General features: G+C 59.5%; 49 protein-coding genes and 2 pseudogenes (1 of these 51 cut by a window edge). 19 read left to right on the top strand and 32 right to left on the bottom strand.

Annotated elements, in window-relative coordinates; genetic code table 11:
* Both BLW70_RS12450 and BLW70_RS12445 read right to left on the bottom strand, forming a co-directional pair.
* On the bottom strand, positions 1-3,908 hold the 5' portion of the coding sequence (locus BLW70_RS12450) for a two-partner secretion domain-containing protein (RefSeq protein ID WP_083383365.1). Its footprint begins 4,672 nt before the window's first position; the window shows 3,908 of its 8,580 coding nt (coding positions 1-3,908); the start codon lies at positions 3,906-3,908; its stop codon lies off the left edge, out of view.
* Between the two features lie 25 nt (positions 3,909-3,933).
* Positions 3,934-5,640: a ShlB/FhaC/HecB family hemolysin secretion/activation protein gene (locus BLW70_RS12445; protein ID WP_074874345.1), complete on the bottom strand. Its 1,707-nt coding sequence runs from the start codon at positions 5,638-5,640 to the stop codon at positions 3,934-3,936.
* 288 nt (positions 5,641-5,928) lie between these two features.
* Between BLW70_RS12445 and BLW70_RS12440 the strand changes: the two genes are divergently transcribed.
* Complete coding sequence (locus BLW70_RS12440; protein ID WP_074874343.1) at positions 5,929-6,204, top strand: hypothetical protein; 276 nt, start codon at positions 5,929-5,931, stop codon at positions 6,202-6,204.
* A 143-nt stretch (positions 6,205-6,347) separates the two neighbouring features.
* On the opposite strand, the gene BLW70_RS12435 is transcribed toward BLW70_RS12440, so the two are convergent.
* A complete protein-coding gene (locus tag BLW70_RS12435) occupies positions 6,348-7,694 on the bottom strand; it encodes a DEAD/DEAH box helicase (RefSeq protein ID WP_008153197.1) in 1,347 nt (448 codons plus the stop codon).
* Positions 7,695-7,887: 193 nt separating this feature from the next.
* On the opposite strand from BLW70_RS12435, the gene BLW70_RS12430 reads away from it, so the two are divergent.
* Positions 7,888-9,186 carry a mechanosensitive ion channel family protein gene (locus BLW70_RS12430; protein WP_074874341.1) on the top strand — a complete coding sequence of 433 codons (1,299 nt, stop codon included), beginning with the start codon at positions 7,888-7,890 and terminating at the stop codon, positions 9,184-9,186.
* A 116-nt stretch (positions 9,187-9,302) separates the two neighbouring features.
* Here BLW70_RS12430 and BLW70_RS12425 read toward each other — a convergent pair whose 3' ends face one another.
* From BLW70_RS12425 to BLW70_RS12410, 4 genes are all read right to left on the bottom strand, one after another.
* Complete coding sequence (locus BLW70_RS12425; protein ID WP_074874339.1) at positions 9,303-9,803, bottom strand: MepB family protein; 501 nt, start codon at positions 9,801-9,803, stop codon at positions 9,303-9,305.
* The gene (locus tag BLW70_RS12420; protein ID WP_074874338.1) at positions 9,800-10,678 is read right to left on the bottom strand and encodes a carboxylate/amino acid/amine transporter; all 879 of its coding nucleotides are present in this window, start codon (positions 10,676-10,678) and stop codon (positions 9,800-9,802) included. Before BLW70_RS12420 ends, BLW70_RS12425 begins: the two co-directional genes overlap by 4 nt.
* Positions 10,679-11,021: 343 nt before the next feature.
* Positions 11,022-11,621: an FMN-dependent NADH-azoreductase gene (locus tag BLW70_RS12415; protein WP_074874337.1), complete on the bottom strand. Its 600-nt coding sequence runs from the start codon at positions 11,619-11,621 to the stop codon at positions 11,022-11,024.
* Between the two features lie 150 nt (positions 11,622-11,771).
* Entirely contained in the window at positions 11,772-12,101 is a 330-nt protein-coding gene (locus BLW70_RS12410; protein ID WP_074874336.1) for a 3-phosphoglycerate kinase, read from the bottom strand.
* Between the two features lie 49 nt (positions 12,102-12,150).
* Here BLW70_RS12410 and BLW70_RS12405 point away from each other — a divergent pair, with 49 nt between their 5' ends.
* The 4 genes and pseudogenes from BLW70_RS12405 (at position 12,151) to BLW70_RS12390 (ending at position 16,370) form a co-directional block, all read left to right on the top strand.
* Positions 12,151-13,074: a PA3225 family LysR-type transcriptional regulator gene (locus BLW70_RS12405; protein ID WP_074874335.1), complete on the top strand. Its 924-nt coding sequence runs from the start codon at positions 12,151-12,153 to the stop codon at positions 13,072-13,074.
* A gap of 14 nt (positions 13,075-13,088) precedes the next feature.
* Positions 13,089-13,894, top strand: a pseudogene (locus tag BLW70_RS12400) (alpha/beta fold hydrolase).
* A gap of 3 nt (positions 13,895-13,897) precedes the next feature.
* Positions 13,898-14,455 carry a peptidylprolyl isomerase A gene (locus BLW70_RS12395; RefSeq protein ID WP_008153188.1) on the top strand — a complete coding sequence of 186 codons (558 nt, stop codon included), beginning with the start codon at positions 13,898-13,900 and terminating at the stop codon, positions 14,453-14,455.
* An 82-nt stretch (positions 14,456-14,537) separates the two neighbouring features.
* On the top strand, positions 14,538-16,370 hold the full coding sequence (locus BLW70_RS12390; RefSeq protein ID WP_074874333.1) for an ABC transporter ATP-binding protein: 1,833 nt from the start codon (positions 14,538-14,540) through the stop codon (positions 16,368-16,370).
* 211 nt (positions 16,371-16,581) lie between these two features.
* Here the strand turns inward: BLW70_RS12390 and BLW70_RS12385 are convergent, their stop codons facing one another.
* A complete protein-coding gene (locus tag BLW70_RS12385; RefSeq protein WP_074874332.1) occupies positions 16,582-17,706 on the bottom strand; it encodes a GNAT family N-acetyltransferase in 1,125 nt (374 codons plus the stop codon).
* Positions 17,707-17,987: 281 nt separating this feature from the next.
* On the opposite strand from BLW70_RS12385, the gene BLW70_RS12380 reads away from it, so the two are divergent.
* Positions 17,988-19,304 carry a putative porin gene (locus tag BLW70_RS12380; protein ID WP_074874331.1) on the top strand — a complete coding sequence of 439 codons (1,317 nt, stop codon included), beginning with the start codon at positions 17,988-17,990 and terminating at the stop codon, positions 19,302-19,304.
* Between the two features lie 302 nt (positions 19,305-19,606).
* Here BLW70_RS12380 and BLW70_RS12375 read toward each other — a convergent pair whose 3' ends face one another.
* The 3 genes from BLW70_RS12375 to aceK form a co-directional block, all read right to left on the bottom strand.
* A complete protein-coding gene (locus tag BLW70_RS12375; protein WP_074874330.1) occupies positions 19,607-20,728 on the bottom strand; it encodes a beta-ketoacyl-ACP synthase III in 1,122 nt (373 codons plus the stop codon).
* A gap of 344 nt (positions 20,729-21,072) precedes the next feature.
* The gene (gene hrpA / locus BLW70_RS12370; RefSeq protein ID WP_074874329.1) at positions 21,073-24,984 is read right to left on the bottom strand and encodes an ATP-dependent RNA helicase HrpA; all 3,912 of its coding nucleotides are present in this window, start codon (positions 24,982-24,984) and stop codon (positions 21,073-21,075) included.
* Positions 24,985-25,179: 195 nt separating this feature from the next.
* Positions 25,180-26,898 (bottom strand): bifunctional isocitrate dehydrogenase kinase/phosphatase, encoded by a 1,719-nt coding sequence (gene aceK, locus BLW70_RS12360; RefSeq protein WP_074874327.1) that lies wholly within the window; start codon positions 26,896-26,898, stop codon positions 25,180-25,182.
* Between the two features lie 129 nt (positions 26,899-27,027).
* Between aceK and BLW70_RS12355 the strand changes: the two genes are divergently transcribed.
* Positions 27,028-27,936, top strand: coding sequence for a DMT family transporter (locus tag BLW70_RS12355; protein WP_074874326.1), 909 nt, complete (start codon positions 27,028-27,030; stop codon positions 27,934-27,936).
* Positions 27,937-28,123: 187 nt separating this feature from the next.
* On the opposite strand, the gene BLW70_RS12350 is transcribed toward BLW70_RS12355, so the two are convergent.
* From BLW70_RS12350 to cysK, 3 genes are all read right to left on the bottom strand, one after another.
* Positions 28,124-28,987 (bottom strand): DMT family transporter, encoded by an 864-nt coding sequence (locus BLW70_RS12350; protein WP_074874325.1) that lies wholly within the window; start codon positions 28,985-28,987, stop codon positions 28,124-28,126.
* 463 nt (positions 28,988-29,450) lie between these two features.
* Positions 29,451-30,389, bottom strand: coding sequence for an aspartyl/asparaginyl beta-hydroxylase domain-containing protein (locus tag BLW70_RS12345; protein ID WP_074874324.1), 939 nt, complete (start codon positions 30,387-30,389; stop codon positions 29,451-29,453).
* Positions 30,390-30,601: 212 nt separating this feature from the next.
* Positions 30,602-31,576 (bottom strand): cysteine synthase A, encoded by a 975-nt coding sequence (gene cysK, locus BLW70_RS12340; protein ID WP_074874323.1) that lies wholly within the window; start codon positions 31,574-31,576, stop codon positions 30,602-30,604.
* 96 nt (positions 31,577-31,672) lie between these two features.
* Between cysK and BLW70_RS12335 the strand changes: the two genes are divergently transcribed.
* On the top strand, positions 31,673-32,779 hold the full coding sequence (locus BLW70_RS12335; RefSeq protein ID WP_442964054.1) for a DUF748 domain-containing protein: 1,107 nt from the start codon (positions 31,673-31,675) through the stop codon (positions 32,777-32,779).
* Here BLW70_RS12335 and BLW70_RS12330 read toward each other — a convergent pair.
* Together BLW70_RS12330 and BLW70_RS12325 are read right to left on the bottom strand one after the other, a co-directional pair.
* Positions 32,776-33,279 carry a DUF2442 domain-containing protein gene (locus tag BLW70_RS12330; protein WP_074874321.1) on the bottom strand — a complete coding sequence of 168 codons (504 nt, stop codon included), beginning with the start codon at positions 33,277-33,279 and terminating at the stop codon, positions 32,776-32,778. The genes BLW70_RS12335 and BLW70_RS12330 overlap by 4 nt on opposite strands.
* Positions 33,267-33,497 carry a DUF4160 domain-containing protein gene (locus BLW70_RS12325; protein ID WP_074874320.1) on the bottom strand — a complete coding sequence of 77 codons (231 nt, stop codon included), beginning with the start codon at positions 33,495-33,497 and terminating at the stop codon, positions 33,267-33,269. The genes BLW70_RS12330 and BLW70_RS12325 overlap by 13 nt, the downstream gene beginning before the upstream one ends.
* 204 nt (positions 33,498-33,701) lie before the next feature.
* Here BLW70_RS12325 and BLW70_RS12320 point away from each other — a divergent pair, with 204 nt between their 5' ends.
* Together BLW70_RS12320 and BLW70_RS12315 are read left to right on the top strand one after the other, a co-directional pair.
* Positions 33,702-34,547 (top strand): AAA family ATPase, encoded by an 846-nt coding sequence (locus BLW70_RS12320; protein WP_074874319.1) that lies wholly within the window; start codon positions 33,702-33,704, stop codon positions 34,545-34,547.
* Between the two features lie 33 nt (positions 34,548-34,580).
* Positions 34,581-35,759, top strand: coding sequence for a vWA domain-containing protein (locus BLW70_RS12315; protein ID WP_074874318.1), 1,179 nt, complete (start codon positions 34,581-34,583; stop codon positions 35,757-35,759).
* A gap of 132 nt (positions 35,760-35,891) precedes the next feature.
* On the opposite strand, the gene BLW70_RS12310 is transcribed toward BLW70_RS12315, so the two are convergent.
* From BLW70_RS12310 to BLW70_RS12295, 4 genes are read right to left on the bottom strand one after another with little or no spacing between them, the layout of a single operon-like run.
* The gene (locus BLW70_RS12310; RefSeq protein ID WP_074874317.1) at positions 35,892-36,818 is read right to left on the bottom strand and encodes a 5-oxoprolinase subunit C family protein; all 927 of its coding nucleotides are present in this window, start codon (positions 36,816-36,818) and stop codon (positions 35,892-35,894) included.
* The gene (locus BLW70_RS12305) at positions 36,815-37,519 is read right to left on the bottom strand and encodes a 5-oxoprolinase subunit B family protein (RefSeq protein WP_008153155.1); all 705 of its coding nucleotides are present in this window, start codon (positions 37,517-37,519) and stop codon (positions 36,815-36,817) included. Before BLW70_RS12305 ends, BLW70_RS12310 begins: the two co-directional genes overlap by 4 nt.
* A complete protein-coding gene (locus tag BLW70_RS12300; RefSeq protein ID WP_074874316.1) occupies positions 37,516-38,268 on the bottom strand; it encodes a 5-oxoprolinase subunit PxpA in 753 nt (250 codons plus the stop codon). Before BLW70_RS12300 ends, BLW70_RS12305 begins: the two co-directional genes overlap by 4 nt.
* Before the next feature lie 60 nt (positions 38,269-38,328).
* Positions 38,329-39,615 carry an MFS transporter gene (locus tag BLW70_RS12295; protein WP_074874315.1) on the bottom strand — a complete coding sequence of 429 codons (1,287 nt, stop codon included), beginning with the start codon at positions 39,613-39,615 and terminating at the stop codon, positions 38,329-38,331.
* 148 nt (positions 39,616-39,763) lie between these two features.
* On the opposite strand from BLW70_RS12295, the gene BLW70_RS12290 reads away from it, so the two are divergent.
* Positions 39,764-40,690, top strand: coding sequence for a LysR family transcriptional regulator (locus tag BLW70_RS12290; protein WP_074874314.1), 927 nt, complete (start codon positions 39,764-39,766; stop codon positions 40,688-40,690).
* A 137-nt stretch (positions 40,691-40,827) separates the two neighbouring features.
* Here BLW70_RS12290 and BLW70_RS12280 read toward each other — a convergent pair whose 3' ends face one another.
* Genes BLW70_RS12280 through BLW70_RS12270 form a run of 3 tightly spaced genes read right to left on the bottom strand, consistent with a single transcriptional unit; the run spans position 40,828 to position 42,688 of the window.
* Positions 40,828-41,370, bottom strand: coding sequence for a DUF2937 family protein (locus BLW70_RS12280; protein ID WP_074874312.1), 543 nt, complete (start codon positions 41,368-41,370; stop codon positions 40,828-40,830).
* Between the two features lie 12 nt (positions 41,371-41,382).
* Positions 41,383-42,159, bottom strand: a complete 777-nt coding sequence (locus BLW70_RS12275; RefSeq protein ID WP_074874311.1) for a class II glutamine amidotransferase — start codon at positions 42,157-42,159, stop codon at positions 41,383-41,385.
* 31 nt (positions 42,160-42,190) lie between these two features.
* The gene (locus tag BLW70_RS12270; protein WP_074874310.1) at positions 42,191-42,688 is read right to left on the bottom strand and encodes an MFS transporter; all 498 of its coding nucleotides are present in this window, start codon (positions 42,686-42,688) and stop codon (positions 42,191-42,193) included.
* Positions 42,689-42,903: 215 nt separating this feature from the next.
* Between BLW70_RS12270 and BLW70_RS12265 the strand changes: the two genes are divergently transcribed.
* Both BLW70_RS12265 and BLW70_RS12260 read left to right on the top strand, forming a co-directional pair.
* Entirely contained in the window at positions 42,904-44,958 is a 2,055-nt protein-coding gene (locus tag BLW70_RS12265; RefSeq protein ID WP_074874309.1) for a S9 family peptidase, read from the top strand.
* A 217-nt stretch (positions 44,959-45,175) separates the two neighbouring features.
* Positions 45,176-45,649 carry a cyclic nucleotide-binding domain-containing protein gene (locus BLW70_RS12260; protein WP_074880516.1) on the top strand — a complete coding sequence of 158 codons (474 nt, stop codon included), beginning with the start codon at positions 45,176-45,178 and terminating at the stop codon, positions 45,647-45,649.
* Here the strand turns inward: BLW70_RS12260 and BLW70_RS12255 are convergent.
* A complete protein-coding gene (locus BLW70_RS12255; protein WP_074874308.1) occupies positions 45,646-45,936 on the bottom strand; it encodes a hypothetical protein in 291 nt (96 codons plus the stop codon). The two genes, BLW70_RS12260 and BLW70_RS12255, sit on opposite strands and share 4 nt — an antisense overlap.
* 98 nt (positions 45,937-46,034) lie before the next feature.
* On the opposite strand from BLW70_RS12255, the gene BLW70_RS12250 reads away from it, so the two are divergent.
* The 4 genes from BLW70_RS12250 (at position 46,035) to BLW70_RS12235 (ending at position 48,281) form a co-directional block, all read left to right on the top strand.
* Positions 46,035-46,721, top strand: coding sequence for a spermidine synthase (locus tag BLW70_RS12250; protein WP_007898703.1), 687 nt, complete (start codon positions 46,035-46,037; stop codon positions 46,719-46,721).
* Positions 46,722-46,769: 48 nt separating this feature from the next.
* Positions 46,770-47,141, top strand: a complete 372-nt coding sequence (locus BLW70_RS12245; protein ID WP_074874307.1) for a YajD family HNH nuclease — start codon at positions 46,770-46,772, stop codon at positions 47,139-47,141.
* Positions 47,142-47,341: 200 nt separating this feature from the next.
* The gene (locus BLW70_RS12240) at positions 47,342-47,812 is read left to right on the top strand and encodes an RNA methyltransferase (protein ID WP_007944014.1); all 471 of its coding nucleotides are present in this window, start codon (positions 47,342-47,344) and stop codon (positions 47,810-47,812) included.
* 91 nt (positions 47,813-47,903) lie between these two features.
* Positions 47,904-48,281 carry a YgaP family membrane protein gene (locus BLW70_RS12235; protein WP_074874306.1) on the top strand — a complete coding sequence of 126 codons (378 nt, stop codon included), beginning with the start codon at positions 47,904-47,906 and terminating at the stop codon, positions 48,279-48,281.
* Positions 48,282-48,400: 119 nt separating this feature from the next.
* Here BLW70_RS12235 and BLW70_RS12230 read toward each other — a convergent pair whose 3' ends face one another.
* On the bottom strand, positions 48,401-49,630 hold the full coding sequence (locus tag BLW70_RS12230; RefSeq protein ID WP_074874305.1) for a hypothetical protein: 1,230 nt from the start codon (positions 49,628-49,630) through the stop codon (positions 48,401-48,403).
* Positions 49,631-49,718: 88 nt separating this feature from the next.
* The gene (locus tag BLW70_RS12225; RefSeq protein WP_074874304.1) at positions 49,719-50,168 is read right to left on the bottom strand and encodes a YcgN family cysteine cluster protein; all 450 of its coding nucleotides are present in this window, start codon (positions 50,166-50,168) and stop codon (positions 49,719-49,721) included.
* A 165-nt stretch (positions 50,169-50,333) separates the two neighbouring features.
* Between BLW70_RS12225 and BLW70_RS12220 the strand changes: the two genes are divergently transcribed.
* A complete protein-coding gene (locus BLW70_RS12220) occupies positions 50,334-50,927 on the top strand; it encodes a nitroreductase family protein (protein ID WP_074874303.1) in 594 nt (197 codons plus the stop codon).
* A gap of 136 nt (positions 50,928-51,063) precedes the next feature.
* On the opposite strand, the gene BLW70_RS12215 is transcribed toward BLW70_RS12220, so the two are convergent.
* The 6 genes and pseudogenes from BLW70_RS12215 to BLW70_RS12195 form a co-directional block, all read right to left on the bottom strand.
* On the bottom strand, positions 51,064-51,996 hold the full coding sequence (locus BLW70_RS12215; RefSeq protein WP_074874302.1) for a D-2-hydroxyacid dehydrogenase: 933 nt from the start codon (positions 51,994-51,996) through the stop codon (positions 51,064-51,066).
* 120 nt (positions 51,997-52,116) lie between these two features.
* On the bottom strand, positions 52,117-52,410 hold the full coding sequence (locus BLW70_RS12210) for a YcgL domain-containing protein (protein WP_007898694.1): 294 nt from the start codon (positions 52,408-52,410) through the stop codon (positions 52,117-52,119).
* Complete coding sequence (gene rnd / locus BLW70_RS12205; protein ID WP_074874301.1) at positions 52,407-53,540, bottom strand: ribonuclease D; 1,134 nt, start codon at positions 53,538-53,540, stop codon at positions 52,407-52,409. Before rnd ends, BLW70_RS12210 begins: the two co-directional genes overlap by 4 nt.
* 123 nt (positions 53,541-53,663) lie before the next feature.
* Positions 53,664-53,928: pseudogene (locus BLW70_RS31045) on the bottom strand (class I SAM-dependent methyltransferase); the annotation flags it as partial.
* A 10-nt stretch (positions 53,929-53,938) separates the two neighbouring features.
* Positions 53,939-55,588 carry a phosphoethanolamine transferase gene (locus BLW70_RS12200; protein ID WP_074874300.1) on the bottom strand — a complete coding sequence of 550 codons (1,650 nt, stop codon included), beginning with the start codon at positions 55,586-55,588 and terminating at the stop codon, positions 53,939-53,941.
* Positions 55,589-55,767: 179 nt separating this feature from the next.
* On the bottom strand, positions 55,768-57,150 hold the full coding sequence (locus tag BLW70_RS12195; protein ID WP_074874299.1) for a glutamine synthetase family protein: 1,383 nt from the start codon (positions 57,148-57,150) through the stop codon (positions 55,768-55,770).
* Positions 57,151-57,296 lie beyond the last annotated feature (146 nt).

The raw sequence follows: 57,296 nt of genomic DNA, 5'->3' as shown, positions 1-57,296 counted from the left end.
CCGCTGAACAACAGGGTATCGGCGCCGTTACTGATGCCGTTGGCCGCGTAGAAGGTGACCTTGCCTTGAGCGCCGAGGGTGCCTTTGTTATCGATCCGGGCCGCCGTCACCGTCAGGTTTTGATTGGCGATCAGGCGACCAAGGTTGTCGAGGGTGCCGCGCAGGTTCAGTTCGGTGTCGCCGCCACTGACCAGACGCCCGTCGCGCTGGATCAGGTCATTGGCGCCGATGGTCAGTTTTTGCTTGGCCGAGATACGACCACTGTTGACCAGATTGCCGCCCAGGGCCAACGACAGGTTGCCGTCGCTGAGCAGTTCACCGGCGTTGTTCAGGTTGGCGACATTCAGGCTCAGCGCCGAAGCGCTGGCGATACGCTCACCGGCATTGAGAGCCAGGTCTTGCGCGCTGGTGTAGTTCAGGCCACCGTTGAGTTGCCAGGTGCCCACTCCATTGACGGAGCCAATGTCCCAACTGCCATTGCCCAGACCGGTGAGGCTGCCCTGGCTGCCAGTCAGGTTATTCAGGTCGAGGTCGAATAGCCCCTGCGCTGCGTGACGTACGCTGCCACTGAGGTTATTGAGCTGAACACCGCTGAGGATCAGGTCCTTGCTGCCGATCTCGATGACGCCGTTCTGGTTGTTCAGGTTGCCGGTCAGTTTGATCTGACTCGACGCACCACCGAGCGCACGGACCTGGCCGCCGGCACTGTTATTCAACTGGCCGCTGATGAGGTTCAGGCCGGTGGCCGACTCGATCAACCCACCCTGGTTGAGAATCTGGCTGACAGCTTCAAGCCCCAGCCGCGTACCGCTGATCTCACCGCCTGCGTTGTCCAGGCTTGAACCATCGAAGATGACCTGGTCTTTGGCGAACAACTTGCCAGCATGGTTAGTCAGGCGAGTGACCGTCAATTCCAGGTCGCCCAGCAGACTGGAAATCAGCCCGGCCTTGCCGCTGACGGCACTGTTGTCGAGGTCGGCGGCGGTGATCTCCAGACTGTCGGCCTGAAGGGTCCCACCCTGGTTCAGCAGGCTGCCCTGGCCCAGTGCCAATTCCCCGTGGCTGCCGTTGGCAACAATCACACCTTGCTGGTTTTGCAGGCTGGTGCCGACTATTTTCAGGCCATCGCTGCCCGCGATGATCTGGCCTTCGTTGCGGTTGTCGACGGCCGTGCTGCTGATGTCCAGGCGCTTGCCGCGCAGGGTACCGCCACGGTTGTCGAGTTGGGTGAGTTGTTCGAGCAGCAGACGCTGATCGCCGGCGTCGACCACGCCGGTGACGTTGTTGAACACGCCGGCGACTTTCAGTTCGACAGTGCCATCGCTGCTGACGATGCCGCCCTTGTCATTGTTGCTCAGTTGCCCCGTGGTGACGTCGATGGTTTTACCGAGCAGGACACCGGCACTGTTGTCGACCGTGTCACTCTCGATCTGCAGACCGGCTTCGCTTTGAATCCGGCCCTTGAGGTTGAGCAACTGCGACTGACCGGGGGCCGTCTGTTTGAGGATCAACCGCGCGCCGTCAACGCCCGCCGCCAGAAGGCCGTTATCGCTGTTGTCGAGGCTGGCGGCTTGCAGGTCCAGGCGATCGCCCATGATCCGCCCGCCACGGTTGTCGATGCGCCCGCCTTCGGCTACCAGCAGCAATTGCTGACCGGCCACGACACCTGCACGGTTGTCGATGCTCGCGGCCTGAATCTCCACGTCCCCGTGGGTGGCCTGCAATCGGCCCAGGGCACTGTTCAAATGCTGAGTGACGATCAGCGTGAGCTTGCCGACTTCGGCGCTCAAGGTGCCGTTGGTGTTCTGCGTGAGATTGTCGAGCGTTGTATGGACGGTGCCGCCTAGCAGCTTGCCGTCGGTGTTATTCAGGTCATGGCCAACGAGTCTGAGGCTTGTGTTGCCCTGGATCAGTCCCTGAGTGTTGTCCAGATCCTGGGTACCCAGAACGCTGTCTTCGGACGAGATCGTGCCTTGGGTGTTGTCGAGTTTGCCGCGGCTGGTCAGCTCGAGGGTTTTGCCCGTCAGGCTGGCGTTGCGGTTGTTGATGCTCTGGGCGGTGATGGTCAGTTGGCTCGAGGCCTGCACCTTACCGTCATGGTTATCGAGGTCTTCGTCGAGGGTCAGGTTCAGCGCACCGTCCTCGGCGCTGATCACGCCTTTTTGGCTGTTATCCAGGCGGGTGGCGTTGACGGTCACTTTATCGGCGGCCAGCGTGCCGCCCTGATTGAGCAGTTCGCCGCCGGACAACGACAGGGCTGTCTGAGCCTGGATTTTGCCTTTGCCGTTGTCCAGACGCTCACTGGCGGTGACCTTGGCGTTGGTCTGATTGGCCGCGATCAAACCGTTGGCGTTATCAAGCTGACGGGTGACGAGGTCCAGACGTCCGGCAATCATTTTGCCGTCGCCGTTCTTCAACTCCCGGGCGTTGAGCGTCAGGCTGCCGCCGGCGATTTCAATGCGGCCCTGGCGGTTGTCCAGGCTGTCGAGGGTCAGGGTCGCAGCCTGGCCATCGGCGAAGCGGATCAGACCGTTGAGGTTGACAATGGCCGGGGCGTTGAACGCCAGATTCGCCTCGCCATAAATACGCGCGTTGACGCCCTGGTTGACCAGGCGCAGGGCCGTCAGGATGACGTTCTGCCCTTGCAGGATGCCGCTCTGGTTATCAAGCAGCGCACCCGCTTTTACATCGACAGTGCGGCTGGCCAACAAGCTGCCGCTGTTGCTCAAGCCTTGACTGTTGATCGTCAGGTCGCCGCTGGCATTGCGGCTGTTATCGGCATTGACGCCAGCCTCGATCACGCCTTGGTTGGTGAGCTTACCCTGGCTGGTGATATTGACGCTGTCCCTGGCCGCCAGGCTTTGTCGGTTGACCAGGTCTTCAGCGGTTTGCACGGTTATTTGCGTGCCGGCATAGACCGTTCCCTGAGCATCGAGACTCTTGGCTTTGATGTCCACCGCATTGCTGGCAGTGGTTTTGGCCAGGCTCAGATGGCCATTGGCATCGAGCTGGATATCACCCGCGCTGGCGGCCAATTCACCGGCCAGTTTCACCCCGACGCCAGCCTCGGTGCCCACCAGTCTGATCGCCCCGGCGTACATGCCGCCGAGCGCCGAGGAGTCGATGGCCAGTTGCGGTTTGGCGCTGCCGTCATCGGCACGGGCGGTGGCGTTGAGGGTGTCGGCGTTGACGTCATTGCGCCCGGTGGTGATGTTCAGCCGTTTGGCATTGATCTGTGCATTGATCTGCGCACTGCGGGTGATGATCTCGAAGCTGTCGACTGTGGACGCATCCAAACCTTTGCCGTCGAAAGAGACGCTGCCCTGATCGACCTGGAAGCGATCCAGCCGACCGTTGTCCAGCACCGGTTTGCCGGTGGTCAACGTGACGCGCGGAGTGTTGATGAAACCGCAGCCGTTGCAGCTGATGCCGTAGGGGTTGGCGACGATCACCCGCGCCGACTGCCCCGCCACTTCGGTGTAGCCGCGCAACTGGCTGGGGCTGCCGCCGACCACTTCGTTGAGTATCGTCTGCGCCGCGCCGCTGTTTTTCAGGTGCGGGTTGCCAATGATGATCCCGCCCAACTGCGTCGCACCGGTCTGGTTGTTGACGTTGTTGAGGATTACGCCTTGGGTACCGACGTTGTAATCATGGAACTGGTTATGCGACAGGCCGCTGCCATTGGGTGTGGCGATGTTGATGATCGGCACCCCGTTGCCGGCTTGATCCAGCGTGGTGCCTGGTGTGCTGACGACGATGCCGTCGGCCTGGGCCCATATCGGTTGCCAGAACATGACGTTGGCCAACAGGAACGCCAACCCGCGCTTGGGCATACCCCAGAAGTGTTCACGTTTTTTTACGGCAGCAACGGGTTGGCTGGCCAGAAAGGCCAGTTGGCGAACGTCCATGATCAAATCTCGTTTAAAGCAGAATTTAGAGGAAGAAATCCACGCGGAAATAGATCGGCGCTTCACGCTCGGTCAGGGTGTCCGGGCGTTCCAGGGAATGGGCAAAGGTCACGCTGGCGGCCAGATGCTGACCACGGGCAAACAACTCCACGGAGTTGCTGGACATGCGCCCGTGCTGATCGCCGTTGTAGCGGTCGCCACGGATCACGCCCTGGTCGTAACCGAGGCTGGTGCCGTATTCGGCGAACACCGGGCGTAGCCATTCCAGGGTCACCGGCCGGGTCCAGCGCAGGTCGTTGCGCCAGTAACCACCACTGTCGCCGGACAAGGATTGGTCCTTGTAGCCACGGATCGACGACTGCCCGCCGAGGCTGGTACGCTGCGGGCTGAACAGCACGTCTTCGCTGCGCTGGCCGGTCATCAGGCTGGTGAAACTGAACGACTCGCCCCACAGCTTGAACGGCTGCAAATAGCTCGCGGTGGCGGTGTATTTGCGATAGCGCGCATTCGGTTCGCCGGGGCCCGGGTGACCGTTGCCCTGCGCATCGAACGCGCCGATGCCTTGTTGCATGCCGAGGTCGATGTTGACGAACGCGCTGCCGACTAGCCGACCGTGGTTGATACCGAACTGCGCTTCGCTGATGCGGTTGCTGCTCAGCTTGAGCTTGCTGTCTTCGATGAAGTTGTTGGTGCGCAGGTAAGAGAGGCCGGTGTTGAGGGAGGTCTTGCTCACAGCATCGCGGTGGATCACCCGCTCGGCGCGCAACTGATGGTTTTGGCTGTCGCCGGTCTGCTTGAAGTTGAACAGGTTGGCTTGAGCCTGCGAGCGGTACTCACTCTGGCTGTAGGTGTAGCTGAAGTCCCACCAGCCCCACGGCAGGTTGTAATAGAGCATCGCGTTGTTGGAGGTGTGCTGGTGATCGGTCATCGCATCGTGACCGCCGCGCAACATCAACTGATCCGCCAAACCCAGCGGGCTGTCCCAATCAAACGTCGTCCCCCACTGCTGCTCGCCGGTGCTGCGCTGGCCGTCATTACTGCGGGACAAGCCGGCACGCCAGGGCTTTTGCGGGGTGTTCTTGACCAGCACTTCGCTGCCGCCGACGTTCTTGCCCGGCGCCAGTTCCATCTGCGCCTGATTCGATGGTAAACGGTTGAGCTGATCGACCAGTTGCTCGATTTCCCGCAGGTTGACCAACTCGCCAGTCTTGCCGGGGAAAGCCATGCCCAACTCGCGGTCCGACAGCTTGCTGCCCTCGGCGCCTTTCAACCCTTCGAGCTTGCCTTCGACCACCAGCACCTTCAGATGCCCGCCGGACAAGTCCTGCTGCGGCAAGTAGGCACGACTGGTGACCAGGCCTTTTTCGATGTAGTGGTCGGTGATGACTTTCAGCAGTTCGTTGAGCTGGGTGACGCCCAGGCACTGACCGATGTACGGCTTGAGCAGACGACTTTTTTCGCTCTCGGAGAGACTGTCGGCGCCTTTGAGTTCGATGTCCTTGATGGGGAAACAACGGGTGTCAGCGGGTGCCGTCGGTGGCGTGGGCTTGACTTCCTTGCCGGGTAATTCCTTGAGTTCTTCGAGACGCCGACGCTGCTCTTCGAGCAAGCGATCCTGGCGTTCGCGGATCAGATCGGTGTCACCGGGGGTGGGGGCGGCATTAGCAAGATTAAGCGGAGAAAGGCACAGCAAAGCCAGGCACAACCTCGCCACGAGGGCGGGTGGGTACATGTTCGATCCCTCGAATGAAGACTGATAGCACAACAATGGCGCGATATTAGGTGGCCATTATTCTGGCGTCAATAATTGATTGGATCCAGAAAGCGTAATTGATGAGCGGAAACAGCTGAATCGGACGGTTCCGGCGCAATAGCAGGAAATTTCTTGAAGTGATGTCGAAACGTCAGCAACCGGTAAGGCTTTTCCGAGGACTGCTCTGCGGGGCTGATCACGAATGAACTTTCACAACCACGCGGCCTCAACCGATTAACCGCCCGAAACGGAACCGAGGCCCAACCTATGAAAACCCTGCTGAAACTCACCTTCGCCGCCACTCTCGCCTGCGCCCTCCCCGCTTGGGCTTGCCCACCCGAAGAAGCCACTATCAAACGCGAACAATTGGCCAAGGAAGTCGCGAAGATTACGGAGCAAAATCCGGCCAAGGCCAAGGAGATAAACGACGAGTTGCAGAGGATGGACCTGGAGACGGCCAGCAAGGATTTGCCGGACAAGTGTCAGTTGATTGATCAGCGTCTCAAGGAGTTGCAGTCGGCGGAGAAAAAGGCCGTGAGTTGACGACAAGGTCAAAGGATCGCAGCCTTCGGCAGTTCCTGCACGGGGTTGAGCGTGCAGCTGTAGGAGCTGACGAAGGCTGCGATGTTTTGACGAAAAAAAAACCCGGACACTGTCCGGGTTTTTTATTGGATCGCTACGCCGCGTTATTCAGCAGCCGGCGCTTCCGGCTTGCGGCGCTTGAGCGGCGCCATGCCGTCCTTGCTGACCAGCGACAGGGCGTCGGTCTTCGGGCGGTTGGCGATCTTGCGTTTGGTCGGGGCCTTGGCGCCGGTTTTCTTCTTGTCGCCTTTGGCATCGACCTTTTTCTTCTTCACGCCAACGGCTTTGCCCGAGGCCTTGACCTTTTTCGGTCCGCCGTAGGTGCCTTTGACTTCCTTGATGGTGCGGCGCTCGAAGCTCTGCTTGAGGTAGCGCTCGACGCTCGACATCAGGTTCCAGTCGCCGTGGCAGATCAGCGAGATGGCCAGGCCATCGTTGCCGGCCCGGCCGGTACGACCGATGCGGTGAACGTATTCGTCGCCGCTGCGCGGCATGTCGAAGTTGATCACCAGGTCCAGGCCTTCCACGTCGAGGCCGCGAGCGGCGACGTCGGTGGCGACGAGGATTTTCACGCCGCCCTGCTTCAGACGGTCGATGGCCAGCTTGCGATCCTTCTGGTCCTTGTCACCGTGCAGCACGAACGCTTTGTATTCCTGCGCCACCAGACGGCCGTAAATACGGTCGGCCATGGCCCGGGTGTTGGTGAACACGATGGCCTTCTGATAGGTCTCGTTGGCCAGCAGCCAGTTCACGATCTGTTCTTTGTGCTGATTGTGGTCGGCGGTGATGATCTGTTGACGAGTGGTGGCGTTCAGATCGCTGACGTTGTTCAGCTGCAAGTGTTCAGGGTTGTTCAGAACCTTGGCGACCATCTCGCGCAGGCCCGAACCGCCGGTGGTGGCGGAGAACAGCATGGTCTGTTGACGGTTGGTGCACTCTTCCACCAGACGCTGCACGTCTTCGGCAAAGCCCATGTCGAGCATGCGGTCGGCTTCGTCGAGCACCAGCACTTCGACTTCCTTGAGGTCGAGGTTGCCGGCGTTCAGTTGCTCGATCATCCGGCCCGGCGTACCGATCAGGATGTCCGGCACCTTGCGCAGCATGGCGGCCTGGACCTTGAAGTCTTCACCGCCGGTGATCAGGCCGGACTTGATGAAGGTGAACTGAGCGAAGCGCTCGACTTCCTTGATGGTCTGCTGGGCCAGCTCGCGGGTCGGCAGCAGGATCAGGGTCTTGATGCTGACGCGGACTTTGGCCGGGCCGATCAAGCGGTTGAGGATCGGCAAAACGAATGCAGCGGTTTTGCCGCTACCGGTTTGCGCTGTCACCCGCAGGTCACGCCCTTGGAGCGCCAGCGGAATAGCCGCTGCTTGCACAGGCGTTGGCTCGACAAATTTAAGCTCGGCCACGGCTTTGAGCAGGCGTTCGTGCAGGGCGAATTGGGAAAACACGGGTGCTACCTCGAAGAAATACAAAAAAACAGCTGCATAGGGTAACGGTTTCGAGCGCTCAGGCCGAGTTTCTTTATACAAACGGCGCCAAACAGTGGTTTTTTTGTTGTGTCTTTTGTCCTCAAACGTCATCCAAAGCGTCTTAAATGCTCTAATCGCCCCGTCGCATCCTACAGAAGAACCGTTTTTACCCATGGATATCAAACAGCTCTGGCTCAACGTCCAAGACCTTTGGGGTGCCCTTGATCAGCACCCGCTCCTGCATTCCAGCCTGGCTTTGGTGGTATTGCTGGTGGTTGCGCTGGCCCTCGGACGAGTGGCGCGCTTCCTCATTCTGCATGCGACCAAAATTCTCGGTCGCCAGCCAGCGCTGCACTGGATCAATGACTTTCGGCATAACAAGGTCTTTCATCGCCTGGCGCAGATCACCCCCTCGCTGGTGATCCAGTTCGGCTTGCACCTGGTGCCGGAGCTAGGCAAGACCAGCCTGATCTTCCTTGGCAATGTAGCGCTGGCGTTCACCATTCTATTCCTGGTGCTGGCCATCAGTGCGCTGCTCAGCGCCCTGCTCGACATCTACGCGCGTACCGAACATGCCCGTACCCGCTCGATCAAAGGCTACGTGCAACTGGCGAAAATGGTCTTGTACGTATTTGGCGCGATCATCATCGTCGCCACGCTGATCGACCGTTCGCCGCTCTTGCTGCTGTCAGGGCTGGGCGCCATGTCGGCGGTGATTCTGTTGGTCTACAAAGACACCCTGCTGTCGTTCGTCGCCAGCGTGCAGCTGACCAGCAACGACATGCTGCGGGTCGGCGACTGGATCGAGATGCCGCAAGTCGGCGCCGACGGTGACGTGGTGGATATCACGCTGCACACGGTCAAAGTGCAGAATTTCGACAAGACGATTGTGTCGATTCCAACCTGGCGCCTGATGTCCGAGTCGTTCAAGAACTGGCGCGGCATGCAGCAATCCGGTGGACGACGGATCAAGCGCAGCCTGTTCATCGACGCCAGTGGCGTACGGTTTGTGCGCGACGACGAAGAGGCAAAACTGGCTCAGGTGCATCTGCTGACCGACTACATCAGTCGCAAGCAGGCTGAACTCAAGGCCTGGAACGAGGCCCAGGGTAATGTGGCGGCGATGTCGGCCAACCGTCGGCGGATGACCAATATCGGGACGTTCCGCGCCTATGCGCTGGCGTATCTGAAGAGTCACCCGGAGATTCAGCCGAACATGACCTGCATGGTCCGCCAGATGCAAACCACCGCCCAGGGCATTCCGCTGGAAATCTACTGCTTCACCCGCACCACCGTGTGGGCCGATTACGAGCGGATTCAGGGGGATATTTTCGATTACTTGCTGGCGGTGTTGCCGGAGTTTGGCTTGAGCTTGTATCAGCAGCCGAGTGGCGGGGATTTGCGGGCGGGGTTGTTGCCAGCGGTGTTGGGTGCAAGCCACATTCCCGAGTCCGAAAAACACATCATGTAACACCGAAGATCCCCTGTGGGAGCGGGCTTGCTCGCGAATACGGTGTGTCATTCAACATTAATGTCGACTGATACGGCCTCTTCGCGAGCAAGCCCGCTCCCACAGGGGTTTAGTGTTTATTTTTTGAAGAGTCGGCGTACCTGAACGGGGTCGGCATGACCGCTTTGGTCCAGCGCGAGGAAATACTTCATCTGCCATTGCTGCGTCCTGACCGCCCGTTTTGCGACGGGCCTGGACCATGGCGGATACACGCGAATCGCTCGCTTACCGCCTTCACCATCAATCGACATGACCCCTTTGGCCGCCAATATCTCCCGATCAAACACAAACTGCCCGCGATGGGTTTCATCAGCAACGCTCACCACCACAAAGGCGACGCCATCGCTGCTATCGAGCGGTGCAATCTCGCTGGTCGGCGTAGGCCGCTTCCACAGCGTGACGAACTGACCCATCTTGGTCGGCGTGGTTTTCGCCACCCGGAAGACAATCACCTGGCCATTGAGGCTAAAGCGACAGGCGCCGTATTCGGCACTCTCCTCCTCGCGCCAAGCTTCATCCGTTAACCTCATACCTGCGGGCTTGTAGATCTGCTCGATGGCGGCGATCAGGTCCGTCATGCCCGTTCCCGCAACGGCAGCACTTCTCGCCTGACGCCCAACCGACTAATCCACACCGCCATCAAAATCACCGACCCACCAAACAACAACCGCCCCAGCTCTTCATGCTGATTCCAGATCAACAAGTTGATCAGCAACCCCACCGGCACATGCAGGTTGTTCATCACCGCCAGCGTGCCGCCGTTCACCAGGCACGCGCCCTTGTTCCACCAGTACAGACCCAGCGCGGTCGAGACCAGGCCGAGGAACAGCAGCACGCCCCATTGCAGCGGTGCTTCGGGCAGGAAGTTCTGTTTGCCGAACAACAGAAACGCCGGCAATGCCACCGCCAATGCCCCGAGGTAGAAGTAACCAAAGCGCCGGTAATGCGGCAAATCGCTCGGATGGCGGGCCACCAGATGCTTATAGAGCACTTGCCCGGCGGCGTAGGTGAAGTTGGCCAGTTGCAGCAACAGGAAGCCCATGAAGAAGTCCGGGTTGATCCGGTCGTAGCGAATGACCGCCGCGCCCATCACCGCCACCAGTGCCGCGACCAATGCCCACGGGTTGAAGCGCCGGTTCAGCGCATCTTCGATCAAGGTCACGTGCAGCGGCGTGAGGATGGTGAATAGCAACACCTCCGGCACTGTCAGCACCCGAAAGCTCAGGTACAGGCAGACGTAAGTCACGCCGAACTGCAACGCGCCGATCAGCAGCATGCCGCGCATGAACGCCGGCTCAACCGAACGCCAGCGGGTCAACGGAATGAACACCAGCCCCGCCAATACCACTCGCACCAGCACCGCGAAGTAACTGTCGACATGACCGGCCAGGTATTCGCCGATCAAACTGAAGGAAAACGCCTGGATCAGCGTGACAAAAAGTAGATAGCCCATGCTCGCCTCGTTTCGAATGGCGGCGACGATAGCGGGTTTTGCCAGCCATCGCGACCTGTCAGGCAACACAACCCCTGTGGGAGCGAGCCTGCTCGCGATGGCGGCGTTACATTTAACAATGATATTGGCTGACACACCGCTATCGCGAGCAGGCTCGCTCCCACAGGGGGTGTGTGCGCGAGTCCTGAATCGCAGGCAAAAAAAAGCCCGATCTCGCTAAAGCGTTCAATCGGGCTACAGCACTCAGGAGCAACAAGTGCAAAGGGAGGTCGATGCGCGTAAAGCCATGAAGGGGTTGCGCCAGGTCACTTGAACATCAAGGGATTATCTGGCGATTAAAGCCTCAGGCGACGAGGGAAAGCTTGGCGTTGGCCTGGCTCAGGCCTTTCTCCTGGAAGTCACCGCCCAGGTTCATGCCTTCGGCGTGGATGAACGTCACGTCGTGGATCCCGATGAACGCCATGACCTGACGCAGGTACGGTTCCTGGTGATCCGCGGTGCTGCCGGCGTAGATCCCGCCGCGGGCAGTCAGCACGTAGGCACGCTTGCCGCTGAGCAGGCCTTGCGGGCCAGTGTCGGTGTACTTGAAGGTCACGCCGGCACGCAGCACATGGTCGAGCCAGGCTTTGAGGGTGCTCGGGATGGCGAAGTTGTACATCGGCGCGGCCATGACCAGTACATCGGCGGCCAGCAATTCGTCGGTCAACTCGTTGGAGCGTTCCAGGGAAACCTGTTCGAGGTCGTTGCGCTGTTCGGCAGGTTTCATCCAGCCGCCCAGCAGGTTGATATCCAGGTGCGGCACGGGGTTGACGGCCAGATCACGAACGGTGATTTGATCGTTCGGGTGCGCGGTTTGCCACTGGCTGATGAAGGTCTGGGTCAGTTGACGCGAAACCGAGTCTTGCTGACGAGCGCTGCTTTCGATGATCAGAACGCGGGACATGGGATGTAGCCTCCATCTGAGAATGTTGTAAGTCGATGGAGTGAAGGTTAAACAAAGTTAAATCGATGAAAAAGCGCAAATAACTGCTATAAACCATCAATAAATTCGTTTATAAGCGGAGCATACCCGGCGGGCGTGCTCCGCCTGAGGTCATTTGGGGGTGCAGGTCAGTTTGATACGCATCTTGATGATGCTTCGGTTGAACTTGGCGGTGGCATTTTTGTGTTTACCAGCGGCGACTTCGATATTGCGGGTGCGTGGCGCTTCCGGGCCATTGTTGAAAACTACCTTACAGGCCGCATCAGTGGTGCCGTAGTTGTTCACCTGAATGGAGGCGATGTCGCTATCCGTGTCATACGCGTTGTAGTCGATGCTCATGCCGTTCAGCTGTTTTTCAACGTCGATCGGATAGGCAAACGCCGTCAGCGGCAGCACCGCCAGCAACACACAACCCGATACCACACCACAAAGCTTTTTCATTCAGCAGTCTCCAATATGGACTGCCAGCTTAGGACAAGAGGAGCTATTCATGAAAGCGCCCCGCGTGACCCTTGATCAATGGCGAACGTTACAGGCCGTGGTCGACCACGGCGGTTTCGCCCAGGCCGCCGAAGCGCTGCACCGCTCGCAATCATCGGTGAGCTACACCGTAGCGCGCATGCAGGACCAACTCGGCGTGCCGCTGTTGCGTATCGACGGCCGCAAAGCGGTGCTGACTGAAGCCGGCGGCGTGCTGCTGCGCCGTTCGCGGCAATTGGTGAAACAGGCCAGCCAGCTGGAAGACCTGGCCCATCACATGGAACAAGGCTGGGAAGCGGAAGTGCGGCTGGTGGTCGACGCCGCCTACCCGAGCGCCCGCCTCGTTCGCGCCTTGACCGCGTTCATGCCGCAAAGCCGTGGCTGTCGGGTGCGTCTGCGCGAAGAAGTATTGTCGGGGGTGGAAGAAGTCTTGCTCGAAGGCGTGGCCGATCTGGCCATCAGTGGCTTCAGCATTCCCGGTTACCTGGGCGCGGAATTGAGCGACGTCGAATTCGTGGCAGTTGCCCATCCCGAACATCCCTTGCACCGCCTCAACCGCGAACTGAATTTCCAGGACCTGGAAAGCCAGCTGCAAGTAGTAATCCGCGACTCTGGCCGGCAGCAACCACGGGACGTCGGCTGGCTCGGCGCGGAACAGCGCTGGACCGTAGGCAGCCTGGCCACCGCGGCAACGTTTGTCAGCAGCGGCCTGGGTTTTGCCTGGTTGCCTCGGCACATGATTGAACGGGAAATCAAGGAAGGCCTGCTCAAGCTGCTACCGTTGGACCAGGGCGGCAGCCGCAACCCGAGCTTCTACCTGTACTCGAACAAGGACAAACCCTTGGGTCCGGCCACGCAGATTCTCATCGAACTGCTGCGCACCTTTGATACCGCGCCGCTGGATGCACCTTTCGCCGCCCCTGAACAAGCCTGACAAGGAGTGTATGCATGGCCTATTTCGAACATGAAGGTTGCAACCTGCACTATGAGGAATATGGCCACGGCACGCCGTTGCTGCTGGTCCACGGGCTCGGCTCCAGCACCCTGGACTGGGAAAAACAGATCCCGGCGCTGTCGGCCCGCTACCGGGTGATCGTCCCGGATGTACGCGGCCACGGTCGCTCCGACAAACCCCGCGAGCGCTACAGCATCGCCGGGTTCAGCGCCGACCTGGTCGCCCTCATTGAACACCTGAACCTCGGCCCGATACATTATGTGGGACTTTCCATGGGCGGCATGATCGGCTTTCAACTGGCCGTGGATCAGCCGCAATTGCTCAAAAGCCTGTGCATCGTCAACAGTGCGCCCGAGGTCAAACTGCGCAGCCGCGACGATTACTGGCAGTGGTTCAAGCGCTGGAGCCTGATGCGCGTCCTCAGTCTTGGCGCCATCGGCACCGCGCTTGGACGCAAGCTGTTCCCGAAACCGGAACAGGCGGATTTGCGACAAAAAATGGCCGAACGCTGGGCAAAAAACGACAAACATGCTTATCTCGCCAGCTTCGATGCAATCGTTGGCTGGGGGGTTCAGGAACGACTTTCGAAGGTGTCCTGTCCAACCCTCATCGTCAGCGCCGACCGTGACTACACACCGGTCTCGCTGAAAGAGACCTACGTAAAACTGCTGCCCGATGCGCGGCTGGTGGTGATCGCCGATTCGCGCCACGCCACCCCGCTGGATCAACCCGAAATATTCAACCAAACGCTGCTCGAGTTTCTCACCGCAGTCGACACCACCTCACTCAGGATCACTGACCCATGCTGAAAAAAATCGCCCTCGTCGCTGGCTCCGTTCTGTTTGCCGCCAACCTGATGGCCGCCACGCCCGCCAAGGCGCCGCACGTGTTGCTGGAGACCACCAACGGCCAGATCGAAATCGAACTGGACCCGGTCAAGGCGCCGATCAGTACCAAGAACTTCCTGGACTACGTCAACAGCGGTTTCTACAACAACACGATTTTTCATCGGGTGATTCCCGGGTTCATGATCCAGGGCGGTGGTTTCACTCAACAAATGCAACAGAAAGAAACCAAGGCACCGATCAAGAACGAGTCCAAGAACGGTCTGCACAACGTCCGTGGCACGCTGTCCATGGCCCGCACCTCGAATCCTGATTCGGCCACTAGCCAGTTCTTCGTGAACGTCAAGGACAATGACTTCCTCGACAGCGGTGACGGCTATGCGGTCTTCGGTAAAGTCGTGAAAGGCATGGACGTGGTAGATGTCATCGTCAACTCGCAAACCACCACCCGTGGCGGCATGAAAGATGTACCCGCCGACCCTGTGTTCATCAAGTCGGCCAAAGTCATCGACTAAGCTACACAGGAAGTCTTGAGCGGCTGCCGGAGTGCGCCGCTCACACTGTTCAAAGGAGAGCCCGTGCGCGGGCGGAGAACTGATGCTTTATCGCCGTTTCGAGAAACTGATCGACATTTTCCGCGAGGCCCCGACGGCCGCTCCGCCGGATCGGGTTCTGCCTTTTTATACCTATTACTTGAAGCAGGTCTGGCCGAGTTTTGCCGTCCTGCTGCTCGTCGGCCTGATCGGTGCGCTGATCGAAGTGGCGCTGTTCAGTTACCTGAGTCGCATCATCGACCTGACCCAAGGCACGCCTAACGTCGATTTCTTCAAGGAACACGGGATCGAGCTGGCCTGGATGGCGGTGGTAGCCCTGGTGTTCCGGCCGATTTTTGTCGGCCTGCATGACCTGCTGGTGCACCAGACCCTGAGCCCCAGCATGACCAGCCTGATCCGCTGGCAGAACCACAGTTATGTGCTCAAACAGAGCCTGAATTTTTTCCAGAACGACTTCGCCGGGCGTATCGCCCAACGCATCATGCAAACCGGCAACTCGCTGCGCGATTCGGCTGTGCAAGCGGTGGACGCGCTGTGGCACGTGCTGATCTACGCGATCAGTTCGCTGGTGCTGTTCGCCGAAGCCGACTGGCGCCTGATGATCCCGCTGCTGACCTGGATCGTCGCCTTCATCAGTGCCCTTTGCTACTTCGTGCCACGGGTCAAGGAACGTTCGGTCGTGTCCTCCGATGCGCGCTCCAAACTCATGGGGCGGATCGTCGACGGCTACACCAACATCACGACCCTGAAGCTGTTCGCCCACACCAACTTCGAGCAGCAATACGCTCGCGAAGCGATCAAGGAACAAACCGAAAAAGCCCAACTGGCCGGCCGGGTGGTCACCAGCATGGACGTGGTCATCACCAGCATGAACGGCTTGCTGATCGTCGGCACCACCGGCCTGGCCCTGTGGCTGTGGACGCAGTCGCTGATCACCGTCGGCGCGATTGCCCTGGCCACCGGCCTGGTGATCCGCATCGTCAACATGTCCGGCTGGATCATGTGGGTGGTCACCGGCATTTTCGAAAATATCGGCATGGTCCAGGACGGTTTGCAGACCATCTCTCAACCGGTCAGCGTCACCGATCGCGAGCAGGCCAAACCGCTGGCGGTCACCCGTGGCGAGGTGCGTTTCGAGCACGTGGATTTCCACTACGGCAAGAAGAGCGGGATCATCGGCGACCTCAACCTGACCATCAAGCCCGGTGAGAAAATCGGCCTGATCGGTCCCTCCGGCGCCGGCAAGTCAACCCTGGTCAACCTGCTGCTGCGCCTCTATGACGTGCAGGGCGGACGCATCCTCATCGACGGCCAGAACATCGCCGAAGTCGGCCAGGAAAGCCTGCGTGAGCGCATCGGCATGATCACCCAGGACACGTCCCTGCTGCATCGCTCGATCCGCGACAATTTGTTGTACGGCAAACCCGACGCCACCGACGCCGAACTCTGGGCGGCGGTGCACAAGGCCCGCGCCGACGAGTTCATCCCATTGCTGTCGGACTCCGAAGGTCGCACCGGTTTTGATGCCCACGTCGGTGAGCGCGGGGTGAAACTCTCCGGCGGTCAGCGTCAGCGGATTGCGATTGCTCGCGTACTGCTCAAGGACGCGCCAATCCTGATCATGGACGAGGCCACCTCGGCGCTGGACTCGGAAGTCGAAGCAGCGATCCAGGAAAGCCTGGAAACCCTGATGCAGGGCAAAACCGTGATTGCCATCGCCCACCGGCTCTCGACCATCGCCCGCATGGACCGGCTGGTGGTGCTGGAAAAAGGCAAGATCGCCGAAACCGGCAGCCACGCCGAACTGCTGGCCCATGGCGGTTTGTATGCGCGGTTGTGGCAGCACCAGACGGGTGGGTTTGTCGGCATAGATTAAATTTGTCGGTCGCCGAGATCCTTGTAGCAGCTGACGCAGCCTGCGTTCGACTGCGAAGCAGTCGTTAATTCAGCGGGTGCGTTATGCCTGAAACACTGCGTTATAGGATTTTGCGACTGCTTCGCAGCCGGACGCAGGCTGCGCCAGCTGCTACATGGACTTGTGACGTATCGATGGCTGGGCAAGGAAAGCAGCTGAAGCGGGGCGAGGATCAGGCTTGCCGGTAAGGCAAGGCCGTCCTGGCTTCCTCGGCATATGCCAGCACACCAACGCGCTCTTGCTGCAGGAAGTCTTTGACGGCAGCTTTCAGGCCGGGATGACGCAAGTAGTGCCATGAATGCGTGATCACCGGTTCAAACCCGCGAATCAACTTGTGCTCGCCCTGGGCACCGGCATCGAAACGCTGAAAGCCATTGGCAATCGCGTAGTCCATGCCCTGGTAGAAACAGGTCTCGAAGTGCAGACGATCGAACTCCGCCAGACAGCCCCAGTAACGACCGAAAAAACTGTCGCCACCCACCAGACTGAAGGCCATGGCCACCGGCCGTGAGCCTTGCTTGGCCAACACCACACGAATCGACTCTGGCATACGCTCGGCCAGCAAACTGAAAAACTCCCGCGTCAGATACGGCGCTTGCCGACGCACTGCGTAGGTGTTGGCGTAGCAGGCATAGACAAAATCCCACTGCGCCTGATCGAGTTGCCGACCTTCAAGCCATTCGAAATCGATGCCCTGCCCTGCCACTTGTTCGCGTTCCTTGCGCATCTGCTTGCGCTTGCGCGAACTGAGAGCGTCGAGGAAGTCCTGAAAATCCCGATAGCCACGATTCTGCCAGTGGTACTGACAGCCGATTCGCTGCAACCAGCCTGGCTGCTCGGCCAAGGCGGCGTCAGTGAACGGATCGGTGAAGTTGATGTGGGCGCTGGAGAGTTGTTCGATTTCAAGGTAGCCCGGCAGGCTTTTCAACAGTTCGAAACCGTCCTCGAGCGTGGCCGCCAGCAAACGCGGGCCGCTGACCGGACTGAACGGCACAGCCGTCAGCAGCTTGGGGTAGTAATCGATCCCCGCACGCTCACAGGCATCGGCCCAGGCGTGATCGAACACGTACTCGCCGTAGGAATGCCATTTGCGATAACTGGGCAACGCGGCAATCAGGCGATCGCCTTCGATGTGCAACAAATGCTCGGGTTGCCAGCCGGAATGCGGGCCGACGCTACCGCTGTCTTCCAGCGCGCTGAGAAAGGCGTGACGCAGAAAGGGCTGATTCTCGGGCACCAGGGCATCCCACGTCTGCGACGCGATTTCGGACAGATTTTGCAGGCGTTGCAGCGGCATCGGTTCTTCCCTACTTCTTTGCGTGAAAGCCCGGCGAGTATCGCCCATCGCCAAAAAATCCACACGAGCAATCCGCCGACAGGGCTCTGGATAAGGGTGTGCGCGATATTTGTATCGTCATCGAGACGCCATCACTTTGCCACTGCCCTGTCATAAACCATCGCGATACTGGCGCCTGTTTTTAGAGCGCCGGGTTCTAAACCTGGTCACCGTTTTCCGTCCTCAACGGTCGGTTGTGTCCTGGATGGCTCAGTCATCCCATTACATCTTCGGAGATTGATATGCGTCTTGCTTCCACGAAAACTGCGGCGGCCTTGTGTGGTGGGTTGCTGCTGGCCATGAGTGTTCCGGCCAGTGCCGCAGTCGACGCCAAACTGCTCGACATGCTCAAGGCAAACGGCTCGATTTCGCCTGCTCAGTACACCGAACTGCAAGCCGAGCTGGCCAAGGATCAGAAAGACCAGCAAATCGCCCGCCAGGCTCAACAAGAGACCAACGAGCAGATCGCGGCGACTGCGAAGAAAACCAATGAACTGAGTACCTTCGACCAAAAACTGGCGTGGGCCGCCAAGACCCAATTCAAGGGTGACGTGCGTTTCCGTCAGGAAAACGTCCACAACGACGGTGTTTCAAACAACAAAGACCAGGATCGTCAGCGCATTCGTGCCCGCCTGGGTGCCTACAGCACGATCAACCCGCAAGTCGACACCGGCATCCGTATCGCCACCGGCAACAATGACGACGCTCGCTCCACCAACCAGAGTCTGGACAATTACTTCGACAAGAAGCAGATCTGGCTGGACCAGGGTTATGTCGACTACCACCCGGACGCCATCAAGAACCTGCATATCGTTGGCGGCAAGATGCCGCAGCAATGGGTGAGCATGGGCGACATCATCTGGGATAGCGACATCAGCCCCGAAGGCCTGTCGGTGGCTTACAAATACCCGCTGGGCGCCAGCACCGAGCTGTTCGGTAGCGCCGGTCACTACACCCTCAAGGACAACGTCGATGGCGACGGCGTGCAGTTCAAACACGACTTGCGTCTGTACGCGGGTCAGTTGGGCGCGCGCTTCGCTATCACCGACAACCTGAAACTGACCCTGGGTGGCAGCGTCTACGGCTACGACAACGACGACGACATCCGCTCAGGCGGCACCAGCATTCCAGCCGCACTGGCGATCAACGGCAACAGCCCGAACGAGCAATTCAAACTGTACGAAGGCTTTGGTCAGCTCGACATCAGTGGCCTGCCTATGCCGCTCTCGCTGTACGGTCAGTACGTGAACAACCAAGACGCCAGCAACGATCAGGATTCTGCCTGGCTGGCTGGTGTGAAGACCAAGCTCTACGGCTTCGCAGTGGACTACAACTACCGCGACGTGCAGCGTAACGCGGTGGTCGGCGCCTTCACCGACTCCGACTTCGCCAACGGTTTCACCGGTTCGCGTGGCAGCAAGTTGAAAGTGAGTTACGAGCTGGACAAGAACTTCGCCCTGGGTGCGACGTACTTCATGGCTAACTCTGACTACACCAACGCCAACCTGAAAGATTCGGACATCAACACCCTGCAACTGGATGCCGAAGCGAAGTTCTGATTCCCCGCTCCACGACTCGGACAAGGAAGCCCGAGCTCTTTTTTACAGCCTCGCGTTGGTCTATCGGTCCCCATCATCCGTCCGATAGACCAACGCGAGGCTGTTTTCATTTCCCGCAACACAGCCGGACCTTTGTGGCGAGCGAGCTTGCTCGCGTTGGGGCGCGAAGCGGCCCCATGTATTCCTCCAGACAAAACACACTCGCTGGTTTTACGACTGCTTCGCAGCCAAACGGGAGCAAGCTCCCTCGCCACAGGAAAGTGTCCTCGCCAAAAATCAGGCTGCGATCTTTTAAACCAAACTCAGCGCTTGCGCAGAATCACGCTACCAATCGAGTAACCGGCGCCGAACGAGCTGAGCACGGCCAGCGAACCGGCAGCCAGATCGTCCTGGTTTTTGTGAAATGCAATCACGGAACCGGCGGAGCTGGTGTTGGCGTAGGTGTCGAGGATCACCGGGGCTTCTTCTTCGGTGGCTTCGCGGCCCAGCAGCTTCTTGACGATCAGGTGATTCATGCTGAGGTTGGCCTGGTGCAGCCAGAAGCGTTTCACGTCGCTGATGTTGAGCGCGTTCTCTTCCAGGTGCGTAGCGATCAGCTCGGCGACCATCGGGCAGACATCGCGGAACACCTTGCGGCCTTCCTGCACGAACAGTTTGTCCTTGGTACCGATGCCCTCTTCCGCCGCGCGGTTGAGGAAGCCGAAGTTGTTGCGGATGTTGTTGGAGAACTTGGTCAGCAGCTTGGTGCTGACGATGTCGAACTGGTACTTGGACGTCGCCAGGTCAGCACGTTCGATGATCACCGCAGTCGCGGCGTCGCCGAAGATGAAGTGGCTGTCGCGGTCGCGGAAGTTCAGGTGACCGGTGCAGACTTCCGGGTTGACCATCAGGATCGCCCGGGCCTGGCCCAGTTGCACGCTGTTGGTCGCAGCCTGAATGCCGAAGGTCGCCGAGGAGCAGGCGACGTTCATGTCAAAACCGAAACCCTGGATGCCCAAGGCCTCCTGGACTTCGATGGCGATGGCCGGATAGGCCCGTTGCAGGTTGGAGCAGGCAACGATCACGCCGTCGATGTCCGCCGCGGTCTTGCCAGCACGCTGCAAGGCTTGCTCGGCGGCGCCGATGGCCATTTGGCAAAGCACCGACCACTCGTCATTCGAGCGTTCCGGCAGGCGTGGCGCCATGCGTTGCGGGTCGAGGATACCGTCCTTGTCCATGACAAAGCGGCTTTTGATGCCAGACGCCTTTTCGATAAACGCCGCGCTGGACTCGGTCAACGCTTCGATTTCGCCGCGCGCGATGGCGTCGGCGTTGTCGGCGTTGAATAGCGCGACGTAAGCGTTGAAAGACTGCACCAGCTCTTCGTTGGAGATGCTGTTGGCCGGGGTGTACAGGCCGGTGCCGCTGATGACGACGTTATGCATGGTCGTTTCTCTAATCTGTTCAGGCAGAAAGTGTTGGCACCGACGTACCAACACACAAAGGATCTGCTCCCGTCAGGGGGCGCAAACCTGGCATCGCTTTATTCCGATCCGCCCAGACCTGTGAAGGCTCAAAACTGCGGGGCCGGCGTTTATAGGCGCGAAGTTTGCCATAAACAATGGGTTTTGGCGCCTTTTTGCTGGATGACTCCCACCTACCAGGCAATACAAAAACCTGTGGGAGCGAGCCTGCTCGCGATGGCGGCATCACAGTCGACATAGATGTTGAATGTGATGGCCCCATCGCGAGCAGGCTCGCTCCCACAGGTATTGCACAAGTCTCGGGTTCAGGGTTCGACCTGGGTCCATTGCTTGTTCAGGCGCTTGTCGGAGATCGGCACCTTGGTGCCCAGTTGTTGGGCGAACAGGGAAACCCGGTATTCCTCCAGCCACCAGCGATAGAGCTCCAATTGCGGATCGCGTTTGCCTTCCTGGGCATGTTTGTTGGCGCGGGTTTGATATTGCGTCCACAGGCCAGACAACTCGCCACTCCAGACCCGATCCCTCTGCACCTGAGCGCCGATTTTCTCGAAGCGCTGCTCGACCGCTTTCAGATAACGCGGCAATTCCTTGAGCCACTGCATCGGGGTTTCCCGGACGAAGCCCGGATACACCAGATGACTGAGCTGCTGCTTGATGTCGTTCAACGCCACGGCTTGCGCCAGGTCGATCTTGCCCTTGAAGCGTTTTTGCAGGCCGTGCCAGAGCTTGAGAATTTCCAGCGTCAGCTTCGCCAGCCGTTCGGCGTGCTCGGTCCAGCCACCGCGTTTGCGTTCGGCCAATGACGCCAACCCGGCGCCATCCCGTGGCAGCGGGTCTTCGCCGTCGAGAATGCAGCTGTCGAGGCTGGCCAGCAGGATATCTTCGACCAGACTGTCGATGCGGCCCATGTCGCGGTACATCAGGCCCAGTTCGGTCAACCCCGGCAATTTGCTGCGCAGGAACTTCGCCGGTTCGGCCAGTTGCTGCATCAGCAAACGCTGCAAGGCGCGGCGATGTTGAAACTCGGCTTCGGCTGGCGTCGAGAAACGTCCTTCCTTGACCGTGCCGCTCTCCTCCACCAACGCCGGATACACCGTCATCGATAGCCCCGCGATCTTCTGCTGGGTTTTCTCGGCGACGGCGGCAAACACTTTCGGCTCCACCGGTTGCTGGTTTTTCGCGGTTTGCGGCACGGCCAGTGCGGCCTGACTGGCTTCGGTAAAGCGTGCGGTCAGTTCCGCCAGATCACGCCCTTCACCGAGGAACTTGCCCTGCCCGTCGACGATTTCCAGGTTCATCCGCAAATGACTGTCGACCTGCTGCGATGCTTCGGCCCAGGCTTCATCGCTGACCCGCGCACCGGTCATGCGCAGCAGTTCGCGGCCCAGCGCTTGAGGCAACGAGCCCTCAGCGAAAGTCATGCGTTGCAATGCGGCTTTGACGAAGTCCGGCACCGGCACGAAATTCTTGCGCAGGGCTTTAGGCAGGTTGCGCACCAGCGCGATGCACTTGGCCTCGATCACGCCCGGCACCAGCCATTCCAGGCGCTCCGGCGGCAGCATCGGCAACAACGGCGCCGGCACGCGCAGGGTCACGCCGTCACGCGGGTGGTTGGGTTCGAAGTGGTAACTGAGCGCCAACTCCAGATCACCGATATGCAAGGTGTCCGGGTAATGCAAAGCGGTGACTTCACTCGCCTCGCGGGCCAGCACGTCTTCTTCGCGCATGATCAGCAACTGCGGGTCTTTCTGGCTGTTGACCCGATACCAGCTATCGAAGGTCGCCGTCTGGTGGATCTCCGCCGGCAGTCGCGCATCGTAGAAGGCGAACAGGGTTTCTTCGTCGGCCAGAATGTCGCGACGGCGCGCCTTGGCTTCCAGTTCGTCGAGCTGTTCCAGCAACTGCGCATTGGCGGTCAGGCACTTGGCCTTGGACTGAATCTCGCCGCGTACCAGGCCTTCACGAATGAACAGCTCACGGGACGTGACAGGGTCGATCGGCCCGTAATGCACCGGCCGGCGACCGACCACGATCAGCCCGAACAACGTGATCTGCTCGAAGGCCACGACTTGACCGCGCTTCTTCTCCCAATGGGGTTCGAAGTGGTTTTTCTTGATCAGATGCCCGGCCAAGGGCTCGATCCAATCGGAATCGATCTTGGCGACCATCCGCGCGTAGAGCTTGGTGGTTTCCACCAGTTCGGCAGCCATCAGCCATTGCGGACGCTTTTTACCGAGGCCCGATGACGGGTGAATCCAGAAGCGCCGCTGACGCGCACCGAGGTAATCGCCCTCATCGGTTTTCTGGCCGATCTGGCTGAGCAGCCCCGAGAGCACGGCTTTGTGCAGTTTCGGGTAATCCGCCGGTTCTTTGTTGAGGCTCAACTGCATGTCGCGGCAGATCAGGCTCAACTGCCGATGGGAGTCGCGCCATTCGCGCAGGCGCAGGTAATTCAGGAAATTCTTGCGGCACCAATTGCGCAGCGGACTGGCGGTCAGGGCCTGACGCTGTTCTTCGAAACCACGCCACAGATTGACCAGCCCGGCGAAGTCCGAGTCCACGTCTTTCCATTGCGCATGCGCCTGATCCGCCGCTTGCTGACGTTCCGGAGGACGCTCGCGCGGGTCTTGAATCGACATGGCGCTGGCGACGATCAGCACTTCCTGCAAGCTGCCGAGTTTCGCCGCTTCCAGCAACATGCGGCCCATCCGCGGGTCCACTGGCAAGCGCGCCAATTGGCGGCCAAGCGGCGTCAGCTGGCTATTGCGGTCGACCGCCGAGAGTTCTTGCAGCAGGTTGAAACCGTCGCTGATGGCTTTGCCATCCGGCGGCTCGATAAACGGGAAATCGGTGATTTCGCCGAGGCGCAGATGCAACATCTGCAAAATCACCGCGGCGAGGTTGGTGCGCAGGATCTCCGGATCGGTAAATTCCGGCCGGCCAATGAAATCTTCTTCGCCGTACAGACGAATGCAGATACCCGGCTCGACCCGCCCGCAGCGACCTTTACGCTGGTTGGCGCTGGCCTGGGAAATCGCTTCGATGGGCAGGCGCTGGACCTTGGCGCGGTAGCTGTAACGGCTGATGCGCGCGGTACCGCTGTCAATCACGTAACGAATGCCCGGCACGGTCAGCGAGGTTTCCGCGACGTTGGTCGCCAGGACCACGCGCCGACCTGGGTGCGACTGGAAAATCCGCTGCTGTTCGGCCGGCGACAGCCGTGCGTAGAGCGGCAGAATCTCGGTGTGCTTGAGCTGGGCCTTGCGCAGCATGTCCGCCGCGTCGCGAATCTCACGCTCGCCGGGCAGGAACACCAGCACGTCGCCAGGGCTCTTGCGCTCGCTGCGTTCGAACGCGGCGATTTCGTCGAGGGTGGCGAGGATCGCCTGATCCACGGTCAAGTCGTCCTCGACGCGGTTGCCCTCTTCGTCCTGCTCCAGGGTCAGCGGGCGATACCAGGTTTCCACGGGGAAGGTGCGGCCGGAGACTTCGACAATCGGCGCGTCATCGAAGTGCTTGGAGAAGCGCTCCAGGTCGATGGTCGCCGAAGTGATGATGACCTTCAGGTCCGGACGACGCGGCAGCAGGGTTTTCAGGTAACCGAGCAGGAAGTCGATGTTCAGGCTGCGTTCGTGGGCTTCGTCGACGATGATCGTGTCGTAGCGTTCGAGGTAGCGGTCGTTCTGGGTTTCCGCCAGCAGGATGCCGTCGGTCATCAGTTTGATCAGGGTGTTGGAATCGCTCTGGTCCTCGAACCGCACCTGATAGCCGACCAGCGCACCCAACGGCGTCGCCAGTTCTTCGGCGACCCGGCTCGCCACGCTGCGGGCGGCGATTCGACGGGGCTGAGTGTGGCCGATCAGGCCATGCTGACCGCGCCCGATTTCCAGGCAGATCTTCGGCAACTGGGTGGTTTTACCCGAACCGGTTTCACCGGCAATGATCAACACCTGATGCTTGAGCAGCGCTGCCTTGATTTCGTCGCGCTTGGCGGCGATCGGCAAACTGTCGTCGTAACGAATTACCGGCAGGCTGGCCCGCCGCGCCAGCACCTGATCACAGGACGCCTGCATGCGCGTCACCCATTGGGCCAGCTTGGCTTCATCAGGTTTTTTGCGCAGCTCAAGCAACTGCCGCCGCAGCCGGTGGCGGTCGGCGAGCATGGCGTGATCGAGGTTTTTCAGCAGTTTGTCGATGGAAGGCGATTCGTCAGTCATCAGGTACGCAATAAGTCGTCTAGTGGCGCAGGGGGCGGATTGTCGCAGATTTGCGCTCTGCTGTGATCGTTCCCACGCTCCGCATGGGAATGCAGCAAGGGACGCTCTGCGTCCCAAGAGCGGACGCGGAGCGTCCGGGGAGGCATTCCCACGCGGAGCGTGGGAACGATCGGTGTCAGGTGTGGCGGTGAGGGGTTACTCGTTATCGAGGCCTTTGCGCCGATACGGGAACACATCAATCACCTTCCCGGCGCGAATGGCTTCCTGAAGGCTTTTCCAGTAATCGGCGTTGTAAAGCTCACCATGCAACTGATCGAACAACTTGCGCTGCCCGGAGTCGGCAAACAAAAACGGCGGAAACTCTTCAGGAAATACATCCAGCGGCCCGATCGAATACCACGGTTCTGAAGCCATCTCGTCTTCCGGCGTACGCGGTTGCGGGATATGCCGGAAGTTGGCCTCGGTCAGGAAGCAAATCTCGTCATAGTCATAAAACACCACCCGTCCGTGCCGCGTGACGCCGAAGTTCTTCAGCAGCATGTCGCCGGGAAAGATGTTCGCCGCTGCCAGTTGCTTGATCGCCAGGCCGTAATCTTCCAGTGCCTCGCGGACCTGAGCGTCGTTGGCGTTCTCCAGATACAGGTTCAACGGCGTCATCCGACGTTCGGTCCAACAGTGGCGGATCAGCACGGTGTCGTCCTCTACCGACACAGTGGACGCGGCCACTTCGAGCAATTCTTGCAGGCAGGCCGGCTCGAACTTGCTCAACGGAAAACGGAAATCGGAGAATTCCTGGGTGTCGGCCATGCGCCCGACCCGATCGACACTTTTCACCAAGCGGTACTTCTCGATCACTGTGGCGCGGTCGACGTTTTTCGACGGCGAGAAGCGGTCCTTGATGATTTTGAATACGGTGTTGAAGCCCGGCAGGGTAAACACGCTCATCACCATGCCACGCACGCCCGGGGCCATGATGAACTGGTCGTCGGTGTTGGCCAGGTGATTGATCAGCGCCCGGTAGAACTCGGATTTTCCGTGTTTATAGAAGCCGATCGAGGTGTACAGCTCGGCGATGTGCTTGCCCGGCAGGATGCGTTTGAGGAAACCGATGAACTCCGCTGGCACCGGCACGTCGACCATGAAATACGAACGGGTGAACGAGAAGATGATCGACACGTCCGCTTCGTCGGTGATCAGCGCATCGATCTGAATCCCGCGACCCTCACGGTGCAGCAGCGGAATCACCAACGGCCATTGTTCGTCCTGGGTGTAGATGCGCCCGACCAGGTACGCCCCTTTGTTGCGGTAAAGCACTGAGGAAAACAGTTCGACGCTCAATTCCGGGTCCTTGCAGACCCAATCAGGCAGGTTTTCACGCAGTTGTGCCTCGAGGCGGCGCACGTCGCCGGCCAGGTCGGCGTAATCCTCGCTGAAGCGGTAGTCGGCAAAAATGCTCGCGAGCATGCCGGACAACTGGCCCTGGGGTTTGTAGGTGCGGGTTTGTGCGGCGCGGGCCCGACGCAGGCTTGGCCGGGTGGTGTGGATGAACATGCAGCCGTCGCTGATCAGGTCGTGGCTGAACAGTCCGCAAAAGATCGAGTTGTACCAGGTTTCGGACAGTTCATCGTCGAAGCGCAGGTCGATCAGTTTGATGTAAGCGCTTTTGACCAACGGCCAGCAGCTGACGTCCAGCGTTTCAGCGTCAAACGCGATGCGCAGTCGTGCCACCGTTTCGCCGACTTTTTCTTCGTACAGATTGATCCGCGCCGCCGATGCGACCTGCGCCTCCTGCCACTTGGCCTGTTCAAAGCGGGCTCGGGCGCCGTCAGTGATCTGGCGGAAATGCTCGCGGTAATCGTCAAAGCCATCGAGGACCATTCGGGCGATGTCGGCGGCTGGCCATTGCTGCGGCATAGGTAAAACCTCGGCGGCTGATTCTTATCGTGGGGCCTGAGCTTAGTGGCCCTTCGTTACGCAACGCAACCATTGCCTTGCGTCGGGACTGGCGCGACACTTGCGCGCCAATCAAGGAAGGAACGCGCTGTGAACCCCGTCGATACCCTGCGTTTGTTATCGCTTGCCGCCATTTGGGGCGCGAGCTTTCTGTTCATGCGCATCATCGCCCCGGTGATTGGCACAATCCCCACTGCTTTTTTCCGCGTATCGATTGCCGCGGTCGGCCTGTTGGTGATCCTCGGGCTGATGCGTATCAGCTGGGATTTCAAAGGAAAACTCAAAACCGTGATGCTGCTCGGAGTGATCAACTCCGGGATACCGGCGACCCTCTATTCAGTAGCCGCGCAAGTGCTGCCGGCCGGTTATTCGGCGATATTCAACGCGACCACGCCACTGATGGGCGTGCTGATCGGCGGTCTGTTCTTCCACGAAAGGCTCACCGCCGCCAAGCTTGGCGGCGTGTTCCTCGGGCTGCTTGGCGTAGGTATCCTGACCCGAGCCGGGCCGGTGGCGTTCGACATGGAACTGCTAATGGGCGCCCTCGCCTGCCTGCTCGCCACGACCTGCTACGGTTTCGCCGGTTTCCTTGCGCGGCGCTGGCTCGATCACGCCGGCGGCCTCGACAGTCGTCTGTCGGCGGTGGGCAGCATGCTGGGTGCGACGTTGTTTCTGTTGCCGCTGTTCGGTTACAGCGTGATCAGCCAGCCACCGGAGAGCTGGGGAGGCTGGAATGTCTGGTTGTCGCTGCTGGGTTTGGGGCTGGTGTGTACGGCGCTTGCGTACATTATTTACTTCCGCCTGCTCAGCTCGGTCGGGCCGGTGAAGTCGATGACCACGACCTTTCTGATTCCGCCGTTCGGGGTGCTGTGGGGGGCGTTGTTGCTGGATGAGCCGTTGTCGATGGCACACATCTATGGCGGGGTGTTGATTGCGGCGGCGTTGTGGTTGGTGTTGAAGACGGCGGTGGTGAAGGCTGTTGGGGTGGCTGCCAAGTAGAGTTGTGGTGCGGCTGATGACGCCTTCGCGGGCAAGCCCGCTCCCACAGGGATTGCGCTGAACCTGTGGGAGCGGGCTTGCTCGCGAAGGCGATTGTTCAGACGCTACAAAGCTGACTGACTCACCTCGCCATCCACCAGCCGCCGAATGCCCAGCGGATTGGCGTTCTGCAGCGCCTTGTTTTGTTTCAAGCGCTTTTACGGAATACGAACACCAATCCAACGATGATCAGCAACATGCCCAGCATGCTCAACGCCGCCAGCCGGTTGCCGAAAATCAGGTAGTCCATCACCGCCGTTACCGCCGGCACCAGGTAAAACAGGCTGGTGACATTCACCAGGTTGCCCCGGGCGATCAAGCGATACAGCAGCAAGGTTGCCAGTACCGACACGACCAATCCCATCCACAGCACCGGCACGATAAAACCGGTGCTGTGTTCGAAATGAAAAGGTTGGAACGGAACGAAGACTCCGCAGAGCAACAGCCCCGCCAGGTACTGCACGGGCAGTGTGCCGAGGGGATTGTCGGTGATGCGCTTCTGCATGATCGAACCGAACGTCATGCTCGCCAGCGCCAGCAAACCGAAGAGCATCCCGGCCAGCGACATACCGGCCAGACCTATGCCCTGATACACCACCATGATCAACCCGGCCAACCCCAGCGTCAGACCAAACATTCTGCTGGCTGACCGCTGGCGCTCCATGATCACCACCGTGAGAATCGGCTGCACGCCCATGATCGTCGCCATGACGCCGGGTGTGACTTTCAGGTCCAGGGCCAGCAGATAGAAAATCTGATAAGCCCCCAGCAACACCACACCCGTGGCCATCGCATACACCATCGGCTTGCCGCCCTTGGGCAGTTTCAGCTTGAGCAGCGGCATCAAAAGCACCAATCCGCAGATTGCGATAGCGAAGCGAATCAACAGAAAAGCAAAAGGTGACGCATGGGCCAGGCCCCATTTGGAGAAGATCGCCCCGCTGCTCCACAGCAGAACGAACAGGCTCGTGGACGCCGCCGCGAGCGCGGATTGTTTCGAAAGGACAAACATGGATACCACCTGTAGTCAGGCAAAAAGCCAACTCAGCCGAAGCTGAAATTCAGTAGTTTTTCAGGCGCTTTTCAAAAGGGCACAGGAACAGCAGAAAAAGCTGATCAGCCCGAGAAGCCAACGCCTGGCGGTGATACGACTGCGCACACCGGCGTGCTACTGACAGGTGGGGGGTAATGACTGATCTGCGCAGGCTGCTGATTCCCGCACGGCACGACGCCAGCGTTGACCGCTGAATCGACTACCGCGTTGATGAGGGAAGCAGGCATTGGGCTGATCTTTTTTGAGGGCTCGGGAGGTGAGTCATGAAACTCACCGAGCGCCGACTATAACCAGCGACTGACATGGATTGCAATGACTTGGCTGAAGAACCCATGAGCAAGCGTCTTACACCAATCCCTTGGCGAACAGGCTGCATAAAAAACGCTCCCTAAGGAGCGTTTTTTTCATTCAGGAATCGAGATTACCCAAATAACCAATACCCCAACCACGTCAACACCAGCACTGCGAGCACTGGCCGCAGCACTCGGTACGCCTTGGGATTGCGACGCTTCCACCGTTTTATCGCGCCACTGAACTTGTCACTGGAATGCTTGCTCCATGCGTAAACATGATTAATCCCGCCAACATGTTCATCTTCAAGATTCTGCGGTGCCGTGGCGCGACCCAAAAAGCCACTGACCCTGCGGTTGAGACGAGTCATCAGGCGGTTGCTCAGCGGTCGTTCGATGTCGCAAAAAAGGATAACCCGAGTCTTGTCGGTTTCGTTCTTGACCCAATGTACGTAGGTTTCGTCGAACATCACGTCTTCGCCATCACGCCAGGCGTAGACCTGACCGTCGACGAAGATCCGGCAATCATCAGAGTTCGGCGTCGATAGCCCCAAGTGATAACGCAGGGAACCGCCGAACGGATCACGGTGCGGGTTGAGGTGGCTGCCGCCTGGCAACAACGCGAACATGGCGCCTTTGACGTTGGGAATGCGGCTGAGCAGTGCCACGGTTTTCGGGCACAGGGCTTCGGCTGATGGCAGTGGTTTGTCGTACCACTTGAGGTAAAAGCGCTTCCAGCCTTTCTTGAAGAACGAACCGAACCCGGCGTCGTTGTTTCTTTCGGCGGCGCGGATGTAACCCTCGTCGAACAAATGCATCGCTTCGTCGCGGATAACTTCCCAGTTGTCCTTGAGCACATCCAGTTCCGGAAACTTGCTGCGGTCAAGATACGGTTTGGATGGCACGCTGGAGAACAGGTACATCAAGGCGTTATAAGGCGCGAACAACGCCGAGTGGTTGACGAACTGACGCAAGACCGGCAAACGCGCCTTGCCGCGCAAGTGCACGTAGAGAGTGCTGCCGAAGAACAGCAACAAAAACGACGTCTTTGCGGCAAATGAAACGGTCATCAACAACTCCTTGATAGTAGACAACTTCGCGCAACGCCATTTACCCGACGTGGCAGCCAGCCATGATCAACATGACCGGCCTCGGGAAGAATCCCGTGTTTCTCGACATTCAGTGTCAAGAAATGCGCAATGACGCACTTCTTAACACAAGGTTCCTGAACGGGGGCTGACCCGAATCAACCCCCTCCCCGCTTAATCTGAAATCGCAACGCCTACTGCTGATTCTCCTGCTCGGTAAACAGATCACTGAACAGCATGCTCGACAGGTAACGCTCACCAGAATCCGGCAGGATTACCACGATGGTCTTGCCCTGCATTTCCGGGGTTTCAGCCAGGCGGACGGCCACCGCCATGGCGGCGCCGCAGGAAATGCCGCTCAAAATCCCTTCTTCCTGCATCAGGCGCAGGGCCATGGCCTTGGATTCTTCATCGCTGACCAACTCAACCCGATCGACCATCGACAGATCAAGATTCTTCGGCACAAAACCGGCGCCGATGCCCTGGATCTTGTGAGGGCTCGGCTTGATTTCTTCACCGGCTATTGCCTGGGTGATGACCGGCGACACCACAGGTTCCACCGCCACCGAAATAATCGGCTTGCCCTGGGTATTCTTGATATACCGCGAAACCCCGGTAATGGTCCCACCTGTTCCGACGCCTGCCACCAGTACATCGACTGCACCGTCGGTGTCGTTCCAGATTTCCGGTCCCGTCGTTTTTTCGTGGATGGCCGGGTTGGCCGGGTTTTCAAACTGCGACGGCATGAAGTAGGTCGCCGGAGCGCTGGCGACAATTTCAGCCGCCTTTTCGATCGCTCCTTTCATGCCCTTGGCCGGTTCGGTCAGTACCAGTTCGGCGCCCAAAGCCTTGAGCACTTTGCGTCGCTCGATACTCATGGATGCCGGCATGGTCAGCATCAGCTTGTAACCGCGAGCCGCAGCAACGAACGCCAGGCCGATACCGGTGTTGCCTGAGGTCGGTTCGACGATGGTCATGCCCGGCTTGAGTTTGCCGGTGCTTTCGGCGTCCCAGATCATGCTCGCACCGATCCGGCACTTGACCGAATAACCAGGGTTACGCCCTTCGATCTTGGCCAGGATGGTCACGCCGCGCGGGGCGATACGGTTGATCTGCACCAGCGGTGTATTGCCGATGGAATGGGCGTTGTCAGCGTAGATACGGCTCATGGCTGGGTCCTTATACAGCGTTAAATAAGCTCTCCAAGGTATGCCTGTTGCCCTTGGTCGTCCAGTCAGTCGAACGTCCTGGAACCGCCGTAGTCAATGGCTTTACAACGCCAGAGATTTGCCATCATGAAACGCAGATACAGTTGGCCCCTATGGACCCTCGCCGGCCTCGTTGTGCTGCTGATTGCGCTGCATGTCGCCCTGCCCTATCTGGTGCGCGATTACCTCAACGAGAGATTGGCGAACATGGGGGATTATCGCGGCCAGATTACCGACGTAGACCTGGCTTTGTGGCGTGGCGCCTACAAAATCAACGGACTGAAAATCGTCAAGGTCAATGGCAAGGTCCCCGTGCCTTTCGTCAACGCGCCATTGATTGACCTCTCCGTCAGCTGGCACTCGCTCTGGTATGACCACGCCGTGGTGGCCGAGGCGCAGTTCGACAAACCCGAGGTGAACTTCGTCGACGGCGGTGCCAACAAGAAAAACTCCCAGACCGGTCAAGGCACCGATTGGCGGGCACAATTGGAAAAACTGCTGCCGATAACCCTGAACGAAGTGCGGATCAACGACGGGCGGGTGACCTTTCGAAACTTCAATTCAAAACCGCCCGTGAACATGAATGCCACCCAGGTCAATGCCAGCGTTTACAACCTGACCAACGTGGTCGACACCAAAGGCAAACGCGACGCCCGTTTCGACGGCAAAGCCCTGTTGCTGGGACACGCACCGCTGGAAACCACCGCGACCTTCGACCCTTTAAGCAACTTTGAAGATTTCGAATTTCGCCTGCGGGTCAAAAACATCGAACTCAAACGCATGAACGACTTCGCCTCGGCGTATGGCAAGTTCGACTTCAATGCCGGTCACGGAGATGTGGTCATTGAAGCCGAGGCAAAAAAAGCTCAATTGACGGGTTACATCAAACCGCTGCTGAAGGACGTCGATGTATTCAATTGGCAACAGGACGTGGAAAACAAAGACAAAGGGATTTTTCGCTCCATCTGGGAAGCACTCGTGGGGGGCACCGAGAATGTGCTGAAGAACCAGCCGAAAAACCAGTTCGCCACTCGCGTACAACTCAGGGGCAGCGTGCATCAGCGGGATATCAGCGCATTCGAGGCTTTTTTGCAGATTTTGCGCAACGGCTTCGTCCAGGCGTTCAACGCCCAATACGAACGGCCCAAGCCGGACGCCGGTTAAGGCTTACGTATAACGGTGTAACGACCGGTTTCTTCAGCCGCCCGCGCCGGGTTCGATTGCTGCTGCAAGAAGTCCCAACCCAGGCAGGCCAGCGCCAGCGATCGCGGGACAACTTCTCGACCACTGCTGTAGCGCGTGATGCTGCGGGCACTGACCCCCAGCGCTTCGGCCGCCTGATTGAGCGGCAACCCGGTGCGGGCACGCCAGTCGATGAAGATCCGGGTGTTTTCGTCCACTGCATTTTGTGCGAGAGCATCCAGATACAGGGTGTCTGCGCCGATCTGGATGTCCAGTTCCGGCCAGTCGACACTCCAGCCATCGTCGCCCAGGGTTGCCCCATTGAAAGCGCTCATTTCCAACAAGGGTTGCAACCCTGGATAGGCGCGCAGGTCCCGACTCAAATCGAGCTTCAGTTGCTGACCATCGATAAAGGTCAGCATAAGGCGGTAATCCGGCAACGCCTGCACGGACGACAGCCGTGGTCGTTTCATGGGTAACATCGTTTCCAATCCTCCAGCAATTGCACCTGATGGGCCCTGACCCACGCCAGCGCTTCCTTGATAATCAGCGGCGGCGCCTTGCCCACCATCACTTCGACGGTTGCAAGGCTAAGCATCACGTCGAGCCCGCCGCCGGTCAGGTGAACATGGGGCGGCGGGTGGTCCTTCTCGCGCAACTGAATGCGGTACGTATCGCGAAATCGGTATTTAGTAGACATGCCCCGCAAGCTATCGCCAAAATGGCGATAGCTCAATACTGGCTAGGGGCCGAGACTGAGTCAAGATGTGACGCCCCATTCAGAGACTGAATAAGCCGTCTGCGTTCACAGTCGACCGGGCACCGCGTTATAGTCGAGCCTGACCCATTATTGCGCCCCGCCCTGCTTCGCTCAGGTCGGCGTTTACCGTTCGAGGATTAGCAGATGAAGTTCGAAGGCACCCCGGCCTACGTCGCCACCGATGACCTGAAGCTGGCGATCAACGCCGCCATCACGCTGGAGCGTCCACTGCTGGTCAAGGGCGAACCGGGCACCGGCAAGACCATGCTCGCCGAGCAACTGGCCGAGTCCTTCGGCGCCAGACTGATCACCTGGCACATCAAATCCACCACCAAGGCGCATCAGGGCCTGTACGAGTACGACGCGGTCAGCCGTCTGCGCGACTCGCAACTGGGCACGGAAAAGGTCCACGACGTTCGCAATTACCTGAAAAAGGGCAAGCTCTGGGAAGCCTTCGAATCCGAAGAGCGGGTGATTTTGCTGATCGACGAAATCGACAAGGCCGACATCGAATTCCCCAACGACCTGCTGCAAGAACTCGACAAGATGGAGTTCTACGTCTACGAGATCGACGAGACCATCAAGGCCAAGAAACGCCCGATCATCATCATTACCTCCAACAATGAAAAAGAACTGCCGGACGCCTTCCTGCGCCGCTGCTTCTTCCACTACATCGCCTTCCCGGATCGCATCACGATGCAGCGGATCGTCGACGTGCATTACCCGAACATCAAGAAAGACCTGGTCAGCGAAGCGCTGGACGTGTTCTTCGACGTGCGCAAGGTGCCGGGCCTGAAGAAAAAGCCATCGACCTCCGAACTGGTGGACTGGCTGAAGCTGCTGATGGCCGACAACATCGGTGAAGCGGTACTGCGCGAGCGCGATCCGACCAAGGCCATTCCACCGCTGGCCGGCGCTTTGGTGAAGAACGAACAGGACGTGCAGTTGCTTGAACGTCTGGCGTTCATGAGCCGTCGCGGCACTCGCTGATCCCTCTGTTTAACAAGATAGAGGGCGATAGCCATGCTGCTTAACCTGTTCAATGAAATGCGCGCAGCCAAGGTGCCGGTCTCGGTACGAGAGCTGCTGGACCTGATCAACGCGCTGAAACAGCGCGTGACCTTCGCCGACATGGACGAGTTTTATTACCTGTCCCGGGCGATTCTGGTGAAGGACGAAAAGCATTTCGACAAGTTCGACCGGGCGTTCGGTGCCTATTTCAACGGCCTGGAAAAACTCGACGATCACCTTCAGGCATTGATTCCGGAAGACTGGTTGCGCAAGGAGTTCGAGCGTTCGCTGAGCGACGAAGAGCGCGCGGCGATCCAGTCCCTCGGCGGCCTGGACAAGCTGATCGAAGAGTTCAAGAAACGCCTCGAAGAACAGAAAGAACGCCATGCCGGCGGTAACAAATGGATCGGCACCGGCGGCACCAGCCCGTTTGGCTCCGGTGGCTTCAACCCGGAAGGCATTCGGGTCGGCGATGCCGGCAAGCGCCAAGGCAAAGCGGTCAAGGTCTGGGATCAGCGCGAGTACAAAAACCTCGATGACTCGGTGGAACTGGGCACGCGCAACATCAAGGTGGCCCTGCGACGGCTGCGCAAATTCGCCCGTCAGGGCGCGGCGGAAGAGCTGGACATCGATGGCACCATCGACCACACCGCGCGCGATGCCGGGCTGCTGAACATCCAGATGCGACCCGAGCGGCGTAACACCGTCAAGCTGTTGCTGCTGTTCGACATCGGCGGCTCGATGGACGCCCATGTGAAGATTTGCGAAGAGCTGTTCTCGGCCTGCAAGACCGAGTTCAAGCACCTGGAGTATTTCTACTTCCACAACTTCGTTTATGAATCGGTGTGGAAGAACAACATGCGCCGCACCTCCGAGCGCACCTCGACCCAGGACCTGCTGCACAAATACGGCGCCGACTACAAAGTGATCTTCATCGGTGACGCCGCCATGGCCCCGTACGAAATCACCCAGGCCGGCGGCAGCGTCGAGCACTGGAACGAAGAAGCGGGTTATGTGTGGATGCAGCGGTTCATGGAGAAGTACAAGAAGGTCATCTGGATCAACCCGTATCCGAAAGATACGTGGGGCTATACGTCGTCGACCAACATCGTGCGGGACTTGATTAACGACCAGATGTACCCGCTGACGTTGCGGGGGTTGGAGGAAGGGATGCGGTTTCTTTCCAAATAGAGCGCTGATCGTTCCCACACTGCTGATCGTTGATCGTTCCCACGCTCTGCGTGGGAATGCATCAAGTGACGCTTCGCGTCACAGGGACGCGGAGCGTCCCGGGCGGCATTCCCACGCGGAGCGTGGGAACGATCAGTGCGAGGCAAACCGGCGCAGGTATTCGACATGCTCCCGATGCGCGACATCCTGCACCACCGGCTTCAACCGCACCTTCGTCCCCGGCAGACACTGCGCCAGCCGCGCCAACGCCAATGGCGTCAACGCCCCCAATCGCGGATAGCCGCCAATGGTCTGCCGATCATTGAGCAGCACAATCGGCTGCCCGTCCGGCGGCACCTGAACCGCACCCAGCGGGATGCCTTCGGAAATCATCGGCTTACCCTGATACTGCAACGCCGTTCCCAGCAAGCGGATGCCCATCCGGTCGGCACGGCTGTCGAGGGTCCAGACACTGTTGAACGCGTCAAACGAACTCTGTCCACTGAACTCGCCGATCTGCGCACCAAGGACCAGGTCCAGCGGCGCGTTGAGTTTGAAATCCGGTACCTGTTCGGGCGCCAGTTCCCGCAGCAAAAGCAGCGAGCTGCCCGAGTAGCTCAACCGCGCATCTTTGGCCAACGCCCGGCCCATGCCATCCAGCCCGCCGAGTTCCTCACGGACCACCGTTGCGCTGCTGCCCAACACCTTTGGCGCATCAAATCCGCCCGGGGCCGCCAAATAAGCCCGGGCCCCAAGCAGCGGCTGAGTGAATTGCAACTGTTGACCTTTGTTCAGCCTGAAACTGCGCCACGGTGCCAACGCCTCGCCATCCACCTGCGCCCCCAGATCCGCCCCGGCCAACGCCAGCACGCAATCCTCTTCGGCGACGACGGTAAACCCGCCGAGGGTGATTTCAATCACCGGTGCATCCAGGCTATTGCCCAGCAACCAATTGGCCCAAGACATCGATCGCCAATCCGCCGCCCCGCCCTGGGTCACGCCCAGATGCCGCACGCCGAAACGGCCAGCGTCCTGCAACAGGCACAGCGGTGTACTCGCTTGTATTGATAGACGGCTCATGCCTGGGCCTCCAACGGCGTGTCATCACCGCCCAGATTGATGAATTCGGCATGGCTGACGGCTTCGAAACGCACCGTGTCGCCCGGTTGCATCAGGCTATAGCCGTCGCGTTCGCGGTCGAACAATTTGGCCGGGGTGCGGCCGATCAGATTCCAGCCACCGGGAGACACCACCGGGTAAGCGGCGGTTTGCCGTTCGGCGATGCCGACGCTTCCCGCGGCCACCTTTTTACGCGGAGTGTTTAAACGCGGCGCCGCCAGCGCTTCTTCCACCAGCCCCATGAAAGCGAAACCCGGCGCGAAACCCAGGGCGAACACCTGATATTCGCGCTCGCTGTGGCGGCGGATCACTTCATCCACGGCCAATCCGCTGCGCTGGGACAACAGGCTCAACTCCGGGCCAACGCTCAAGTCATACCAGACCGGCAACACATGACATTTGCCGCGGGTGCAGGCGTTGGGCGACAGATCGATCAAAGCCTCGGCGATCAGCTCCCGAGCCTGGGCCGGACTCAACGCGGTCAGGTCGTAATGCACCATCAACGTTGTATAGGACGGCACCAGATCGATCAGATGCCCGGCGAACGCAGCACGCAGACTTTCACTGGCGGCGAGCATCCACGGCATGTTGGCCTCGCTGATCTCATCGAACAGACGGACCATCAAGCAATCCAGCGCCACCACTTCTACCCGCAGGTTCATGGCGCGCTCTGCTGATCAAGTGCTTCGCGAATACGCCGCACGGCAGCTACCGAACTGGCATTGTCGCCATGTACGCAAAGTGTGTTGGCTTGCAAGCGCAGGGCACTGCCATCGCTGGCCGTAAGGTTGCCGCCGCGGGCAATGGTCAGCGCCTGTTCGATGATTGTCTCGGGATCGTGATGCACTGCGCCTGGCAGTTGTCGCGAAACCAGCATTCCGGCGCTGTTGTAAGCACGATCGGCGAAGGCTTCGAACCACAGGGTCACGCCGTATTCATCGCCCAATTGCTGGGCTGCGCTGTTGTCGCGAGTGGCCATCAACATCAGCGGCAACTGGCGATCATAGGCCGCCACAGCCTGAAGCACTGCGCGCAACTGCGCCGGGTTGGCCATCATGTCGTTGTACATCGCGCCGTGCGGTTTGACGTAACTCACCCGCCCGCCCTGGGCCCGGCAAATGCCGTCGAGAGCGCCGATCTGGTAATGCACAATGTCCTGAAGTTCCTGGGCGGTGTAGGCCATGGAACGGCGGCCGAAGCCGACCAGATCCTGATACGCCGGATGTGCGCCGATCTGCACGCCGTTGCTCAAGGCCAGGCTAACCGTCTTGCGCATGATGCTCGGGTCGCCGGCATGGAAGCCGCAGGCGATGTTGGCGCAATCGATGAAGGGCATGACCTCGGCATCCAGACCCATGGTCCAGTTGCCGAAACTCTCGCCGATGTCGCAGTTCAATAGCAGGCGGTTCACGGTGAACACTCCTGTAGGTTTTATTCTTTTAGCTGTAGGCATTTGCCCGCAGATTATCAGTTACTCGGCCTCGAGTTGCTTGCCACGGGTTTCCGGCAGGCTCAGGGCAGCAAGGATCACTACTCCGTAGGACACCGCCGCAAAGGCACCGATTCCCACACTCAATGGCACCTTCTGGCTCATCAAGCCAATCAACAGCGGGAACAATGCCGCCAGCGCCCGGCCTATGTTGTAGCAAAAGCCCTGGCCCGAACCGCGAATCCGCGTTGGAAACAGCTCGGTCAAGAACGCGCCCATGCCACTGAAAATCCCCGAAGCGAAGAAGCCCAAAGGAAAGCCCAGCCAGAGCATCACGCCATTGCTGACCGGCAATTGGGTGTAGAGCAGAACAATGGTGAACGAGCCGACCGCGAACAGTATGAAGTTCTTTTTACGCCCGAGGATGTCAGTCAAATACGCGCTGATGACGTAACCGACGTAGGAACCGACGATCACCATCGCCAGATAACCGCCCGTACCGAGTACGCTCAAACCACGTTCGTTCTTCAGAAAGGTCGGCAACCAGGAGGTGATCGCGTAGTAACCGCCGAGGGCACCAGTGGTCAGTACCGACGCGCGAATCGTGGTGAACAGGATGCCGGGAGCGAAGATCTCGTAGAACTTTGCCGGGTTGCTGGGTTCTTGCTTGGCCTTGGCTTCGCGATAGATTTCCGGGTCCTTGACCAGCCGACGGACGAAGATCACAAAGATTGCCGGCACGATGCCCAGCAGGAACAGAGCGCGCCAGGCGTCTTCCGGCGGCAATACCGAGAACAGCAGCGCATACAAGATCGCCGTCAGTCCCCAACCCAATGCCCAGCCGGATTGCACCATGCCCACCGCTTTGCCGCGGTCCTTGGCGCGAATCACTTCACCCATCAGCACCGCGCCGGCGGTCCATTCGCCGCCGAAACCGAAGCCCATCAGCGTGCGGCTGATCAGCAGTTGCTCGTAGTTCTGGGCGAAACCGCAGAGGAAGGTGAAGAAGGCGAACCACAGTACGGTGAGTTGCAAAGTGCGGACGCGACCGATGCGGTCGGAGAGGATCCCCGCCACCCAACCGCCGATGGCCGAGGCGATCAGGGTACTGGTGTGAATCAGCCCGGCCTCGCCGGTGGTGATGCCCCACATCGCAATCAGGGTCGGCACCACAAAGCTGAGCATCTGGGTGTCCATGCCGTCCAGGCCATAGCCGATCTTGCAGCTCCAGAACGTGCGACGTTCCTGCTGATTGATGTTGCGGTACCAGTCGAAAGGTCCCGGGCGAACCGTGGCTTTGGGGATGTCGAGCGTGTCGGGCGCACTCATGGCAAATCTCCGCGCTAATTTTTATTGGTATTGTTCTGAACCCCGACGACGCCTATCGTGGGGACCGGATGGCCTGATTTTTGGGCTGCCGGCCCTGCTACGTCCAACTAATAAAAACCCGCTTTAGACATAAGAAAAACTTGTCCCTATGAACCTGAAGTTTCTCGAGACCTTTGTCTGGGTCGCCCGACTCAAGAGTTTTCGCCTGACGGCAGACAAGCTCTTCACCACCCAGGCGTCGATTTCCAGCCGTATCGCCGTGCTCGAAGGCGAGCTCGGGGTGAAGCTGTTCCTGCGCGATTCTCGCGGCGTGAGCCTGACGCCCGAAGGCCTGAAAGTGCTCGAATATGCCGAGCAGATGATGGATACGATGCAGGCGCTCAAGCACTCGATCGAGACGCGCTCAAGCAAGGTCGGACGGGTCCGGATCGGTGTCATGGACACCGTCATCCACACCTGGCTGAGCCCGTTGGTGGCGCAAATGATGGATCACTATCCACTGGTGGAAATCGAGCTGGTGGCCGATACCGCGCTCAACCTCTGCGATCAGCTGCAAAAAGGCTTTCTCGATCTGATCCTGCAAACCGACCTGTTGCGTCAGGAAAGTGTGCGCAGCCTTGAACTGGCCAGTCATCCGATGGGCTGGATTGTGGCTACGAACTCGATCTACAACCGCGAGTACTCCGGCATTGCCGACCTGGCGCGGGAACGGATCATTACCTATTCGAAAAACTCCCATCCGCATCAGGAGATTCTCGCCCTGATGCAGGCCAACGGCATCCTGACGCCACGGTTGAACTGCGTGAACTCGGTGTCGGCGATCACCCGGTTGCTGCGCGACGGTTTCGGTATTGGCGCACTGCCGCCGGTGCTGGTCGCCGAGGAACTGGCGCGGGGGGAATTGACCTTGCTGGCCATCGACCAACGGCCACCGAATTTGCAGGTGGTGGTGTCGTGGCGGGTGGGCGTGGAGTGGGTCGAGGAGATTGTTTCGTTATGTCAGCAGGTGCTGGACGGGTATGCGAAGAAGGTGGGTGAAAACTACATCGTCCTCAGCAAACCTTCGGTGAGCTGACATTGATCGTTCCCACGCTCCGCGTGGGAATGCAGCCGGGACGCTCCGCGTCCCATTCAGAGCCGAACGCAGAGCGTCCGTTGAGGCATTCCCACGCAGAGCGTGGGAACGATCATTCGACAGGTCGGTGGCGCTCATTACAACCCCCGCACATCCCGGTCTTCGATCGGCCGGCTCTGGCGCAGGCGTTTGCCACCCAGCACCACCCAGTCGATCAGACGGAACAGGCATTCAATGCCGAACGACAACAGCAACGCCCCGCTCATGCCCCAGATCATCGCTTCCGGCGTCAGCAGGATCTGATAGCTGTAGCCGTTCCAGGTTTCCTTGCGAATATCCGGATCGGCCGCCAGTGCGACCTGCAGCAAGCGGATGTACCACGGGCCTTGCATGGCCTGGAACTGTTTATCGAGGGCCAGTTGACGGGTGAGCAAGGTGCTCAGGCTGTCGGCATCGCTGCGAAAGATCGGGTCTTCACTGGCGCGGTAATGAGCCACCAATGCCTGCATGTCCCCCTTGAAGAACTGATTCGCCGTGCCCTGAAAACCGCTCAGACCAGTTTGCGCCTCAATCAGATGCGCTTCGACGCGCTTGGCATAGTCGCTGATAAACCCCGGCACCTGGACACCGATCAACAGGCCCGCCGCGAACAACACCAGCCGTAGATAACTGAGCAACATGAAGGGAAATCCTTATTCGGTCTTGCCCTGGCTGACGCATTCACCGCGTCGCCAGAGGCTCCATTGGCCCGGTTCGTAGCGGGTCCAGGTTTCGTTTTCGGTCAAGGGTTCGGTGGCGATCACCGTGACCACGTCGTTGGGCGTGGTTTCGGCCTGGAAATCGACGATCACATCGACGTCCTTCAAGCGCGCCGGGCCGAAGGGCGCGCGACGGGTGATTTGCGCCAGTTTGGTCGAGCAATAGCAGAACAACCAGTCGCCATCGCTGAGCAGGCAGTTAAACACGCCTTTGCTGCGGTATTCGGCACAGGCGGCCACCAGGTCTGGCAGCAGTTCTTCGACTTCGACCGGTTCCGGGAACGCGGCGCGCACGCGGTTGAGCAAATCGCAGAACGCCGCTTCGCTGTCGGTATCGCCGACCGGGCGGTAAAAACTCTTGATCGGTTGAAAGTCCGCCAGTTGGCCGTTATGGGCAAAACACCAGTTACGGCCCCACAACTCACGCACAAACGGATGGGTATTGGACAGGCAGACCTTGCCGACATTGGCCTGGCGGATGTGCCCGATCACCACTTCGCTCTTGATCGGATAGCGCTGCACCAGGTTCGCGACTTCGGACTCACAGCTCGCCGCCGGGTCCTGAAACAGGCGCAGGCCACGGCCCTCGTAAAAAGCGATGCCCCAGCCGTCACGGTGCGGACCGGTGCGGCCGCCGCGCTGCATCAGCCCGGTGAAGCTGAACACGATATCGGTCGGGACATTGGCGCTCATGCCCAATAACTCACACATGCTCGGATTCTCGCTGAAAGGCAGGGGCAGGTTACAGTCGCGGTTCGACCCGCATTCGCTGAGGGTTGCTCGGCACCGGTGGACGACCGTAACGATCATCGCCCGCACCGCCGAATGGATGATCTTCTTCAGGTTCATCGGCCCGGGCCGCAGCCTTGGCAGCGGCGGCCTGTTCCTTGCGAGCGTTGGCCGCACGTTCGATAGGGAAACGGATCGCCACGAATACCAGGTAAATGCCGAAGGCGATCATGCCGTACATGAACAGGTCGGAAACCGCGCGCCAGGCGTTGTTGCCGACCTTGAACATCAGGTCAAGGGCCGTAATGGCGATGGCCGGGGCAACTTTTTCCTTCACCGGATCAATGATGGTCGGGCAGAACAGCAACACGGCAACCAATAGCCGTAGCGGCTCACGCAGCCAGCGCCACATCCAGCGGGTAATGCGCATCCACACCAACAGGCAGCCCAAAGCGGCGAAGGCGTAGAGGCCCCAAGCGATCAGATAGTCGTTCTCGGTCATGGTGTCCATGGCAAGGCAGGCAAAGAGGCGCTTATAGTAACGACTTTTCGCACGTCAGGCTGCCCCAATACCAGTCTGTAAAACGCATCCCCTGTGGGAGCGGGCTTGCTCGCGAAAGCGGTGTGTCAGTCAACAGAGATGTTGAACGTGCTGGCCCCTTCGCGAGCAAGCCCGCTCCCACACGTTGCGAAGCCCTTATTCCGTACATTGTTCGAGAGCCCTTCATGCCCCTATCCGTCAACGTTTCCGACGCTCCCATCGCCCACAAGGCCGAAGGCGACGACCCGTATGCCTGGCTGCAGGAGCGCGACACCTCGGCGGTGCTCGACTACCTGAAAGCGGAAAACCGCTACCAAGAGGCGCAAACCGCCGATCAGGCCGGGTTGCGTGAAACCCTGTTCGAAGAGATCAAGGCCCGGATTCTCGAAACCGACCTGTCGTTGCCCTCCCCTTGGGGTCCATACCTGTATTACACGCGCACCACGGCCGGTGATGAATATGCCCGTCACTACCGCTGCCCGCGCCCGACCGATGACAGCCTGCTGCTCGACGAAAGCCAGGAACAGCTGCTGCTGGACCCGAATGAACTGGCCAACGGCGGCTTCTTTTCCCTCGGCGCCTTCAGCATCAGCCCGGACCACCAGCGTCTGGCCTACAGCATCGACGCCACGGGCGATGAGATTTACACGCTGTTCGTGAAGGAATTGTCCAACGGCCGTGTCAGTGAACTGGAATTCCAGGATTGCGACGGCAGCATGACCTGGGCCAATGACAGCCTGACGTTGTTCTTCGGCGAACTGGACGACACCCATCGCCCGCACAAACTGTTCCGCTATCGGCTGGACGGTACGGCGGCCGAAGAAGTGTTCCATGAGCCGGACGGTCGATTCTTCATGCATTGCTACCGCTCCAGTTCCGAGCAGCAATTGCTGCTGTCCCTGGGCAGCAAAACCACCAGCGAAGTCTGGGTGCTCGACGCGTTCCAGCCGCAGCAAGCCTTTACCTGCATCGCACCGAGGGTTGAAGACCATGAGTACGACGTCGACCACGGCGCGCTCGACGGTCAATGGACCTGGTTCATTCGCACCAATCGCGACGGCATCAACTTTGCCCTGTACCACGCCGCCGACACCGGCGTGGCGCCGACCGAGGCCGACTGGCAAAACCTGATCCCGCACAGCGACACGGTGATGATCGAAGGCATGAGCCTGAATGCCGGTGCCATGACCCTGAGCTTGCGTGAGGGTGGCTTGCCGATCATCGAAGTTCATCCGCAAGACCTGCCGAGCTACCGCGTGCAATTACCGGACGCGGCCTACAGCCTTCATGTACAGAACAGTCTGGAGTTCGTCAGCGACAGGATCCGCCTGCGCTATGAAGCGCTGAACCGCCCGGCGCAAATCCGCCAGTTGGTATTGGGCAACGGCGAGCAGAAAGTCCTCAAGCAAACCCCGGTACTTGGCCCGTTCGACGCCGATGCCTACGTCAGTCAGCGCCTGTGGGCGACCGCACCTGACGGTACGAAAGTGCCGATCAGCCTCGTCGTCAAACGCGAAGCACTCGGCAAGCCGACGCCGCTTTATCTGTACGGCTATGGCGCTTATGGCGAAAGCCTCGACCCGTGGTTCTCCCACGCCCGCTTGAGTCTGCTGGACCGTGGCGTGGCGTTCGCCATCGCTCACGTGCGTGGCGGCGGTGAACTGGGCGAAGCCTGGTATCGCGCCGGCAAGCAGGAACACAAACACAACACGTTCAGCGACTTCATCGCCTGCGCCGAACACCTGATCGCCAATAGCTTCACGACTTCACAGCAATTGGCGATCAGCGGCGGCAGCGCCGGTGGCCTGCTGATCGGCGCGGTGCTCAATCAGCGGCCGGAGTTGTTTGCTGCTGCGATTGCCGAAGTGCCGTTCGTCGACGTGCTGAACACCATGCTCGACCCGGACCTGCCGTTGACCGTCACCGAATACGACGAGTGGGGCAATCCTGAAGAACCGGACGTTTATGAGCGGATAAAGGCCTACGCGCCGTACGAAAACGTCACCGCACAAGCTTATCCGGCGATGCTGGTGATCGCCGGCTACAACGACAGTCGCGTGCAGTACTGGGAGGCGGCCAAGTGGGTGGCGAAATTACGCGCGACCAAAACCGACACAAATCCCCTGCTGCTCAAGACCGAATTGGGTGCCGGGCACGGCGGGATGAGCGGTCGGTATCAAGGATTGCGTGACGTAGCTCTCGAATACGCATTTGTTTTCAAGGTTTTGGGCATCGCCTGAGGAACTTGGCTCGGCGTGTCGGTCTTAACACCAGACACTAGGGGCCCGAGACAACACACATTCCCTGTGGGAGCCGGGCTTGCCCGCGATGAGGCCATCACATTCAACATCATCATTGGCTGTAACATCGTCATCGCGGGCAAGCCCGCTCCCACAGGGATTTGCGGTGATTTCAAATTCGAGCCTGCAACAGACACAAGAAAAAGACCGTGACGACATGTCAGAACCGACCTTACTGAACAATGAAATTCGCGACTGGCTGATGGACTGTGGCCTGTTCGATCAACTGCTGCCGGCGGACTTCGCCACGGCTTCGGGCTATTTCAGCATCAGCACCATTGCTCAGGGCGAAGAGATTTTCCATGAAGGCGATGCCGGCAGCTTCATGTGCATCATCCACACCGGCCAGGTGGCGGTGCAAAAAACCAACAGTGATGGGCACCAGGTGACCATGGCAACGTTGCGCAGCGGTCGGGCGTTCGGCGAAATGGCCGTACTCGACGGCGAACGCCGCTCGGCCAGTTGCGTGGCCGCAAGCAACTGCCAGCTGCTCAACCTGGGCAAGGATTCGCTGGAAAAGATGCTCAACGATGCACCGAAAATAGCCGCCAAAATCATCCGCGCCCTCGCCGTTTCCCTCTCCAAACGCCTGCGCATGGCCGATGGGCAACTGCTCTCGCAGCAGGTTTAACCACCGGGCGGTTTGGCTTTCGACGGGTTTTGCTCCGGCACCGGCAGTGGCTGGTCCTTGGCGGGCGGACCAGGCATTTCAATCGGCACCAACGGCGGACCGCCACTGCCGGGCCCGACCTTGGGTACGCTGGTCGGGGTGATTTGCGGGTACGGCGTCGGAGTTGCGGTGCCGGGCGAACCGGGCAGCGGCGCAGGGCTGGTCGGAATGGTTTGCAACTGCTGGGCCTGCACTGCAGTTATCGAGAGCGCGGCCAAGGCAATGACCGTTAGAATGGTGCGCTTCATCAATGGCTCCGTTGGCCTTGTGGTCTTTTTGCAGGCTACTCCCAACTGCGCGTGTTTGCCTTCTCCCTCTTATGCCAATTTCTCCTCAAGTGAGTCCCATGAAACGTTTCGTTCTGCTCGACACCACTCCAATTCCTGAAAATGGCGGTGCCTTGTGCCTGTTCGAATACGGTGAGGATTTCGTCATCAAGATTCAGGGCGGCGACGGCGGGCAACTGATGAACACCCGCATGCACGGCTCGGAAGACGCTCTGGCGGAGATCCCGTGCCGTAAAGTGGCCGGCCGGCCGAATTCGCGCGTGCTGATCGGCGGCCTGGGCATGGGTTTCACCCTCGCCTCGGCCCTCAAGCACCTGGGCAAGACCGCTGAAGTGGTGGTCGCCGAACTGGTCCCGGGCGTGGTGGAGTGGAACCGTGGACCGCTTGGTGAGAAAGCCGGGAACCCGCTGCTGGACCCGCGCACGGTCATTCGCATGGAAGACGTGGCCAAGGTCCTGCAAGCCGAGCCGCAAGGTTTCGACGCAATCATGCTCGACGTCGACAACGGCCCCGAAGGCCTGACCCAGAAGGCCAACAGCTGGCTCTACTCCGCTGGCGGCCTGAGCGCCTGCGCCAAGGCCCTGCGGCCCAAAGGCGTGCTGGCCGTCTGGTCCGCGAGCGCTGACCGACAGTTTTCCGACAAACTGAAGAAGGCCGGCTTCAAGGCTGAGGAAGTCCAGGTCTTCGCCCACGGCAACAAAGGCACCCGTCACACCATCTGGATTGCCGAGAAGCTCAAGGGCTGAGCTAAACTGCGTTTAATTCCGTCATTAGTCTTTTACAAAGGTGAACCCATGAGTTCGTCAACACCAACCAACACGTCGAAACTGGACCGCATCCTTGCCGACAACCAGCGCGACAAGGAAATGGGTTACCGCGACAAGGCCCTGAAAATGTACCCGCACGTGTGCGGTCGCTGCGCCCGTGAGTTTTCCGGCAAGCGCCTGAGCGAACTGACTGTGCACCACCGTGACCACAACCACGACAACAACCCTCAGGACGGCTCGAACTGGGAATTGTTGTGCCTGTATTGCCACGACAACGAACACTCGCGGTACACCGATCAACAGTATTTCGGTGAAGGCTCGCTGAGCTCGCCGACAATCGCCAAGGCGACGCATAACCCGTTTGCCGCGTTGGCCGGCCTGATGAAGAAAGACGACTGAAGTCGACCTTGCCCCCGTTGGGTCGCGAAGCGGCCCCAAAATCAGCCGCAGCAGTTAGTCAGGTAAACCGCGCTTGCTGATTTTACGACTGCTTCGCAGCCGAACGGGGGCAAGCCCCCTCGCCACAGGGGAACGATCACTGACCACCCCTCCCCCAATCCCCGTATAATCGCCGTTTTTTCCCCGAAGGCACCCCGCTCGTGGCAGACAAACGGTACAGCTGCATTGGTTTGTATAACCCCAAATCACCGGAGAACGTCGGTTCGGTGATGCGCGCCGCTGGCTGTTATGGCGTGGCGTCCGTGTTTTACACCGGCAAGCGTTATGAACGCGCCGCCGATTTCGTCACCGACACCAAGCGCGTCCACTACGACATTCCGCTGATCGGCATCGACGACCTGAAGAAAATCCTGCCGCTGGGCTGCGTGCCGGTCGCCGTGGAACTGGTGGACGGTGCCCGTTCTCTGCCGGAATACACCCATCCGGACCGCGCGCTGTACATCTTCGGCCCGGAAGACGGCTCGCTGGATAAAGAGATTCGCGACTGGTGCGAAGATGTGGTCTACATCCCGACCACCGGTTGCATGAACCTGGCGGCCACCGTCAACGTCGTGCTCTATGACCGCATGTCCAAGGGACTCAACACCCGCTCCGGGGCAAAATTCCGCTGACTCACCGCACATTCGATGGAACAAGCCGCCCGCCTTGGCAGTCAGCTTAAATATCTATTCTTGAAGCAGCATTCCAGCCAGGAGACAGATCATGAGCGAGCTCAAACGCGTAGAACGCATCGAATCCACCCCGTTCCAGACTCACACTGAGCAGAACGTGCAGGGTTGGGAACGCATCGGTTCCCTGGCCGGCGGTGTGATCATGGTCGGCAAGGGCCTGCGTCGCGGCGGTGTATTCGGGTTGATTCAAGTGGCGATCGGCGGTGTGGCCCTGGCGCGTGGCATTACCGGGCACAGTTCGGCGAAAAGCCTGCTCGAGAAAAGCCGTCAGGACATGAACAACGTGCGGGCGAAGATTCAGCGGGCGGGTGAAGAGTTGAACCGGTTGAAGGCGAATGCCGAAGCGGCGACCAATACCGCCACAGTGACCGGCGATGATTCGTTGAAGTCGCCTAAACCCGGGGCTTGACCTAGAACTGATCGTTCCCACGCTCTGCGTGGGAATGCCGCCAGGGACGCTCCGCGTTCCGCTTCTGGAAGTGACGCAGAGCGTCACGGGATGCATTCCCACGCAGAGCGTGGGAACGATCAGTTCAGGAGCGAGCTATCGAGTACTTGGGAAGATTCACCAATGATGCTCTCGGCCAGCTGAACAAACTCCTTGGTATCCACGCTCTGCAAACGCATCGCCCCGCGCAACACATCATCCAGTGAACGCTTGTTGCGGGTCTTCAGGCGAATCTCGCGATCCAGTTCCTGCAATAACACGACCGCTTTCGACACCTGCGCCGGGCTGACCTGCTCAGCGCGCAAAGTCGTGACCTTCTGGCTGTCCTTGGCCAACTTCGCCTGCAAACCCTCATACCGCTCATCGCTCATGCCGCCGGCGCGGCGCACCAGTTCGATGGCGTAATACTCGGCCAATCCTTCGCTGATCCAGTCACTGCGCTGCTGATCGTTGATCCGTCCGAACACCTGCGCCAATTCCCGCACCAGCGCACTGCTGCCGCTTTCGCTGACCAGCGGCAGGCGCGTGTTCAGGTAGATCGATTCGCGCGCGCCCAGGCTGCCGCGCCACATCGGGTCATTGGCACCGACGATCAACAGTTTGACGGGATGTCGGGGATACACCGCCTGTACTTGCGGCCAGACAAAGGTCAGCAGCGTCAGCACATCCATGCGGCGCATGCCCTGGCCCTGAGGCGAAGCGACGGTGACCTCGGTTTCCCCAAGCCGCGTGCGACGGCTGCCGAGGTGGCCGGCGAGCATCCAGCCCGTAGGCCGGTCGAACAAGCGAGATACGTTATCGACCCGGAATTTGTTCTTGCCGATTCGCGGCCAGGCGGTTTCAACACTTTTCCAGCCTGCGGGCAATTCGAACTCAAGGCGTGAAACCAACTCGATGCCCTCCTGCTGATCGAGTTTGGCCGCCGGCACCAGATCGTCGCCGCGCATCAATGCCCAGGTTGGCGTCATGCGCGTATCGAAGCTGCCGCTCTTGCGCCCGTGGCTGATGCGTACGCGGTAGGTCAGGCTGGCCTTGTCGGCGGCCGGACGCCAGACACCACGGGCCTGCTTGCCCGGCGTGAGCTGCCATTGGCCATCGGCCTTGAAATCGCTGTAGTGACTGCCATCGCCCAGGTCGAAATCCAGACTGCGCACCGCCGCGCCCTGCGCCAGGGTCAGCCGCACTTCGGCCTGATCGCTTTGCGGCAACAGGCGCACGTGGTAATCCAGATCAACCTTCTTCGCCGCCCACGCGGGCGAACCCAGGGCCAAAAGCCCAAAAGCCAACGCCAGCCGAAATCCCACAGCCATACCCACTCCTTGTGGCGAGCGAGCTTGCTCGCGCTGGGCTGCGTAGCAGCCCTGAATACCAGCAAACACTACAAATTTTGTGGAGGAATCAACCCGCCCGGAAAATCAGATGGTCTTCCCAATCATCTTCGGCCACGCTGCCTTCGGCGAGCATGCGCCCGGACTGGGAGATTCGCGCGTGGTGCACGGCATCGCGATCACCGCACACCAGATGGTGCCAAAGTGGCAGGTCCTTGCCTTCGCTGACCAGTCGATAGCCGCAGGACGGCGGCAGCCATTTGAACTCATCGGCCTTGCCCGGTGTGAGCTGGATGCAGTCGGGGACGAAATCGCGGCGGTTCGGGTAATCGGTGCACTGACAGGTTTTCAGGTCCAGCAGTTTGCAGGCGATACGCGTGTAATAGACGCTATTGTCGTCTTCATCTTCGAGCTTTTGCAGGCAGCACAGTCCACAGCCGTCGCACAGCGATTCCCACTCCTCTTTATCGAGTTGATCGAGGGTTTTGCGTATCCAGAACGGTTCGACTTTGGCGGCCATGGCTCAAGCATCAACATCAGGTGGTGAAAAGGCCGCCAGTCTAGTGCCAAGGCCCTTGTGGGCCAAGCGTTGGCGACTGCCGGTAGAACGAGCTTGTCAGTTATTGCGCCGCCCAGTAGGGTTTTGCGTCGCCCCATTCTTTCAAACGTAGCAAGGAATCACTCGATGAGCGCTAATCCACGCGTTGCCGACTATGCCATCCACCCTCAGTTCACCGACCGTTGGTCGCCCCGCGCCTTTACCGGCGAAAGCATCCCGGAGGAGACCCTGCTGAGCTTCTTCGAAGCCGCGCGCTGGGCGCCATCGGCGTACAACTCGCAGCCTTGGCGGTTTCTCTACGCGCGTCGCGACACGCCAAACTGGGAGCGTTTCCTGGGCCTGCTGAATGAGTTCAACCGCAGCTGGGCGCAGCACGCCTCGGCACTGGTGATCGTGATCTCGAAAACCACCTTCGCAGTGCCTGGCGCCACCGAAGAAACCCCGGCCTTGTGGCACACCTTCGACACCGGTTCTGCTTGGGGCCATCTGGCATTGCAAGCGAGCATCAGCGGCTGGCACACCCACGGCATGGCCGGTTTCGACCAGGACCTGACTCGCAAGGAGCTGAACATTCCAGAGGGTTATGCGCTGCACGCTGCGGTGGCGGTGGGCAAACTGGGCGACAAGGCAACGCTGGCGGAGTACCTGCAAGCACGCGAAGAGCCAAGCCCGCGTCGCCCGCTGAGCGAGTTGGCGGCTGAAGGCGACTTCACCCTCTAAGCGCGCTGAACCCGATCATTCCCACGCTCTGCGTGGGAATGCCGGCAGGGACGCCCCGCGTTTCGCTTCTGGAGGTGACGCAGAGCGTCACGGGATGCATTCCCACGCAGAGCGTGGGAACGATCATCGGTGTAATTCAATACCCGCGATTGAAATCCACTTCCCCGCGCAACGCCTCACCCGCCTGATACGCCCGCAGGTTCTCGACAAACAGGTTCACCATCATCGATGGCGAGGTCGGTGCCGAACTGTGGCCGGTCAGCAGCAGGCCCCAGGCGGTCCAGAACGGATGACGTTGCGGCAGCGGCTCCTGACGGCAGACGTCGATCACCGCACCTGCCAGATGCCCTTCTTTCAGGGCCTCCACCAGATCCGCATCGACCACCGCCACGCCGCGCCCGACGTTGATGAACAACCCGGTCGGCTTAAACTGCTTGAACAGCGCCGCGTCGTACAGGTCGTGGGTGTTTGGCGTATTCGGCAGCAGATTGATCACGTAATCGACTTCACCCACCAGACGCGGCAGATCCGCCAGTGCCCCGACTTCGACAAACGGCGCCTGCTCGCGGGCTTCGCTGGCGATGCCGTACAACTCGACGCCGAACGGCAGAAGAAACTGCGCCACGGTCTGGCCAATATCACCGGTGCCAACGATCAACACTTTGCGGCCGGCCAGGCTTTGGCCCTGGCGACTGTCCCACTTGCGCTCGACCTGGCTGACCAGCCGCGGCAGCACTTCGCGCTCGTGGCCGAGCATGTAGGTCAGCACGTATTCGGCCATGACCTGACCAAAAATCCCTACCGCCCGAGTCAGGCGATAGTGCCGTGGCAAGCCATCGGCCAGCAGCGGCGTAATGCCCGCCCAGGTCGATTGCAGCCATTGTGGCTCGTGACCCTGACGCAGCAAGGTCGCCAGCAGGTCCGGCTGACCGAGCCAGATCGGACAATCAGCGGCCAGGCTGGCCAGTTCGGCGGAGTCGCCGCTGGTCAGCACTTCCAGGTCGGGCGCTGCTTGACGCAACAGCTGGGCGTACACCGGGTGGTCGTGTTCAGCAATCAGCACGCGCATGGTTCAAACCTTTCAAAAACAGAGCAGACGGCCACCGACGGAATAACGCTCCATCGCCCTGGCCATCGCCAAAATCATTCCAGTGTTTCATAAAGGCTCTGAACAGAGCCTGTCTGCCGGTCACATCGGGTCGTTGCGGCGCAGCAATTCTTCCGGCAAATGTTCGATGTACTCGTCTTCGGCCGGTGGCATCTGCAAGTGATAACCCTGCTTCTCAAGGTTTTCCAGCACCACGGTGATGTCCTCGCGCGACAGTTTGCGCTCGGGGGTCAGCACCAGGTCGAAGGCGTGATGCGGTTTGCCGAAGGCGGCCATCAGACTTTCCGGGACGCGCTCCAGTGCATCGCTTTTGAGCACATAGAGGTACATCTCGTTTTTCTTCAGGCTTCGATAAATGGAGCAAATACGTTTCAAGGCTGTTCTCCGGCGGTGGCCAGGCTGTCGAGCAGCGCCTGGCCCATCAATTCGCGGCGCCAGCCACGCAGCGAATCAGGCAATTGGTAAGGACCGTTGGGATAGCCGCTCTTGAGCAGCGCTTCCAGGGTTTTCTTGCGCAGCATCAGCTCTGGCGCGATGTTCAGGCGCTCAGCTTCGGCCTGGCCGATCGCACGCAGCTGTTTGACCAGCGTGGCGGCGTCCACCGGCAAAGGCTCCGGCACCGCAGGCGGCCATTGATCAGGCGACACACTGCCAGAGCGTTTGATCAGATCAAGCAGAAACTCGCCGTCCTGACGCACGGTACGCGGGTGCATGTCTTCGATTTTTGCCAACGCGCCGAGGTTGTCCGGTTGAGTCCGCGCCAACGGCCACAGGGAATGCTCACGCACGATGCGGTTGCGCGGCAGATCACGGGCGCGGGCTTCGCGCTCGCGCCAGGCGCACAGTTCACGCAACACGGCGAGCTGGGCGCGGGAAAGCTTCCAGGCCAGCTTGGCTTCACGATAGACCTCATACGGATCAACTTCGCGGCGCAGATTGGCCACCAGCTCGGCACCGTCTTCCAGGACCCAGGCGTACTTGTCGTCAGAAAGCTTCGGACGAAGCTGTACGAAAACTTCCGCCAAGTGCAAGGCATCTTCGGCGGCGTAGCTGATTTGGGTATCGGAAAGTGGGCGTTGCAGCCAGTCGGAACGGGTCTCGCCCTTGGGCAGGTCGATGCCGAGCACTTCCTGCACCAGCCGTGAATAACCCATGGAAAAACCGAGGTTCAGGTAAGCGGCGGCCAGTTGGGTGTCGAACAGTGGCGCTGGCAGGCTGCCGGTCAGGCGCAGCAGGACTTCGAGGTCTTCGCTGCACGCATGGACGACTTTGACCACGGCCGGGTTCTCCAGCAACGCGGCCAGCGGCTGCCAGTTGTCGATGGTCAGCGGGTCAATCAGGTAAGCGCGTACGCCATCGCCGATCTGCAGCAGGCCTGCAATCGGATAAAAGGTGTCGACCCGCATGAATTCGGTGTCGAGGGCAACGAATGGCAGCTGCTGCCACTCGGCACAAAACTGACCGAGGCTATCGTTGTCGCGAATCCAGTGAATATCGATGGCCACACGGCTCTCCCTTGAAGAATGGCGCGCAGTATATATCGCCCCCGGCGATTTCCGCGCATTCACTGAACAAGAGCTTTAGCGAAAATGCCGGCCAAACAGCAAGAAATGTCTGACAGGCGGAGACTAGCGGGCCTTACGCAGTACGTAGACACGCATCCGCGCACAGCCGGGCAGTAAATCCTGATGACTGACCTGTGCAATTTAACTCGGATTCCACGTCGGCCTTGCTGGCCAACGGTCTAGCGGCCTTCGTACGTCGGCCTTTGAAATGAGTATCGATCCGTATCGCCACAATCACCGTATCGCGACGACCCCGATGGAATTCCTTGAGCATTGCCAAACGATGCTCGGGACAGGCGATGTGTTGAAACAGCTGCATGCAAAAAAGGGTGAAGCACTTACTCTTTGGCCAGAACGCCGTCGATCACCGCACCGCGACATCCGGCAAACATATCCAGGTCCTGGTTGTAGACCTTGCTCTTGACCTCCAGCAAACCAAGCATCGAATGGAACAGGTTGTCCTGGCTCAAGGGCTTTTCGCGACTCAGTTGCAGGCAATGGGTATCCACCGAGAACGACTTTTGATAGCTGTCGGAAAACCAGGCCAGCATCGCGACATGTTTTTGTTGTTCCGGCGCCAGCATGTAAGGCGTGCCATGCAGGAACAAGTTGTACTCGCCCAGGGATTCGCCGTGGTCCGACAGATAGAGCATCGCGGTGTCGACTTTGTCCTGATTGCTACGCAACAAATCGATCAGGGTGGACAGCACGTGGTCGGTATACACCAGGGTGTTGTCGTAGCCATTGACGATACTTTCGCGACTGCAATTGTTCAGGGCGTTACTTTCACAAACAGGGGTGAAGTGTTCGTACTCTTTCGGGTAGCGCTTGAAGTATTCCGGACCGTGGCTGCCCATCTGGTGCAACACCAGTACCGTGTCTTTATCCAGCGTATCGATGAAGTGCTGCAAACCCTGCAGCAGGATTTCATCGCGGCATTCGCTATTGGCGCACAGTACCGGGTCCTTGAGGTTACTGACGTCGTCGAGGGTGACCCGATCGCAAGTGCCTTTGCAGCCTGATTGGTTATCGCGCCAGATCACGTCGAGCCCCGCGTGCTTGAGTACATCCAGCAGGCCTTCCTCGTTTTTTGCCTTGCTGGCGTTGTAATTCTTGCGGCCCATATCGGAGAACATGCACGGCACCGACACCGCTGTTTCCGTACCGCAGGAATGCACATCGGTAAAAGCGATCAGGCCGGCTTCTTTATCCAGTTTGGGTGTGGTGTCACGGTCATACCCCAGGATGCCGAAATTCTCCGCCCGGGCACTTTCGCCCACCACCAGCACGGTCAGGGATTTGCGGCCGTGGGTTTGCCAGGCGGGATCTCGCCGGGCATCTTCGCCCAGCATGACAAAGGGTTGCTGCGCAGACGCGACCTGCTCACGCAGATAGCCGGCCGAGGCGCCGATGTAGTTGCTCGGCACCACCATCAAGCGCAACTCATGGTGATTGCGAAACAATGAAGACAAGCCCTGATAGTTAACCAGCGCAACACCACCGATCACAGCAACTGACGCGACACTCACGAGAACTTTGCTGAGTAGCTCACGGTGCCAGTGACGGTAACTAACCGGCGTTCGCCATAATAAAAAGGACGGCAAAACCCCAAGCAAAACTATATAGGCAAGTAACTTGATCGAGAGTAAGTCACGCACTTCTGTCGCATTGGTTTGCGCAAAGTTACGCAACATGCCGGTGTCAATCAAAACACCATATTGGCTCATGAAATACGCCACTCCGGCGCTGATCATGAAGAGCAGGGTCAACACCGGCTTGAGCACAAACCGGAACGCCAGCAGGGTCAGCACAATGTTGAAGGCCGCCAGGATCATCAAGCCGAACACCACGCGCATGACGATGCCTTGACCGTCAGATGCCGTGATCTCAAACAGGTGCTGCCAGAGAACAAGATTGAAGCCTGTTAACAGAAAGGCACTGGCAATCAGTGTCACCCACTCGGGGCGCACGGCTTTAATCTTCCACATGATGATCGGCTGTTCCTGAAAAGAAGTGCCATCGGCAAATGTGAAAACTTCATTTACCGCGATTGCACTAATTTTAGGTAGCCAACCCTCAATTTTTTGTGAAAAAGAAGCCAACGATTAGTTGGCTCGTGGCATTAGACCAAGACTCTTGACTGATTTGAGAATGGTTCAGATTCTGTTCAGGCTTGATGCAAATACCAGCGCCAGTCCTGCTCGCCGACTTCGCCCATGAACTGTCGATACTCGGCACGTTTTACCGCCAGGTACACGCCGAGGAACTCCCCGCCGAACGCTTCCCGTGCCCAGTTCGAACCTTCCAGCGCCCGCAACGTGGTCAGCCAGTCAGTCGGTAACAGTTCCGTGGCCTGGGCGTAGCCATTGCCCTCCACCGGCGCCCCAGGATCGAGTTGTTCGCGAATACCGCGATGGATCCCGGCCAGAATCGCCGCAGCCGCCAGATACGGGTTGGCGTCGGCGCCACAGATGCGGTGTTCGATATGCCGGGAAAACGCCGGCCCGCCGGGCACGCGCAAACTCACGGTGCGATTGTCCACGCCCCACGTGGGTGCCAGCGGCGCATAGCTGTTGGTCTGGAAGCGACGGTAAGAGTTGGCGTTCGGACAGAACAGCAGCAACGAATCAAGCAACGTGCTGAGCATCCCGCCGACCGCCTGTTTGAGCAGCGGCGTACCTTCCGGGGCTTCGCTGGCGAACAGGTTGTTGCCCTCCTTGTCCGCCAGGCTGACGTGCATGTGCATACCGGTGCCAGCCAGGTCATCGAACGGTTTGGCCATGAAGCACGCCGTCATCCCGTGCTTGTGTGCCACGCCCTTGACCAGTCGTTTGTAGCGCACCGCTTCGTCCATCGCCTGCAAGGCGTCGGTGCGGTGTTCGAGGGTGATTTCCACTTGCCCCGGCGCGTATTCGGAAATCGCCGTGCGCGCCGGAATGCCCTGGAGTTTGCAGGCGCTGTAGAGATCAGCCAGAAACGGTTCGATCTGCTCCAGTTCACGCAATCCGTAGACTTGCGTCCCGCGCGGCCGCCCGCCATCGACATCCCGCGCCGGTTGTGGCCGACCATTGCTGTCGCGCTGCTGATCCAGCAGGTAGAACTCCAGCTCCGCCGCCATCACCGGGTAATAACCGTCGGCCTGCAAACCTTCGATGACTTTCGCCAGCAGATGGCGTGGATCGGCAATCGTCGCGGGCATGCCCTCCTTCGGGTGCATGCTGACCTGCACCGCCGCCGTTGGAATCAACCGCCACGGCATGCGCGTCAAACTGCCGCTGATCGGGTACGCCCGGCAGTCGATATCGCCAACGTCCCAGACCAGGCCGGAGTTTTCCACGTCATCGCCGTTGATGGTCAGGCCAAGAATGGTGCTCGGCAATGGCCGTCCGCTTTCGTACACCGCCAGCAGTTCATCGCGGTGCAGCAACTTGCCCCGCGGTACACCGTTGTTGTCGAGGATGAACAACTCGAACATCTCGATATCCGGGTTCTGTTCCAGAAAGGTCAGGGCTTCTTGCTGGGTGGCGAAAGATGTCGTGGCAACACTCATGAGAATTCTCTTATTTCCGCGTCAGGCAAACGCACAGGCGTCGCCGCTTTGATCCCGGCGCATAGCGCGGGACCTGTAAGAACAATCAACGGGAAATGCAGGAATCCGGTGGGCGCGCGTGACGGCAGTGCCACAGCGCCCAAAAG

It is taken from the genome of Pseudomonas frederiksbergensis, from assembly GCF_900105495.1.
GTDB lineage: Bacteria > Pseudomonadota > Gammaproteobacteria > Pseudomonadales > Pseudomonadaceae > Aquipseudomonas > Aquipseudomonas frederiksbergensis.
The sequence above is the reverse complement of the archived record's forward strand: the minus strand, read 5'-3'. Positions and strand labels throughout refer to the sequence as shown.

Excerpts from the sequence above, each read along its gene's own strand:
- BLW70_RS12330 (WP_074874321.1), bottom strand. The coding sequence starts at position 33,279 with ATGTTACCCATGAAACGACCACGGCTGTCGTCCGTGCAGGCGTTGCCG.
- hrpA (WP_074874329.1), bottom strand. The coding sequence starts at position 24,984 with ATGACTGACGAATCGCCTTCCATCGACAAACTGCTGAAAAACCTCGAT.
- BLW70_RS12245 (WP_074874307.1), top strand. The coding sequence starts at position 46,770 with ATGAGTTCGTCAACACCAACCAACACGTCGAAACTGGACCGCATCCTT.
- BLW70_RS12315 (WP_074874318.1), top strand. The coding sequence starts at position 34,581 with ATGCTGCTTAACCTGTTCAATGAAATGCGCGCAGCCAAGGTGCCGGTC.
- BLW70_RS12415 (WP_074874337.1), bottom strand. The coding sequence starts at position 11,621 with ATGTCCCGCGTTCTGATCATCGAAAGCAGCGCTCGTCAGCAAGACTCG.
- BLW70_RS12350 (WP_074874325.1), bottom strand. The coding sequence starts at position 28,987 with ATGTTTGTCCTTTCGAAACAATCCGCGCTCGCGGCGGCGTCCACGAGC.
- BLW70_RS12325 (WP_074874320.1), bottom strand. The coding sequence starts at position 33,497 with ATGTCTACTAAATACCGATTTCGCGATACGTACCGCATTCAGTTGCGC.
- BLW70_RS12310 (WP_074874317.1), bottom strand. The coding sequence starts at position 36,818 with ATGAGCCGTCTATCAATACAAGCGAGTACACCGCTGTGCCTGTTGCAG.
- BLW70_RS12200 (WP_074874300.1), bottom strand. The coding sequence starts at position 55,588 with ATGTGGAAGATTAAAGCCGTGCGCCCCGAGTGGGTGACACTGATTGCC.
- BLW70_RS12275 (WP_074874311.1), bottom strand. The coding sequence starts at position 42,159 with ATGTGTGAGTTATTGGGCATGAGCGCCAATGTCCCGACCGATATCGTG.
- BLW70_RS12395 (WP_008153188.1), top strand. The coding sequence starts at position 13,898 with ATGCTGAAAAAAATCGCCCTCGTCGCTGGCTCCGTTCTGTTTGCCGCC.
- BLW70_RS12260 (WP_074880516.1), top strand. The coding sequence starts at position 45,176 with ATGTCAGAACCGACCTTACTGAACAATGAAATTCGCGACTGGCTGATG.
- BLW70_RS12440 (WP_074874343.1), top strand. The coding sequence starts at position 5,929 with ATGAAAACCCTGCTGAAACTCACCTTCGCCGCCACTCTCGCCTGCGCC.
- BLW70_RS12375 (WP_074874330.1), bottom strand. The coding sequence starts at position 20,728 with ATGCATAACGTCGTCATCAGCGGCACCGGCCTGTACACCCCGGCCAAC.
- BLW70_RS12410 (WP_074874336.1), bottom strand. The coding sequence starts at position 12,101 with ATGAAAAAGCTTTGTGGTGTGGTATCGGGTTGTGTGTTGCTGGCGGTG.
- BLW70_RS12265 (WP_074874309.1), top strand. The coding sequence starts at position 42,904 with ATGCCCCTATCCGTCAACGTTTCCGACGCTCCCATCGCCCACAAGGCC.
- BLW70_RS12295 (WP_074874315.1), bottom strand. The coding sequence starts at position 39,615 with ATGAGTGCGCCCGACACGCTCGACATCCCCAAAGCCACGGTTCGCCCG.
- BLW70_RS12235 (WP_074874306.1), top strand. The coding sequence starts at position 47,904 with ATGAGCGAGCTCAAACGCGTAGAACGCATCGAATCCACCCCGTTCCAG.
- BLW70_RS12430 (WP_074874341.1), top strand. The coding sequence starts at position 7,888 with ATGGATATCAAACAGCTCTGGCTCAACGTCCAAGACCTTTGGGGTGCC.
- BLW70_RS12320 (WP_074874319.1), top strand. The coding sequence starts at position 33,702 with ATGAAGTTCGAAGGCACCCCGGCCTACGTCGCCACCGATGACCTGAAG.
- BLW70_RS12195 (WP_074874299.1), bottom strand. The coding sequence starts at position 57,150 with ATGAGTGTTGCCACGACATCTTTCGCCACCCAGCAAGAAGCCCTGACC.
- cysK (WP_074874323.1), bottom strand. The coding sequence starts at position 31,576 with ATGAGCCGTATCTACGCTGACAACGCCCATTCCATCGGCAATACACCG.
- BLW70_RS12335 (WP_442964054.1), top strand. The coding sequence starts at position 31,673 with ATGGCTTTACAACGCCAGAGATTTGCCATCATGAAACGCAGATACAGT.
- BLW70_RS12280 (WP_074874312.1), bottom strand. The coding sequence starts at position 41,370 with ATGTTGCTCAGTTATCTACGGCTGGTGTTGTTCGCGGCGGGCCTGTTG.
- BLW70_RS12220 (WP_074874303.1), top strand. The coding sequence starts at position 50,334 with ATGAGCGCTAATCCACGCGTTGCCGACTATGCCATCCACCCTCAGTTC.
- BLW70_RS12345 (WP_074874324.1), bottom strand. The coding sequence starts at position 30,389 with ATGACCGTTTCATTTGCCGCAAAGACGTCGTTTTTGTTGCTGTTCTTC.
- BLW70_RS12385 (WP_074874332.1), bottom strand. The coding sequence starts at position 17,706 with ATGCCGCTGCAACGCCTGCAAAATCTGTCCGAAATCGCGTCGCAGACG.
- BLW70_RS12420 (WP_074874338.1), bottom strand. The coding sequence starts at position 10,678 with ATGGGCTATCTACTTTTTGTCACGCTGATCCAGGCGTTTTCCTTCAGT.
- BLW70_RS12445 (WP_074874345.1), bottom strand. The coding sequence starts at position 5,640 with ATGTACCCACCCGCCCTCGTGGCGAGGTTGTGCCTGGCTTTGCTGTGC.
- BLW70_RS12255 (WP_074874308.1), bottom strand. The coding sequence starts at position 45,936 with ATGAAGCGCACCATTCTAACGGTCATTGCCTTGGCCGCGCTCTCGATA.
- BLW70_RS12390 (WP_074874333.1), top strand. The coding sequence starts at position 14,538 with ATGCTTTATCGCCGTTTCGAGAAACTGATCGACATTTTCCGCGAGGCC.
- BLW70_RS12380 (WP_074874331.1), top strand. The coding sequence starts at position 17,988 with ATGCGTCTTGCTTCCACGAAAACTGCGGCGGCCTTGTGTGGTGGGTTG.
- BLW70_RS12250 (WP_007898703.1), top strand. The coding sequence starts at position 46,035 with ATGAAACGTTTCGTTCTGCTCGACACCACTCCAATTCCTGAAAATGGC.
- BLW70_RS12230 (WP_074874305.1), bottom strand. The coding sequence starts at position 49,630 with ATGGCTGTGGGATTTCGGCTGGCGTTGGCTTTTGGGCTTTTGGCCCTG.
- BLW70_RS12305 (WP_008153155.1), bottom strand. The coding sequence starts at position 37,519 with ATGAACCTGCGGGTAGAAGTGGTGGCGCTGGATTGCTTGATGGTCCGT.
- BLW70_RS12225 (WP_074874304.1), bottom strand. The coding sequence starts at position 50,168 with ATGGCCGCCAAAGTCGAACCGTTCTGGATACGCAAAACCCTCGATCAA.
- BLW70_RS12425 (WP_074874339.1), bottom strand. The coding sequence starts at position 9,803 with ATGACGGACCTGATCGCCGCCATCGAGCAGATCTACAAGCCCGCAGGT.
- BLW70_RS12270 (WP_074874310.1), bottom strand. The coding sequence starts at position 42,688 with ATGGACACCATGACCGAGAACGACTATCTGATCGCTTGGGGCCTCTAC.
- aceK (WP_074874327.1), bottom strand. The coding sequence starts at position 26,898 with ATGCCGCAGCAATGGCCAGCCGCCGACATCGCCCGAATGGTCCTCGAT.
- BLW70_RS12290 (WP_074874314.1), top strand. The coding sequence starts at position 39,764 with ATGAACCTGAAGTTTCTCGAGACCTTTGTCTGGGTCGCCCGACTCAAG.
- BLW70_RS12215 (WP_074874302.1), bottom strand. The coding sequence starts at position 51,996 with ATGCGCGTGCTGATTGCTGAACACGACCACCCGGTGTACGCCCAGCTG.
- BLW70_RS12405 (WP_074874335.1), top strand. The coding sequence starts at position 12,151 with ATGAAAGCGCCCCGCGTGACCCTTGATCAATGGCGAACGTTACAGGCC.